The following is a 57,671-nucleotide window of genomic DNA, read 5'->3' as shown; positions in this document are numbered from 1 at the left end:
TTGGCGCAGTATTAGTGGGAGCGCTTTGCACACTTAAGGTATAAGTGTAATTTTCATTACTGCTATACACTTGATTAGTCAGTACATCAGTACTGTTATAAACCACGTCACCGGCTTGATTTTGCACGCCAATTTGTACTAAATGGGCATAATCTAAGTTCAGTTGTTGTGCCAGTGCTTGCTGCCAACTCGCTTGATTCGCAGCGGTCACTTTTAATTGCTGATTGATAACCTCTTGGCCATTTTCATCAAATAAACGTGCCCAAACAGTGTCACCCGCAATGGCACTTTGTCCTTGACGAACAAAGTAACCAACACTTGACCAAACACTCGGATCCGTCGGCCCTGCGTCTGTCACAATATTGATATCGCTACAGTTATAGAAACCTTCCCCCACCACATCAATACGTTGCCAACGGCTATATAAAATAGCATCGCCGCTGCGCCCTTGTGGAATAGCAACATTCATTTCGTAATAACGCTTTCCATCGGTATCTTTGATAACGTCAATATTTTCATGTTGTTGAACTAGCTCTAAGTCAGCCCACGTCAATACATCTGTTGCTGCATTAAAGCTTGGTTTAGTTAAATAAAACTGCCAAAAACTGGGATTATGCGGCGTTGCTGCTAAGTAACGAATTTGAATTTCACCATTGGCATTAGGTACCACATCACTGCGTTGCCAATGCGGCGAAGGTAAATCCATACCACGCTTTGCGTTGTCACCACCGGCACATAACGACCCATTTGGTACCTTAGCCTCTACCGCGGCTTGATTTAAGTAGTCCGGTGTATTAACTGAAAACTCAATATCTTGTACAAATTGCACTGTACCCGACTCTAAAAATGCGGCACGACAAGCAAGGTTTGGAATATTAGTGCCATCTTCGGGCCACCAATACCCACCATCGGCTTGGCAAAAAGCTTGCCGCGCTTTTGGGCTATCCATATAACCATGAGCATTCACTTGCGCTGGCATAATTGTTAGTAATACGCTGCTTGCCACTGCCGAGAGTGATAAAGTTTTAAATTTAATAGCTATCATTGTTTTGTCCTTGAAAAGCTGAAATTTTGGGACAAGCAAACTTGCCCCTATTATTTACTTACAGACTACAACTTTTAGTCCAGTCAGCTGTTGCTCCAGGTTCAGAACTTGTCCACCACTTCGCTTTATAAACGGCACTGTTATGAACCATTAAGTCACCGCCTGCGGCATGGCTTGGATTGCCTGCCCAGTCTTTTTGAGGGAAGTTTGGATATACAGGGATTGAGCTCACAGCCACACCTTCACACATACCAGATGTATCGCCACCACCATTACCAGGACCCGTGGTGTCGCCGCCACCGGTAGTCCCATCAGGCAATTGTGGGTATTCAAATTTGAACGCGTAAACTTTGCCATCTTTTTCTATAGTAAAGTTACTAGGACCGGTAATTGGCATGTAATACATAACTTGCGCATTGACTGTTTTGCCACCACTGAAGTCTTTCGGTTGACCGCCCCATTCATTGTTCAGAGTGATTGAAAAACGGTGGAATTCATTTTCATACCCACCAATGTTGTTACCTGCTGCATTTGAGCCATTTACTTCAACTGCCATGCCCAATTTTTCTTGTGCGTTCCAGTTAGATTTAAAAATAGCCGATGTTGATACAGGTACATCAAACGAAATTTTCGCACCGCTTAGATCAATATTGGAGTTATTAGTAAACGCAAATGTTGGGCTAATTGGGTAGTTATCATCACCAATTGGGAAGTCTTTTGCTGCAAACGTTACATCTACCGCTTCAGTTGGTACAACAAAGTTTGGATTACCTGGATGAGTGTCGTACGCCACACCACTTTGGTTAAACTTGTCATAAGCCAAAGTTGTTAAGGTAGAACCCATGAAGTACTCACCTTTTGCTGAGTCAAAATCATAATCACCAGCAAGTTCCCAAAACATGATACCGCCAAGGCCATTGTTAATTACGTAATCAACTTTAGCTGCCATAGACTGCTCATCTTCAATAGATAGGAATACTTTTTTCTCTGAGTTCCATAACCAAGGTGCAACAGCAACGCTGTCATAGTGACGTGTATAAGTACCCGTTAATTGATCATCAACATCAGTCTCTGGTGTTAAGCCATACACACCTAAGTACGAACCAACAATGCCGTTCTCAAGATTTTTAACATGCCACAACGGGTTAGAACCTGCTGGCATTTCTTGTCCTGCATCGTTCTTATCATGCCAAAGATTATCAATGCCTAATGCGCCATTGCCACACTTGTTCTTTTCGCCAACGCCGGTACCTGTTGCGCAATCTGCTTGATTAGGTAGTGCAGATTGCCCCCACAGCCCATTAGTACCCCCGCTGACATCTTTAAAACCACGGGTATAATAAGGAATACCAATATTGATACGCCCTGCCGATACTGCGCCGCGGAAATAACGTACCGCCCAATCAGTATTTAAATAACCAATCCCTTCAAACTCTTTAGTGCCATATACATTCCACTGCGCAAGCTCGGAGTCAAGACCGGTATCAAATAAGGCAGCGTTGTGGCCAACATGCGAGTTCCATGCTCCATGTAAGTCGTAAGACATGATGTTAACGTAATCGAGGTATTTAACCGTTTGGAATGTTTCCATACCACGAAGTAAATAACCTGAAGAAGGCGATGCAATTGTTAGTAAATAATGTTTACCCGCTTTTTCACCAGCACGGTCTAACTCTTCGCGCAGCTTTTTCATTAGTACTTGGTAAGATGCATTTAAACCTGCACGACGTGCATTTGAAATTGGGAAATCATCAGGGTGACCTGAATCTTTCATTGATGATGGGTATTCATAATCAATATCAACACCATCAAAACCATATTTCTCAATGAACTCGACTGAGCTTTTTGCAAAGGCATCAATGCCCGCTTGATTAACTGAACCATCTGCATTGGTCGTCATGGTATAAAAACCACCACTTTCAACGCGGCCCGTTTCATCAAAGAAACCACCCGTTTCAGCCCAACCACCTACAGATACTAATGTTTTAACGTGTGGGTGTTGTTTTTTGAATTTGTTTAAAAGATTGAAGTGACCTTTATACGAGAAGCTTGGGTCCATTTCGGCACCTACCACTCCTGGCCATTCCATATTTGTAGCTGGATTACCGGCTGCATTTGGATCGCCAATCGATACTTTATTATTGGCATCAACATGGGCAAACGCATAGTTGATATGAGTTATTTTATCCCATGGAATATCATTTACTAAATAGCTCGGTTGGCCATTTGCGCCATTGCGCCAACTGGTAAAATAACCAATTACACGACGCGGATGATCAACACCCATTATCTCACGACCATCTGCATCATACACAGTACAATACGGCGTATTTACACCTGGTGTTTGATATAACCCCTGCGGATGACAATCAGTTCCAGTCACTGGTCCGGTATTTTCTTCAACAACAGTAAGCACCTTTGTTACTTGGGCTGTTGCGCCTTCGTTATCAGTTACCGTTAACGTAAAGGTTGCCTGACCAAGCGCTGTTGCTTGCCAAGCATAACTGCTTGATGCCGTACTTGCTTGGTGCACATCAGCACCATTAACCGCAAAGTTAAGTGCCGTTACTTGACCATCACTGTCAGTACCTGCAAGCGCAAACACCACTTGTGAGCCAACCGTTAATTCTGTTGGTAAACTACTGAAACTAATTGTTGCCACCGGTGCTTGATTAACCGGATCCACGATTTCAGTAACGCTGATCGTATTGATCACTTGCGAAGATTGCGCGCCGTCGTCATCGGTTGCTACTGCACTCAATTGATGAGTGCCGACAACCGCGGGCCAATTAGTACTAAACGGTGCGCTACTATCAGTTGCGATTAATGCACCATCAACAAAAAACTCAACTTTTGTCACAGAACCATCTTCATCGGTTGCTTGCGCAGTTATGATAACGCTGTCTTTATCGGCAAATTGAGAATTATTTGCAGGAGTTAATACTGTAATATTGGGTGCCTGATTCTCAGTGACAGCGCTGTCACACAAACCCAAAAGTTTCCATTCTTGCCACGGGCCTGAATTCTCTAAAGGGTTTGATTGTGTCCACCACTTTGCCTCATATGCACTATTTTGTGTGTGTACTTGGCTGCCACCGCTGTGAGTTTGACCCGTTTGCCATTGCGTTAATGCACTACAGTCGACTGCTGCGTGCACACTTAAGCCTACAAAACTGAGTGACACCGCACTTAGTTTGAAAGCATTTTTTATTGTCATTTGTGAGCTCATAGCTCCTCCGCCCAGGGTTAAATATAACATTAAATTTACAAATCAGTTTAAAAACTACCACAGTTAACTCATACGTCAACTTAATTTGGATATGTGATGTATAGAAAACAGCCATTTCATTAACCAAAAAGGACTATAAATGATATTTTTTATCATCATTTAACATCAAATAAAAACCATACAGTTTAAAGAATGGGTAATTTCGCATACAAAATATGAACACAAGGTTAATTTATGGTTACATTTTATTTGTGAGTATCTTCGCGGGCTCTAGCAAGTTTTACGAAAACGTAAACGTGAGTGTGAATAGGTATAAACAATAAGGTGGTAGACTATATAACCAAAAAACCTCGATTAGAAAAAAATTATCTAAGCGAGGTCTTATAAAAATTTCTGAGCTTGCTATTTTTTATAAAAAATAGCGTTTAGAACAAAAGCCCTATTTGATCACAACGTCATTAAGCGGCGATTAAATAGGACTCTTGTCCTGCATGCTTTTTGTTGCGCTTGTAAGCACCTTTACCTTTTTTAGCAGCTACAATTTGTGGTTTAAAAATTTTCGATGTCACTAATGCGGCTAATGCATTATCGCGAATAACACCCCGACCTGTATCTACTGATGTTGTAGATTTAGTCACTTTAGAACGACGTTTACTCATTTATTTTTCCTCTTTAAAAGTTTTGCGATTGTATGCTTGATATAAAAAAACACAAGCATTTTAAATCAAAAAGCCCGCTTATTTGCGGGCTTAATAACAACTATAAATTTAGAAACTAAAACTTACTTTTGCGTAATAACTTCTGCCATCAAAGCCATAAGGCAATGCACGTACAGGGTATTTAAATGCGCCATTGGTGATAAAGTTTAGTACTTCGTCATCACCTAGTTCATCTGGCGTTTCGTCAAATACGTTATCGGCACCAACCGAAAGCACAAACATATCATTAATTTGGTAGCTAACATTTAAATCAACTAACACTGCTGATTCAACCGTACTAGTTGGTTTGAATGAACCTGTTGGCGAAAGCTCACCCGGTAATGATATATGGTCGTTACCAAAATATTTTACATCAGTTTCGCCAAAGTAATTAAAACGAATTGTTGAAGTGTATGCATCACGTTCGTAGTCAAAGGTAAGTGTTGCTCGTTCACTAGGCTGTCCGTCGGTAAAAAAGCTGCGTTGTAAATCATCAAATGCAACCGATTCTGGAATGCCGTCCGCTGCGTTTACACCATCAATTTTAGTATCGTTTAAGTTACCCGCAAAAGTAACACCAAAGTTACCGCCTTCTACATCGGTACGATATGATGCAATTATATCAACGCCTTGAGTGGTTGAATCAACTGAGTTCGAGAAGTAGTTAGCTTGTACAGCGCCGGTTGCTTGTAAAGCAGCAACAGCCTCAGAGCTAAACGATACATCGTCAGCCGTTAATAAACTGCCAAGTGTAATACGGTCTTCAATTTCTACGCGGTAAAAATCAACCGTTAACGAAAGTTCGCTTGTGACATCGTAAACAAAACCAGCACTGTAGTTTGTCGATGTCTCAAGCTTTAAGCTATCTACACCTAGTGCACTTGGGAAAGCAGTGCCCGTATTTGCAGTAAATGATTGCGTTAACGTGCCGTCGGATCCTAAGTTAGTAGTAAATGCTGTATAGCCACTTTGCTGCAGCGAAGGGGCCCTAAAGCCAGTAGATACCGCACCACGTACTGCAAAGTCATCGTTAAATTCATAACGCGTTGCTAACTTACCAATTAAGTCATCTCCAGCATCAGAGAAATCTTCATAGCGAAGTGCACCACTGACGTTCCATGCATCAGTAAGCATAGTTTCAACATCTACGTAAAATGCGTAGCTGTTACGGTCGCTCTGATTTGCAGCTTCTGGACGCAAACCGTTATAAGCTTGAAAGCCACATTGTGCAAATTGCTCAGGGTCGTTCACTGATGGATACGATGTATCCATGTTTGCTAAACCACATGCATACGATGCTTCATCACCAGGCACTATCTGGTAATTTTCTTTACGGTACTCTGCACCAATTGTTACATAGAGTGGTTCGCCGCGACCAATGTCCACAATACCATTTACGTCAAGGTTAATTGTTGTTTGATCGAACCTAAAACCACCTGAGTAACCACCACTTGGGCCTGCATTTGCTGCTATATCAGCATCACTTGCCGTTGGGTTATTAAATAAATACTCCGCCGCGTAAGAAGCGTTTAATGTATTGCGTGATGTAAAGTCATATTGGTTTTCACCATAAACTGCCGATACATCGTAATTCCAATCTGGATTAATATCATCTTTAAAACCTAGCGCAATAGAAATATCCTGTGCTTCGTTATAAATGCGCGGTAAAAAACCATCACTGTATACTTGAGTAACATTTTTAGATGCTTCGTTAAAGTTACGGTAAAAGCCGTTACCCAGTGCAGTGCGCTCAGAGTAACCACCAAACGAGTAAAGCTCACCGTCGCCCATTGGCAATGCCATATTATAAAATAACGAGGTAAATTCACTTTCCGAATTACCTTGGCCCCAACGAACGTTGTCAGATAATGTACCTGGCTCTACATCAAGCGATCCACCTGTATCGCGCTCTGCGCGGTTAGTACCATCGGCATCACGATACTCAAGAGATAAATTAATAAAACCGCCTTCTGTGCCCAAATCAAAACCGCGATTTAAACCCGCTGAAATGGTATCGCCATCACCTTCAGCTGTTTCACTATATTGTACATAACCAGTTGTTATACCAGTTGAATCATTCAGTGATAAGTTAATAACCCCAGCAATAGCATCAGAGCCATACTGCGCTGCAGCACCATCGCGTAATACTTCAACGCCTTTAAGTGCCGTAAGTGGAATAGCATTCATATCGGTACCCGCAGCACCTGCACCAACTGTACCATTAAGGCCAAAAATAGATTGATTATGACGGCGCTTACCATTTACTAAAACCAGGGTTTGGTCTGGCTGTAAGCCGCGTAATGTTGCTGGGCGAAATAAATCGGAACCGTCAGAAACTTGTGTACGCGAAAAATTAAACGATGGCGCTGTAGCTTGTAAGCTTTGACCAAGCTCGGTAAAGCCACCTTTGTTTAAATCATCAGCGTCAATTAAATCAATGGGTGACGAAGATTCAGTTGCTGTGCGGTTAGAAACCCGTGAACCTAAAACGGAAATTTGTTCTATGTTTTTTTCTGCTTGAACTTGTGCGTCTTCAGCCATGACAGCTGAGCTGCTAAATGCAAGTCCTACGGCGATAGCCAATGTATTTAAACGAAGTATTGTCATGTGTGTTGTTCGACCCTGTTGACTCTTCACCTGTTTACTCGATTGCAGTAATAAACAAGTAAATTCATAAAAGTTATAATTAGTGTAATGCAGCGTCATTTACATAATGACGCCTTGACGAACATCCTAGCAACATACACATATAAAAAGAAACATATTTAACTGCGACAATGGTCGATATATGCAAAAATTAGCTAAATTTTCTTCTTTTTTATGTTTTTGATTGAATTTTAAACAAAAAAAAGCATGATTATTCAAATCATGCTGGTTGTTAAAACTATGTTTTCTAGCCTTCTTCTTCCCACAAAGCCAGTTTTTCATCTTCTAGCATCAATGCCATGGATGCAATGCCAGTAAGACTTTCATCTAATCCAGTATACAGTAGTGCAAAGCCTTCACTAAGTACCGCTGGTTCTGGATGCTCTTTGAGCGAATCTGGCCACATCGCAAAAGTGGCTAGTAAATTAAGCGTCGCTTCAAAGTTATCAATAAATAACTGTCCATCTGCCTGATTCTCAACGACCTGTTTATCGGCACTGAGTAAAAAGTTAAAGTCATGCTGCCATACTTCTTGATTCACCATATAAGCAGCTAAATAGCCGACACACCATTGTTGTAGTTGCTCACTCGGCTCTTTAGCATCTTTACCATGAGGGTAAATACTTGCCAGTATATGCTGCTGCGCGACCTGAGCCTCGGTCACATTATCCAGCAGCGTGATCATTGCGTCATGCTCCGCTGAGCTTGTCATTAATCGGGTATAAATAGGGTCATTTTTATCAGCAATATAATTGGCAATTTCTGACTCGCCATAAAATTCCGAGCACGCCAATAACCCACTGATAAAACCAATCACGCTGTCAGTACTCACCACTTTTAGTTCAGGGTGCTGACTTAGATAATCCCTAAGAACCAATTCACTTTTTTCATTAAGCATTATTCACCCTCAATTTATTATAAAATTCATACCTACACTAACCAACAATTGGCTAATTTAAAAGCAAATTATTACTTAACCTAACTCTGGTTAAATGGTTTTTGCCCTGAGTTAAGGTCGCTCACTCAACACTGGAAAAATACATCGCACACATGTACCTAAACTTACGATAGTCTCAATTTCAATTTTCCCCTGATAATCATTAACCATAGTGTAGACTAATAGTATGCCCGTAGCTGTTAATTGCAGACTGGTTTGCTAATATAGGAGAGATGTAATCTAGTCATAGTTCGTCGCGATCATAGCAACCCTTTTCTTAACATAAATTATGGCGAAACAATTTCAAACACAACAAGCGTCGAGTTGCAGCAAAATACAAGCATTTTATTTACCTTATACCCCACAGCTAAATTATTAACTGGCTTTTTACAAAAAATTATCGAGCACTTCCTTTTCAAATAACCTGAGATCACTATAAAAATCCCATCACTTATTAAGCCTTATTAATAACCACAATAAATGATGCTAAGTAATAAAATCGAAAGGTTAAAATATCTGTAGCGTGTAATACCAATCGACTTAAATATTTAACCATTCTAGCGAGCTAAATAAAGCGCTAACTGCGTTATAATTTTTTCAAGTAGAACAACTACATATCAAAAATTACGCCTTGTTATCACTGTATTTATCTGTCGCTATAAATGGTCAGTAACTTAACACGATTGGTATAAATCTTTCGAGGTTAAGTTTACAGCAGTATATTTTTTGCTGATACAGTGCCTGTGCAATGTGGTTGTATCACTAAATAATTGATAAAAAATTAAAAAACGCGCAGCTCAAAATTTCTGCCTAGAACAAATTGGTTTTTCATTACTTACATGGATTTAGAGAAAAGCCGATAACAGAATGCGCTAGCTTTACTTAGTTTTTATTTAGTCTACTAAGTTATCATGCTAATGCCGCGATTGAAGCGCCCCTAGATAGAACAAATTTGAATCATGAAAGGTCAACACTCCCTAGTAAGAAATCAGGTATGTTTTCCAATCAAAACTAGCTAATGCTTGCGTCAAATTAATATCAACATTTTTATCAGTTAATAAAACTTGTAACTTATCTACTGAGCATGCACTAAATAAAATTTTCCTGACTATGTAAAGTAGCTGATTTATTTCGTTAAGCTTGGCTTCTTTTATGCCATTTAAGTCATTACAGCTCATCAATAAAGTACATATTCGACTATCATAACCCCACAATTTCATCACATAAGCAGAGACACTTTGATAATGAGCTAAATCATCCGTGTTGATACCTTCATCATAGCTTTGCGCTAGACTTTGATCCCCGCAAAGCAAAATAACCTTACCGACAAAGCTAAGTATTGCGACAGAAAAAAGTAATTCTTGGTTTTTTCGATTGAACCCAGCATGCTCAGCAAATGTTTTTACACAGCCTGCGTAATTAGACGCTATTTCAAGCTGTCTTTCGTGCACACGAGTAGGTAATACATTACCTACTGCTTGCGACATTGCTAAAGAAGTAACAATCGCTAATAACATAGTGGAGCCAATCCTAGATACGGCTTCATCTATAGAAGATGTTTGTCGCTGAAAACCAAGATAAGCTGAATTAGCAATTTGAAGTAATTTAGCTGTAATAACAGGCTCTTGAGAGACTATGGTGGTTATTTGATGTAAGTTATAATCATCGCTACTCAATACTGTTTGTAACTTTTGGAGAAATATAGGACAAACAGGAAAACTCATCATCGCCCCTAACTGACGACGAACATGTTTTTCAAATGGTAAACTCTTTAGCTCGGCAACATTATTTAATAAATTACTAATGTCTGCACCGCTAAAAGGCTTACTTAAATACGCATGCACTAAATTAGGTTGACGCATTATTGTTGTGTTTGTCATATCCCCAGTTAGTAATGCTCTTACCGGATACGGATACCTAGCAACACATAATTCAAGCACATCCAAACCATTCATATGAGGCATCAAGTAATCACTAATTACTAAATCCACATCGGGGTTGTCTTGTAATAATTGCCAAAACTCATCTAATTCATTGGCAACAAGTACTATTGTGTTAGGAAATGTGCGAATAATTGTCCGCTGTAAAGCTTTCAGTAACAGCGCATCATCATCTAACAATACCACGGTCACTGATGTCATATAGTAATTATCTTGTTAGTTGATTGTATAAATGCGCAGAAATCATCTTCTTCAAGTGGTACTGAAAAGTAGAAACCTTGCACATAATCACAACCTAATGTCTTTAATTTAGAACACTGAAAGGGCGTTTCTACACCTTCAGCGATCACTTTAAGTTTTAGCTCATGGGCCATACGAATAATATTACGCACTAGGCTCTGCATACCAATTGATGAATCGAGATCTGTAATTAGTACTTTGTCTAACTTAAGTGCATCAACCGCCAGTTTAGATAAGTAAGCAAGTGACGAATAGCCAACACCAAAATCATCAATTAAAATCTCAAAACCATGAGATCTTAATTCTGAGAGTTGCTGTTGACATCCAGCAATATCCTCAACTAGGTATGTTTCAGTCAATTCAAAATGAAGTTGTGATGAGAGTAAGTGATGTTTTTTTACACATTCAAGAACAAAATCAACAAAACCTTTGTCTTCTTTTAGCTGCCTACCAGATACATTAATTGCCAGAGGGCAAGACTCAATCCCCTCTTTCATCCAACGGCTAAGTGCTTCGCAACTTTTTTCAATCACCCATCGCCCCAATTCAATGATCTGGCCATCACATTCTGCTATTGGAATAAACTGAGCAGGTGACACCCAGCCATATTTTTTTGGCTCATACCATCGGACTAAGACTTCAGCACCGGCAACTTTTTGAGACGATAAATCAATTTTAGGCTGAAAACGTAGTGTTAATTGTTCTTCAGAAATAGCAGTAAGCAGCATTCTGCTCAGCTCAAACTCTTTTTTATAATCAGCTACTAAATCTGGGTCAAACCTAGTTATAGTGCGGTGTTGTTTAACTATCTGATGCCCCATATTGAGACGCATTTGATTGATAAGTTCTTTCCCGGAAATACCATCTTCTGGCACAAAACCATAAACACCGTATAAATTCAAATCTGTTGTAGCACGAGTTAAACAAAGTAACTCATTGAATTTTTTTATTATTTTTTCCATATAGATTAATAGCTGCGTGTCATTCATAATTCTTGGGATCAATAAAACAAACCTGTCCATATTAAAGTGGCATAGTTTTATTTCATCCGTGAGCGCACCTTCGATCGCATTAACTATATCGTGTATCAGACTGTAAATTTCATGGTGATTAAGTAAATTATTCAATAATGAGAATTGTAAGACCCCTAAATAAACGACAGTACAAGGTCGAGAGTTTAGCTCAAAAGAAGTGACTAACTCACAAAATTCATGTTCAGCCATAAGGCTTGACTTTTTAAACCTGAGTTCATTTTTCGGACAAGCTCCCCCAAAAGAAAGCTTGAGAAGATGAGCAAATTGATCCGATAGGTATCGCTCTATTATTATTTCCTTTTCTTCACCCGTTGCAGACACATCGAAATAATTAAGAAACAGTGTTGGACTTTCCTCTGCAAAAAAAGCATCGATAACATCTGTTTTTAACGTCGCAGATAACTCAGAGACATTTCTGCCTTGAAGTTGTTCGATATTATGGATAACTTTTTTTGCATAACCATTATAGCGACCGATTACTCCTTTATCAGTAACTTCAATCAAGGGAGAAACACTACCCAAAAGTATCTGGTCTCGTGTTTTTTGAAAATGATATTTTGAAAATTCAACCAGTGCTTGATGAATATTTGTTAATAAATCATCATCACTCCACGGCTTTTCCAAAAAACGGAAGGCTACACCTTGATTGAGTAATTCAACGACTGATTTAAAGTCTGCATAGCCACTAAGTACCAAGTTAACGGTAGTAGGCCATTTTTGTTTCACTTCAAGTAAAAACTCAGCGCCATCCATAACCGGCATTCTGAAGTCGGTAACTATGACTGCTACACGATTAGTACTCAAATATTCAAGAGCATCTGCTGCACTTGATGCTGTTGCAACATCAAAACCCGATCGAACAAACAGTCGCTTAAGCGATCGTAAAACATTCAATTCATCATCAACCAGAAGAATAGTGTTTATCATTATTTGCTACCTCTGCATCAACGGTTACTTATTAACTAATTTATTAACAATATTTATTAATTCATCGCTAGTAAACGGCTTGCAAAGATAACCATGCGCACCAACTACAATCGTATTCTTTAACTCTTCTTCGTGTACCCCTGATATAACAAGAATTTTAACATCTGAAAATCTTTCCTGCGCACGAATCATACGAATAACTTCTAACCCACTTATACCAGGCATACGTAAATCAACCGTTATCAGATCAGGGTTCTTTTGTTGCAATAAAAGCCCTGCTTCAAAGCCACTGGCAGCTTCAATAATACTAAAATTTTGTTTTTTTAAGGTTCGCTTGATACTTGAACGAACATTGACCTCGTCATCAATAATTAGTACTTGCTTCTGCAAAGATAAGCTATCCGATATTGGCATGTTCTGCTTCTTAAGGAAGTTTATAAAATCAGAAACTTGAACACGATAATTGCCCCGTCCAGGTAATTTATGACCAACTAATTCACCGGATGCAATCCAGCGACTAACGGTTCTTTGGTGTACATCGCAGTAGCGGGCTATCTCACTTGGCTTTAACGTTTTTAACATCACACAACAACTTAGTATCAATCTATTTAAATCGTAGCACAGCTTTATTACTATTGCGACAAATGAGACAGAAGGGCTATTAATGCTATACAAGTAGAGCCTGACATTAAAATTGGTACACCCAAAGACAACAACAGGCGCACTTTGCAACTTGAATATTAAGGTAACTTAAACATCTAACTAAATGCCGCTGGCTGAATATTTCATCGACAACGTATTGGACAGAAACATGACGAGATATTAAGCTCAACAAGGACACCAACAGTATTTATGAATATTAAAAAAGGTTGAAAATGTTTTCGATTGAAACTAAGTGCATCCAGAATAAAAAAAATAAAGAGTGCGAACATCAATTAACACAAAAAGTATCTGCGATTATTCGTTTAGTGGTATCTAGCGCTGACATAATAATAGGAGCTGTTCTTATTTTTTTTGGTGCTTATAGACGATTAAATAAGTACATAATGCAAGAATTACAACTTGCACACATTCCTTTAACAACAGAATTTCATTTTCGCGACGTAAGCTACTTCGATAGTTATAAAAATAGAAAGTAACTTAATTATATTTGGTAAATACTATGAAAAATAATGAACAGCTATTAGAAAGGATTCATCAACTGGAAATGAAAAATAAAGCTCTAGAGCAAGCAGGCGCTTTTAATACGCTAATATTAAATGGCCTAGAAGCAATATTAGCAAGCTCAAATACTGATGAGTTATTTAAAGATTTTTTCTCTATATTACAACGAACAATATCTTTTTCAGCAGCAATATTAGTCAAATATAATCCTAATACTGAATCCTACTCTATGCTAAAAGCATCAAAGGAAAATGCAGAGAAAGTATTACCTGAATTAATCGCTATTTTATCGATACAGCCCAACATAAAAAATATATTTGAGTTACGTAAACTCACTAAGTGGCAAATAGATGACATTTTTTGGCAACAACAACACTCACTATTAACTGCGCCAGTAACAACAAATAAAAAACAATATCAATTATTTGTTTTTTCTGAGAAACAAGGTGCTTTTAATCAAAAGGACGTGAGTTTACTTCAGCAATTTATTAGCTTCACTGGTAATACAATTTCACAATTTGAACAAAAAAGTCTACAGCAAAGGCAGCAAAACATAGAGCAAACGTTAATCAACTCAGAAAAAATGGCTTCATTAGGACAAATGGCCGCAGGCGTTGCTCATGAAATAAACAACCCATTAAGCTACGTTATCAGTAACATTCATAACTTAGCCCATAATATACAGCAGCACACTAATTTGATTAAAGATTTAGTAAAACCGCAATTTCAAAGTACACGCGCTATCAACGAACGGCTAGAACACTATCAATTTGATGAATTAACACAAGATACCAGTGATATTTTAAGTGAAATGAAAGAAGGTGCGAATAGAGTCAAAGAAATAGTTCAGAGCCTAAAACTGTTTGCTCATCCAAATCAAACAAAAATAGATGATATCAACCTCACTAGTTTGTTAGAAAACACTCTACGAGTTGCTTGGAATCAAATAAAATACAATGCAACAATTGAAAGATACTATTGCGCAGATGAAATAAAGCTCATAGGTCGTACAACCCAGCTTTACCAAGTATTTCTAAATATTTTTATCAATGCTGCGCAGTCGCTAAGTAATTCTGTAGGAATGATAGCTGTAACCACAACACAAGACTCTTACAATGCTTATATAACAATTAGTGATAATGGTTGTGGGATCCCAGCTGATAAGCTAAATAGTATTTTTGATCCTTTTTTCACAACTAAACCAATAGGTAAAGGGACTGGATTAGGTCTGGCTATTTCAAGAGCTATTATAGAACAGCATAATGGAAAAATTTCGGTACAAAGCAAACCAGGAGAAGGCACTGTTTTTAGTATTACACTTCCTAAAAACTCAGATTTAAATGATGAAGAATTAACCATAATAGCATTAAAGGAAAAAAATGATGACTAAACTTTATTCTTTATCGGATTTTTCAACTGTATAATAATCGACATAAATAATGACTCAACCTTTGCCAGATAATAGATAGTTAATCTAATGGTGGGAATTCAATTAATATAGTAGACCCCACATCAATAGCTGACTCAATATATATTTTACAATTATGCTTTTGTACAACTTGTAAAACCATTGACATACCCATTCCGGTTCCAGTACCGACAGGCTTAGTTGTATAAAATGGGTCATAAACTTTGTTTTTTATATCATCACTCATTCCGCAGCCAGTATCAGTTACTTTTAAAACAGTCTTATTGTTTAACTCACTCACTGACACATTGATCTGAGCTGTTCGTTCACTATCGGGAATAAACGATTGAATAGCATTAAGAAGAATATTGACTAATAACTGATTTAATTCGTTCGGTGTAAATAAAACGGACGAGTTATACGTAAAATCAAGTTCTACATTAATATCTTTAAGTAATGGCTTTAGCAATTTTAAGTTTAATTCTATAGCATCTTGCAATTTAACCTCAACCTGATGCTGGCTATCATTACGGGCAAAAAATAACAGGTTTTTTGTTATATCTCTAATTCTAATTAACCCCTCATTAATATCTGAAACTAATTCAGGTAAATCATCTTGAATGACAAGTAGTTGCTCCTTATCTTCGGATAACGAAATACTGGAGCGATTTAATGCATCAATCATATTTCTACTATACAAATAAAGTGTATCAACATTACTCATTACAAATGCCAGTGGATTATTAACTTCATGAGCGACGCCTGCCGCTAACGATCCTAATGTGGCCAACTTTTCTTGTTGTAACATTGACTGCTGTTGTGATTTTATTTGCGTTATTTGCTGCTCAAGTAACTTATTCTTTTCGTATAGCTGCCGCGAGCTATCTTCAAGCAACTGCTCGACCTCCCTTCTTGCTTTTTTTTCGCGTAGATAAGCAACATAATAAGCATCGCTAGATTCACTCATCAGCAACCTCAATATGCAAAATACACTGCTGGGCGCCTTTGTGCATACACACAGCGTGCGTAATATTAATAGCTTGATCGAAGTATTCAGCAGCACCGAATAATAAACCTTCTGCACATAAGCAAAGTTTACGCGGCGAGTTGTAATTCATTTCGATGTGACCAGGGCGGCTAATACGACATGATATAGTCGGCAGTGATGGGTCTTGATATAACTTATTTACTTCAAGATGAATAACATCATGGATCCCCATAACCAATGACGTAAAATCAGTAAAGCGCTCGACTACATCAAGGTGTCTATCAGCGAGTCCTTTAAATAAAAATTGACCAAATGCCTTCACTACATCTTGCAATGGCATATTGAGTCTTAGCGCAACACCATTAGCCATTGCAAATAACTCTCCAGCGTCATAATTTTTTGCCGACACGTAAACGCGCCCCTCAGGTGTATGTGATTGTAATAGCTCATTCCATACCTCCATACCTAGTTGCTCTACAACCATGTCTTCTAACACATTAAAAATTATGCCTTTCATTACCCGCCTCCATCATTTAAAAACATTAGCTTTAGCCAGCTCAGTATTACCTTTGAAAGGAAGTACTTGTGTTTCACTCTAAAGTTTATTTTTGCTTTTTAAACGTAAATTCAAAGCAACTGCCTTTGCCTAATTCACTACTCACATTAACCTGACCGTGATGTTCCTGAACCGTTGCGTATACTTCAGAGAGTCCAAGCCCAGTACCTTGGCCTATATCTTTCGTAGTAAAAAAGGGATCAAAAATACGCACTAAATCTTCAGGGCTAATACCCGATCCTGTATCGGTTATTGTAAGTAGCACATCTTTACTTTCATTATAGGCACAACTAATACTTAATAAACCCATTGGCTGCATTGCATACAACGCATTTACAATAATATTAAACAACAACTGTCTAATTGCACTGGGTTTTGCCCAAAAAGTTATGGCTTCATCAGGTAGTGAGACGGATGTTTTGGCTTTATATTTTATTTCGTTTTCAAGTACCACCAAGGCAGAATCAATCTCTGCACATAAATTAACCTCAGCCCAATTTTCATCATCTTGTATTGCAAAGTCACGTAATCCACTTACTATTTTTCGAACTCGCTCTGTGCCATCTAAAGACTCGTTAAGCAGTTCTGGGAGATCTTCATTAATGAACGCAATACCGTTTTTTTCATAAACATCTTCAAGTAACGCAATAAACCTAGGCTCAGCTTGCTTTAGAATGATTTTTTTTTGCGTTTCATTGGTCTTCATTAATTTTTGCGAGTAATCTTTTAGCGTTTCTAAATTTGAGCGCACAAAACCAATAGGATTATTAATTTCATGTGCAACCCCCGCAGCAAGCTGACCAATAGAAGCCATTTTTTCGGATTGCAACATTTGCCTTTGTGCAATTTTAAGCTCTTGATGTAGTTTTTTTAGCTGCTGATGCTCAGACTCCAACTCATTTTTCAAATCAGTTTGCTGCATAAAATAACTAGCCTCTGCTGTTACATCTGTTACAACAATACACACATGGCTCACTTCTCCATCACAAGCAGTAATCGGCATAAATTGAACATTTTGATACATTTGAGACTCATCACCGGTAATAGGTCGAGTGCTTCTCATCGGAAATACATGTGGCCGTTGTTGCCAGTAACTGAAGCTAGAGTTTTTGAGTACAAATACACTGTCTATTTTTCGCCTTAAAAAACGCGCTTGCTCAGAGAACACAGTGAGCAGGTTCTCACCTATAAGGTGGTCATTTCTTGCAGTTAAACCGCCAGAAAATGCAGGATTAGCAAAGGTAATCACACAGTTTACATCAATAATGCAAGCTCCTATGGGGATTTGCCTTATTACTCGCTCAAACTCCGCTTTTTCCATTACTCCTCCAAGAGAGCACGGATAGGAATGAGTGCTTGTTCTATAGACCCTTCACTGAGTCCAATTAACACGCGAGCATCAAATTTCATATGCTCAATCTTAAAATCCACTTCAATAATTAACACAGAGGACCATTCAATATTTTGTGTTGCTTTATCTGGATAATAAAAGGCAGGCATATTTAACTGAGTAGATAACTCAAGTTGACTAGTAAAACCCTGCAAACAGGCAGCCGAGATTATATTTGTAACCTCCAATACAAGTTCCTCAGTAGCCGCTTGATCTAATGGTAAGTCAAAATCCATTATATCAGCCAGTGCTGAACATCCATCTTTTTGTATGCCAGTAATCACTTCACCTCGAATTGTTCCGACAAAAGATTGCCTTGCAAACCAGCTACTTTTAAAATTATCGAGAACTTCTTGAAATGCCGCAGGCGACAACGCCTCAATGGCTGGCACCGACAACGCAACCTTTGTTTGGATCAGCCGAGCAAGTGCATCTGCAGCTTGCCCCATAGATATATTCATTATTTCTTGTAAGGCATCTCGCTCCTCTTCGCTAATAGTAATCATAACAACCCAACCTCTTGTAATGTATTACTAAGCTCCTCGGCAGATATTGGCTTTTTCAAAAACCTAAACGCTCCCAAAGAATTAACTAATGCCTGCGCCTCTGGTTGAATATCAGCACTAATTACAATTACGATTGTTTTTTTATGCTCATCATGCAGTTCCTTTAAAACCTCATACCCATTCATTTGCGGCATTTGTAAATCTAGAAATAACACCTCAGCCAGACCATTATTCACAGCCTCTAAAGCCTCGATTCCATTTTTAGCTTCATGTATCTCTACATCCCAATCTTCTGGCAAGACCCTTCGAATAGTTTTGCGTGACAGCGCTGAATCATCTGCAATTGTTATCGGTATCGCCATTACAATCTCTCTTGTATTAACATTAATGTCTTATCTGTCTCATACTAGATGGGTTTTATACTTTCTGCAAAAAAACAACTCACTTTTGTCTGCGCTCGCGAAAGTTTTACGTTACTAAAATTTGAAAAGATATGTTTACTTTCTATAAAATCACTCACAACGCTGAAAACATTTAATAATTAAAAATTGTTTATACTTTAAACATATACTAGATTAAAAATGACAAAGTATTTGAATAGACAATAAATATGCATGAAATACAAGAAATCGCGGAGTTGACAAATAAGCCTGCAAATATCTTATGCTTAGACGACGAACCAGGAGTACTAAAATCACTTACTAGACTGTTAAGGCAATATAATTTCACCTCAACAGTTTGTAGCGAGGGTGAAGAAGCATTAAAGAAAATGGCAGAGACAGAGTTTGATGTCATCATAAGCGACATGCGCATGCCAAAAATGAATGGTGCTCAGTTTTTAGCAAAAGCAAGAGAGACAGCCCCAGACACGCAACGCATACTACTTACTGGTTTTTCTGACTTGGAATCTACTGTGAAAGCAGTAAATGAAGGCGGTATTCATGCATATATCAACAAACCATGGCAGAATGATCAACTAATAAGCATAATAAAGTCAGCAGTAGAGAAATACCGTTTAAAGAAACAAAATATAATTCTTCAAGCCCATGTAGAAAAACAAAACTCGCAATTAAAAGATTTAAATGACTCACTTGAAGAGTTAGTTGAGAAACGAACTAAACAGATTAAACAGGTCTTACAACAGCTAAAAGTTGCCAATACAAATGAAAAAAATGAACACCGCGCAACCTTCGAGCTGCTCTATAATTTCATTAATGCCAATCCATATTTAGATGGCACCAAAGCGCAGAACATTGCCAATACCTGTACGCAAATAGCAAAACAGTTGCAGCTACCGCCAAAAAATATAGAAATGGCGGCAATGGCTGGTTACTTAGCTCAGATAGGGCTGTTAGCAATGGATCCCGCACTTTATGAAAAACCCGTGCATGCGCTTAATGAACAGCAACGCAAAAGTTATTATACGCATCCAAGTACAGCACAATTGATGTTAATGCCTGCGACTCATCTGCATGAAGTGTCTGACGCCATTTATCACCAGTACGAACGCTATAACGGTAATGGCCTACCTAAAGGATTAAAAGGTAATGATATTCCTCTTAGTGCAATGATACTCGCGCTTGCACGTGACTATTGGGATGCATTTGAACAAAGTAATTTAAAAGATGAAGAAAAGCACCAACATGCACTCGAAACAGTAAAAATGTACAGCGGTAACTTTTACCATCCTAAATTAGTGCAAGCTTTGGAGGCTTGCCGAGTTAAATGTATTAAGCAGCAAGCAAAAGTAGGCTCGATGAAAATAATAACGGCCAAAGAGCTAGCCATCAATATGGTACTTAGCCATGCACTGCATAGTCACACGGGTATTATGTTGCTACCAAAGGGGCATATATTTAGTGCTAAATCCATTGAAAAGTTACAGCAACTAGAAGCTAAAAAACCGACTCCATTTAGGATCATGATCAAATCATTGTAAATCAGTGATCCTATTTACCCTTTCATTCGTTACAATAAGCTATTAATATTAATAGCATATATTCCATAACCGTCTATTTTGCTTTAGGAGCATTGCGTGTCGCGATTTTCAGCCGTTACCGATAACCCTCATGATCAGCGTTTTAATCAAAAAACAGGGATTTTACTGACCAACTTAGGCAGCCCCGATGCCCCAACAGCAAGTGCATTGCGTATTTACTTACGTGAGTTTTTGTCAGATCCTCGTATCGTAGAAATACCGCGTATTGTGTGGATGATCATCCTGCATGGCATCATTTTGCGTATTCGCCCAAAACGCTCAGCTAAACTATATAAAAGTATCTGGACTGAAAATGGCTCGCCACTGACCCATATTACACGCCAGCAAAGCCTTAAATTAAATGCCTTATTAAAACAGCATGGCTATACCAATACCGAAGTGGTTATGGCGATGCGCTACGGTAATCCATCAATCGAAGCGGGCCTTGAAGAGCTCAGAGATAAAGGCTTAACCCGCATTATTGTGTTGCCACTTTACCCACAATATTCAAGCCCAACGACAGGCTCAACATTTGATGCCGTGGCGAATGTATTAAAAAAATGGCGCTGGGTGCCAGAGCTTCACTTTATAAATGGGTATCACAAAAACCCAACCTACCTAGAGTCACTCGCTAACAGCATTAGCGAAGATTTAGAAAAACACGGTATGCCACAAAAAATGGTGTTTTCGTACCACGGTATGCCTAAACAGTTTTTAGATAATGGCGATCCCTATCACTGCCTATGCCAACAAACCACCCGTTTAGTGGTAGAAAAGCTAGGCCTAGACAAAGACAAAGTGATCACCACTTTCCAAAGCCGTTTTGGTAAAGCTGAGTGGTTAAAACCTTACACAGATGCAACCCTTGAGAGCTTACCAAGCGAAGGGATTAAAGACGTGGCTATTATCAGCCCTGCATTTAGCGCTGATTGCCTTGAGACACTTGAAGAATTAGAAGGTGAAAACCGAGAGATTTTTGAACAAGCTGGCGGTGAAAAATACCGTTATATAGCTGCGCTTAATGATAGAGACGATCATATTAACGCGTTATTTGAGGTGCTTAAACCAAACTTATAAATTAAACTTTAACACTGCCGCGCAGCGCTTTGGTATTACCATGTTTGGTTTTCTTATCCATGCGTCTGCGCTGTGAATTACGTGTTGGCTTAGTAGCACGACGAGCACGTTCAACCTTAGTGGCTGATAAAATAAGCTGTTTTAGTCGCTTTAACGCATCTTCCCTGTTTAGCTCTTGAGTTCGATGACTTTGCGCTTTGAGAACAATCACACCTTCTTTAGTGATACGACTATCATTGAACGCCAACAACCGCTCTTTATAAAACTCTGGTAACTTTGAGCGATTAATATCAAAGCGAAGGTGGATCGCACTGGCCACTTTATTAACATTTTGACCACCCGCTCCTTGTGAACGAATAGCTGACAGCTCGACTTCCCATTCATCGATTGTTACGGTATTTGAAATAATTAACATGAGGTTCAGCTACATCAGGCAAAAATGTAGTATATCATCTGATGTTAACAGACTAAAACCCTCTTTAATTTATAGCGGTTATCTAATTAATAGTCTTTAATGCAACTAACAATTGAATAAAGGTGCTCAACATGAAAAAAATAATTTTATCTCTTAGTTTGTTAGCAATGAGTTTTTCAAGCCTTGCGGCAGATATCACAGAAAAAGATTTACAAGGTTATATGAAAGCATTACCCGCGGTTGTTGATTGGTCACAAAGTCAAGATTCATTAAAAAGCATGGATTTGGGTAGTATGTTAGGTGGCTCTGAAGGGGGCTCGACTGCAATGGCATTAGGCGCCCTTGGTACAATCAAAGATAATGATTTATACAAAGAGTTTGCAGCCCTTACCAATAAATATGGTTTCACGCCTGAACAACTAATTACTGTGGGTTCTGAAGTCTCAATGGCTTACCTTGAAAACATCAAAGGTAATTTATCGCCAGAAAACAAAGATAAAGTAAATCAGTTAATGGGCGGTTTGCAAAGTATGGGCGGCTCGAAAAATAATAGCGCTAGTTCAATGATGGGCACACTTGGTAACTCAGCTAATGCTGCTAATACAGATGCGCCGGTTGTTAGCGAAAGTAATTTAAAACTAATTAAAGAATATATGCCGCAACTACAAAAACTGTTTGCCAAAGTGCAATAGGTTTTTATAAAAAAGCGACCTTTGGGTCGCTTTTTTATTGGTTGTAACTCCCCCAGCTGAAACTTATACTGGCTGCAATCATTAGCGACTTTAATTATTGATTTTATGCCATTAAGTACTTTGCCGCCCGCCACAACTGATAACGACCAAAAACAACTGTGTGTATTACTTGCACTGATAATAAGTGGCTCATCGCATGGCTATGAGAACTCTGTTCAACAGCTCACTAAACGTCTTTATAGTCACATTAAAAATGGCTATTCATTTTCTCAAGCTGAAGTCGCTAAATACACTAAACAACTCGAATCTAAAGATTTAATTTGGAAGCTCCCCTACGGACCAAACTTTCGTATATCAGTTAGCGCAGTTGCTTATGTAGCTATTAATGCGATAAAACATCAGCCAGTTCTATTGCATGCTTTCTTAACCGAAGCTACAAAAAGCTATTATTACCACGATAAAGCAGTACACTTTCTGCACCTGCTATTTAATGATCTTGACCGCGCAAAAAGCGGAAAAAAACCGCTCCCTGGTGATTTATCACTTGAGCTTGATAGCGGCTTTGTTAATTTGCTCGCGCAATCACCATACAGCGAGCAACTGTGGCAATGCCTACCTGAGCAATGGCAACAGCTTTGCTTAGATAACTTTATCCGCGGCCAATTTTTCAATCTCACCAGTGAGCGTGCATGGCCGACTCTGATTGCCAAAGCGCTCCCAACAACAGAGCTGAGAAAACGTATTTATCTGAATGAGAATTTAGCCATATTATTACAAGAAGATAATTTTGCTGAATTGCTAGATGATAAAAGAGACCGTGTTTTAGCCACTTTTTATGAAGCAAATACCAATGCCATCAAGGGTGAGTTTATTGATATTGCTTTGATACAGTATAAAAGCGCTTTAACAGCGTTTAGAAAAAACTTTGGCAAAGGCATCTATCCGACCGAGATCACCGGATTACTTTACACTATATGCCTATTTATCAGTGCAACCGCAGCAGATATTAAACAACTAAATACCTGTCGAAAATGGTATCAAAAAAATCTTGGGGAATTAAGCCACCCAAGCCAAGCGATTGATTATTTGCTGGAAGAGGATTTAGCTAACTATCAAAACCATCGTTTAAGCAACAGCTTAAGTCATCTGCTTGGTAACCCGAATGCATTAGCGCCATTATTTTGCTTATTACTGGCAATTATTAAAAACGCCACAGACGAACAGGTAAATCATCTAAGGGGTGATACTGAACTGTTAGAACAGCTCAATAGCGCAATTAATGCGCATCAACACTGGTTAGCTGAGCAATGCCAGCACTTAGTTAATTGGCTTAGCGATGACACACCATTACCCAATACTGGTTTATTACAGCACTTTACCCGCGTCCCACAATGGCAGCGTTGGCTTAATGATATTAGCCAAATTGATACGCCCACTGCGCAGCAACGAATTATATGGCAACTGGATTTAACCCATTTAGATTTACCGCTCATACAAGCCAAAGTACAGCAACTCAATGCCAAAGGCGAATGGACCAAAGGTCGTAAAGTAAACGCCCAAGAACTTGCTTATAACCAGTATCAAGATGCATTAACCAGCGCCGATCATAACTTAGTACAAGTGCTCAACAACCATGCCGGTTTTGGTTATCACGAGATACACGCAACGGCCGCGGTATTACAAGCATTAATAGGGTTTAAAGGGCTTGAAGATCACAATGGACAGCCACTTACGCTGATCAAAGGCGAGTTTGTCATTGAAATTGCACAAGACAGCAATGATTGCTATCGCCTGGTAATGCAACCGAGTATCAGCGATCCGGACTGTGACTTTTTACTTATCCACAGTCACGCAAATTGTTACCAAGTATTCGCCATTGATGACAAACAGCTCAAATTACTGCAATTATTTGAGCAACAACCCAATAATTTAACCGAAGAAAAACTGCCACAACTAAATGCCGCATTACAAGTACTGGCTAACGAGCATCATATTAGCAGCCAGCGTACCGAGTTTGCTCATATCAACAACGTACGCCAAGGCTTGTGTGAATTTGCCGCAGTGATCGCTCTTACCCAATTAGGTATCAACATTAACTTTTATGCCATGCCAAATGGCGTAGATGGCCCTTGGGTTGAGCCCGGCATTGGTGCTTTGACACTCGCACATACTGATGATGATCAAACCGACAGCATTGTTATTAAACGTGATTTAAAAGCAGAGCAAAAAGCGTTTAGAAATTTACTGAAAAATATGGCCGGATTATTTGCTGATCGGCAATCACCGCAACATAATCAAATTCAACAGCAGTTTTATTTACCTGAAGATATTAGCCAAGCAATTGAGTTACTTGAAGCTGCGCAAAAAGCACAGTCTCTGGTATTAAGTTGGGACGAAACGAGCCAAGGCATGAAAGTTGCGAAAAGCCAGCACCTTTCTCTTAACTTAAATGATGATAACGATTGGTTAAGCGTCAGTGGTAAAATCTCACTCCCTAGCGGCCAAATATACGAATTACAAACCCTGCTTAAAGCCCCGCGCCGTGGCAGCATTTTAGAGTTTTCGGAAGGCAATTCATTATTATTGGATCAGCGTTTAACTAACTTATTAAATCGCTTAGAAGGGATGCAAAATATTGATAAGCACAACCCAAGTGATGAACTACGGATTGCCAACGCGCGTGCATTGCCTTTACACCAAAGCATTGCCGACTTAGGTGATGTCACATTTGGTGACAGCTGGAAAACGCGTTTAGCTAAATTTGAGCAAACTATCGACCCTACCTTACCTGCACATTTAGTCCATATTTTACGAGACTATCAAGTAGTCGGGGTTAAATGGCTAATGCAACTGGCCAACTGGGGACTCAATGCTTGTTTAGCCGATGACATGGGGCTAGGTAAAACCTTACAAACCTTAACCGTGTTACAAATGCGCAGTAGTTTAGGTGCCAGTGTAGTGGTTGCGCCAAAATCTGTGTGTCATAACTGGCAAGTTGAAACCGAGCGATTCGCGCCGGCTTTGCATGTAAAAATCATTGAAAACGCCACTGCATGCGCTGATATTCTGGCAACGGCTGGTAAACACGATTTAGTGATCGTCAGTTATGGTTTACTGCCACTAATTGGTGAACAACTGGCGCAATTTTCTTTTGCTAATATTGTCTTTGACGAAGCACAAGCAATTAAAAACCCCTTGAGTTTAAGAGCTAAAGCCGCATTTGCACTCAATGGTCAATTTAAAATTGCCCTGTCAGGCACGCCAATCGAAAACCATTTAGGTGAACTGTGGAGCTTGTTTAACTTTTTAATGCCAGGCTTTTTACATACCCTGCCAGTATTTAAAAAGCGCTTTGGTAACGCCGATAAAAACCAACAACAAGCCGATACCCTGAAAACCCTCATTGCTCCATTTATCCTGCGTCGGACCAAACAAACGGTATTGACCGAGTTACCTGAAAAAACCGAAATAAACTTAACCTTTGCATTAAGTGAAAAAGAGCAAGCACTGTACGAAGCAACTCGTTTAAACGCACTTGAACAAGCAAATCAGGAAGACAGCCAATACATTACTATCTTGGCGTCATTAACTAAATTACGCCGCGCTTGTATTGCCCCGCAGTTGTTACTGGAAAATAGTAAGTTGCCATCGAGTAAACTCGACACTGCAGAAGCGATTATTGAAGAATTACTAGAAAACAACCACCAAGCGCTGATCTTCAGCCAATTTGTCGATGTGTTAAAACTGGTTGAAAAGCGCTTACAAAAACGCGGCATCGATTATTGTTATCTTGACGGCAGCATGAGTACTAACAAACGCAAACAACAAGTTGATAAATTTCAAGCAGGTCATGCACCACTGTTTTTGATCAGCTTAAAAGCAGGCGGCACGGGGCTTAATTTAACGGCAGCTGATTATGTACTGCATCTCGATCCGTGGTGGAATCCCGCGGTTGAACAACAAGCATCAGATCGCGCGCATCGCCTAGGGCAAACACGCCCCGTTACTGTGTACCGACTGATAGCACAAAATACCATTGAAGAAAAAATCCTGCAATTGCACGAACATAAACAAGCACTCGCAGATAAAGTACTCGCCGGCAGTAGTGATGCTGGGCAAATGTCTAAAGATCAACTACTGGCGCTGTTAAGTAACAGCGAAATGTAGCTCAGACCTGTTTATCTTTCGAGATTATTACAGAGGCCCATGTGGTTTTTAGGCAGGTCTATGTAGCGCGGTTATTCTTGGTGTGCCAAAGTAACCGCAAAGGCACTGGCATCTTCTAATGTCGAAATCATCGCTGGAGTAGGCAGACAGATATCCTGAACAAAATGCAGTACATGGGGCTGTGGCTCACCAAAAAGAATATCCAGCGCTAAGCGGTCTTTACCGTATAAACCACGGTGGATCATATTTGCCGAGAAAATTAATAAATCCCCTGCTTGCATTTCTATCACATGGCCGGTGGCTAAATCATCGCTGGTGTTGTTGTGATCAATAGCCAACCGAGTTGCCAGCTCATCAGGGGTATCCCAACGTCGATGCGTACCTGGTACTAACTCAATACCTGGCTCATCCTCAAGCGCAACCCGACAATGTATCACTTCAGGACCCGATAGCGCAGCTTGCTGCTCCGCCAAGCTTAAATGGTATTGCATATCACGATGCCAATAATTTTCTTGCTCAGGATTAACCGGATTAAAAAACAACTGGGTATTCATAAAGGCCGCTGATTCAAGTATCGAATCAACTTGAGCCATTAACTTATGGCTGGCAATAAACTTAAATAATACTAAGCGCTGGGCCTCATCTAAATAGGTATTTGCAGTTAAATAGGCACTATTAACCGCCTTGGTTTGATAAAACTGTTGATTATCTGCGATCCATTGCTGATGAAAACAATTGATCACTTCGCGCTCATGCACAAGTTCACGTTCAGTGTAAAAACCTTTTACATGAAAAAAACCATACTGCTCAAATTGGGTATTGATCATCAAACTAATCATCCTCACATTGCAAAATTGCTTGAATAGTTTGCGCCAACTGTGGCACCACATCACGCTCAAACCAAGGGTTTTTAGTTAGCCAAATATTATTACGCGGACTCGGGTGCGGCAATGGCAAAACATCTGGCCAATACTCACGCCATGATTTTACTAACTCAGTGAGGGGTAAATGTTTTGTGTGTGGTAAATGGTACGCTTGGGCATATTTACCCAGCACTATGGTTAACTTAATATTGGGCAGTGCCGCTAAAAGCTGGGAACGCCATGCAGGTGCGCATTCTTTACGCGGCGCTAAATCGCCTGACTTACCTTTACCTGGATAACAAAAGCCCATCGGCAAAATAGCAACCTTAGTTACATCATAAAAATCGCATGGCTTAAGCCCTAACCACTCGCGCAGCCGCTTACCACTGGCATCATCAAATGGAATGCCACTTTGGTGTACTTTAAGCCCCGGCGCTTGCCCTGCAATTAAAATACGCGCACTGGGATTAAATTGCAGCACCGGACGTGCCCCAAGCGCCAGCTCAGATTCACAGATCACGCATTGACTAACTTGCTTTAACAAGGTGCTAGCCATCATCACTGCTTTGCCCTATTCGCCACAGCACACCACTTGGATCATAAATAACAAAATCAATCATTTGCCACGCTTGCAAGCTTGGCTCAGTAATTTTTATATTATATTTTTGCGCCAACCCCACATCTGTTAATTTATCATGCCATGCTGTCACATCTGCAACTAATAAGTGCATCATAAAATTTTTAGCGTGCTCTGGATTATAAAAATTTTGCAGTAAAAAACTACAGTCTCCGTGGTAAAAGTACGCCATATCTGGGGTTTCCCACGCGATTTGAAAGCCCATATGCTGATAAAACGCACAACTAAGCGCAAAATCTTTTGCTGGTACAAATGCTTTAATTTCTTCGCAACTCAAATCTGTCATTCAATTCATTTCCTTGAGTTAGTAAAATTATGATCTATTTTTGCGTTCAATTATGTTCTGACCACACTGCAAATTCATTGCCACTGGGCTCGGTAAAATGGAATCGGCAGCCCCCTGGAAAATCAAAAATTGGTTTTATAATACTCCCGCCATATTGCTCTACTTTAGCCTGTGTTTGCGCAATATTCTCGCTATAAAATACTAACAAAGCTGCGCCATGTTGCGTTAATGAGCTAAGTGGAGCTTGATAAAAACCGCCATCAAGCCCAGCTGTATCAGCACTAAATGACGTATATTCAGGGCCATAATCAATAAACTGCCAATCAAAAACCGCACTAAAAAATGCCTTAGTGGCGATTAAATCTGCTGCGGCAAATTCAACATAATTAAGTTTTTTGTGTGCTGACATAGTACTCCCTAAAAAATTAATGTAACGGCTTATAGCCTTCCAATCACTAAGCATACAAGCAGTTGAAAAATTTGCGAACTTTTCAATTAAAACAGCAAATGATAAAAGCAGATCATCATTTTACTAAGTAAATATACTGAGTATTATTGCGCTGTCGTCGCGACAAACAACAAAGAAAATACGAATCACTATCTTTTCTGTATCTAGAATATATAATACCCCCTTTATTCGCCCCCATTTGGGACTTTGAGGGATCATCATGCACGCTCAATCTATCAAAAACAGCCAAACACTCTCTATAAGATCTAAATTAAGCCAAGCTTATCAAGCCCATGCTTACCGTTTTGCTGTTATCTCACGCTTTTTTGCCGCCATTGTTGGTGGTTATACCTTTACTGCCGTGTTTACCGCGTTACTGAGTATTATTTTACCGCTGAAAAAATCAGATGCTGTACTGCTTAGTATCAGCCTGACTATTTTAGTGTACAGCTGCGTGTTTATTTGGGTGTTTGCAGTTAAGTCATTACCTAAAATATGGATCACTATTTTACTAACTACTTCAGGGTGTGCTCTGATCTTATCATTACTAAAGGGTTGGCTATGAAAGAGAGTTTTTTCCGCTCCATGACCTGGATGCATACTTGGGTTGGATTATTAGTATGCTGGCTACTCTATTTAATATTTTTTGCCGGCACGGTGAGTTTTTTTCGGGACGAAATAACGCTATGGAATCAACCAGCACTGCACAATGTACAAGCGCCTGAACAGCGTGTAGCGCAACAGCGTAGCCAAATTATCAGTGGTATTAATTACCTACAAAATGCAGGCCCGGAGTCTACGCGTTGGGGAATTTACTTGCCCACAGAGCGAAAACCGCAGCTTAACTATGCTTATGAAAAGCCTCGTCCTGAAGGGAAGCGTTTTGGTGGTTGGCAAGAGCACAATATCAACCCACAAACAGGCGACGAAATAGCACAAACAAGAGACACCAGAGGTGGTAACTTTTTTTATCGACTGCATTTTGACCTACATTACATTGATGTACGCACAGCCCGTTGGATTGTCTGCTTTGCGAGCTTATTTATGTTGGTAGCGCTGATATCTGGGGTGGTGATCCACAAACGTATTTTTAAAGATATGTTTAGCTTTCGTGCCAATAAAGGCAGCCGCAGTTGGTTAGATGGTCATAATGTATCGTCAGTATTGGCGTTACCTTTTCATATTATGATCACCTATACAGGCCTAATCACGCTAATATTTATGTTATTCCCCTATCCAGCAATGACCGCATACGAAGATGGTATTCGTGGTTTATTTAACGATGTGTCACCCACTAATGTGCGCACCAAAACTAGCCCAGATAGCGCCCCATTAATAGCCATCGATACTATTTTAGATCAAGTTTATACTAACTGGCCTGATGCTGACTTAACACAAATATCAATTCGTGATCCAAATAAAGCCTCAGCCACAATTACAGTCCGTGCAGATACCGCTAGCCTAGTTCGCGACCAAACACCCACCTTATTATTTAACGGTGTAGATGGCAGCTTAATAGCTAAAACTGCTGCCCAATTAACCAATACTGAAGTGTTCTATGACTCGCTAACAGCCCTACACACAGGCCGTTTAGCTAACCCATTATTACGCTGGTTATACTTTTTATGCGGCGTAGCTGGCTGTGTAATGATAGCAACTGGCTGTATTATGTGGGCTAAGCGTATTCGCGAACGCATGAAAAAAGACCAACCTGCTACAATTGGCTTAAAGTTGGTAGAAGGGTTAAACCTTGCCACATTAATGGGCTTACCACTTGCAACCTGCGCATTTTTTATTGCCAACCGGTTACTGCCTATGACAACCCCTGAGCGCGCTGATAAAGAAATACTTGCATTCTTTGTGACTTGGCTAGCCGTTGCTTTGTTTGCGCTATTTAAACGCGCAAGGCCGCAGTGGATTTTACTCGCGTGGATAAACGGTATCGCCTGTCTCAGCGTGCCTGTTATTAATGCTCTTACCACCAATGGCAATCTAATAAGCTACTTGCTAAACGGCCAATGGGCGTTGTTTAGTTTTGATTTAATGTGCTTAATATTTGCAGCCTTATTTGTAATTCAGGCCAAAAAAATACCAACTCACACTCCGGCTAAAACACCGCAACAACGGGCGCGCCGTTCAGCAAAAACTAAGTTACAGGAGCAACCATAATGCATGAATTACTGCAATTGAGCCTATGTTTACTGGCATTTAATTGTTTTGCTTTGGCTAAATTTAATCATTACCGTGATGTATTTAAAACCCGCCCTAGCGACAAACTCAGTAAACAGTTTTTGATCGCTGCTTGGATCAGTATTTTACTAAGCTTAGTACTGAGTGTTGTACAACATAACGGCTACGGCGCTTTACTATTTTGTGGTTACATGGCGCTAAGTGTCTTAATATTAATGATTTTTTATAGCTTCAAAGCATCTTGGGTAAAAATAATGACTGCTTTAAATATCACCGTTGTAATGCTCAGTGGGCTGTTTTTAACTGTTTTTTAAGCTTAGTTAGTAAAAATATGATCTGAGCAAAAAAAAGGCAAACTAACTTAGTTTGCCTATATCCAAATGATTTGGTTATAAATAGTAGGGGGATACTCATGTCACAAATAGCTTGATTGAAGCTATTGCCAATCAATCTATGTGGAATATGATATCCCTCTAATGTGTCATATTTATTACCTAGTAATTACTTTTTAATATAAAACATATCAAACCTATTACTGTGTAGCAGTAGACCAATCTAATTGCATGTCCCACACATAACGGTTTTGTTCTTCAAGTGGTGCTTGTGAGTCGTCAACTGTTTGCAGTACATTTTTAGCTTTTAATAGTGTTGCATCGCGGCCAAATAAGTAGCTCTGCTCTTTCATGATCGTAAAGTAGGCTTTATTAAGCTTAGTTGCGCGTTCTTTAGAGGGCGTAATTAACTCATATAAATTTTTTGCCTGCTTCACTCTTTGCTTATTCACAGTGCCATCTTGATTAAACCAACGCATGAGCATTTCTTGATTTTGACGAAATTCATCCCCGCCACCAACACGTTCAAAATAAGTTAAAAACTCCCCTTGCTGCTCACCTTTATTTGGTACATCGGTCATGGCTTTTAAATCAATATAACCCCAGCCATCACGCCCTTGTACTTTTCGCGGAAATGAAAAGCTTTGATCATAAGTTGATCCCACCGTTTTATGACAGCCATTACAAAATGCCAGCTCTTGTTTATGTTGAGGCCTCAGATCACCTTGAGCATCTTCGATATAACCGTTTATAGTCCAACCAAACATATTGTTTATGCCTTTATCGCCTAGATAACGAGTTTGTGGCAGATTTTCAAAGTGCTTTTCTTTCGCTTCTTTATAATACGAGGAGGCCAGCAATTGCTTAGATTTAAAGCGATGCTTTTTCATGTAGCGGACTTCTTTCATGCGTGGTGCATTGTAGACTTGACCATCCTCATCGACACCAATGTAACGTACAGTATGTAAAAACTCAGTATCTTGTGGGTATAACTGATAACTTAACTCTATGCCTTTTGCATCCCCTACATAATTGGGCTGCTTAGTTATATTACTTACCAATGCCGATAACCTGCCATCGTTATTTAGATCCTGACCAATACGCCGCTCTGAAATATCTGGTGTACTTATCTGCGCTAAATCTTTTATCGCCATTTCAACCAGACTTAAGTTAGCGATATAAACATCCTGATTGTAGATGCCGTCACGCTCACGAAATTCTTTTCCAAGGCGGATCATTACATCACCGGTTGAACCGTTGGTTGGCCAAAAAGTACTTGGAAAAGGTTTATAGTTAAAGGCAACCCAATGGCTGCCATCTTTAGCAAAACCTTTTTCATCAAATGCCTGAGCTGGATAAGCTAAATTTTTAACTTCAGCTATTTCTCCTTGCCAATCAGGATTAGCTTTGAGTTTTTTAATAAAGCTGCCGTAATTATCTTGGTTTACCCAACTATTTATTTGATCGTCTGAAATACCCGCAATTAAATCGGTTCTATCAATGAAAAGATTCTTCCAGTGGTTTTTAAGTCCAAGATCTGAAAACTCGTACACACCTTGTAAATGCCCATCATTCATTGTATTTGGGCGATTTTTATCTTGCTTGTCTGTTTGATGGCAGGCATAACAAGGATTATTTTTGCCCTGGGTTTTGGTATAACACTGCGGTGGAATAACCGATTCCGGATTATATTCTTCATCATATTGCATATACGCAAGCGCGGGAATATCATCGCCCTCTTTATAAGGCGCTGAATATAGTGAGGTAGATGATGAGGTTTGTTGAACATACGTAACGTCGCTCATTGGCATCTCATTATCAAAACACCCAGTGAGTAAAACAACGTTCAGTAATATAAAGGGGGTTAAATACTTCATTTTTATGACTCTATTTTTTTCTAAAAAATGGGTAAACACAGGGTTTACCCACCTAAAAACGCTTTATCTAACGCTTAAATTACTTAGACTGTGGATCGTACATCCACAACGTATTGTTTTCTTGGAAGCCATCTTCACCAATAATGATACGACCATCACGCATAACAATCACATTGTCTGGTTGTGAAAGTTGTTCAACATCACAACGCTCAGCGCCAGTCAGGCTTGAACGATATGTACCGCCCATAATCACCGGTTCAATGCGAGTTAAGCTGTAACTTGTATCAATGTGCGCACGGTATACACCACCGCAGTCTTTTACTCGTCTTGATAGTTGAATATCGCCTTCGTCATCAACCATGGTGTTATCGAGATCTGAAATACCGATATACATGTACGCTTTTGTAACAACTTCATTTGCAATAACATCTTGCCCAGTGATCGCTTCGAGTACACGATCATGATTGATGCTAATACCTTCAAGCTTACGCCATTCGGCGGTAGCACCTTTCATTTTAGCCGCTTGGCGAGACTCTAAAAATGCGGCACGGTTATCCATCGGTTTGCCTGCTGTAACAGGGCTACCACCTTCTGCCTCGCTAGGGTATGTCGCTTTACCATCTGCCCATGCTTGTACATCAGCCAGTGACATATAACTTGTTTTACCGGCAACATAATCGCTGGTATTAATACCATCGTATTGTGCAATCCAGGTTTCAATATCAACATTGCTGCCACTGGCAAGCTCAACCCACTGCACATCAAAACCAGTGACAGTTGGCTCGTTTAAGCCGGCATCTTGGGTTAGTTTTGCACCATATAAAGTACCTGCGGATAAATCTTCTGGTTGGTCGGCAATAAATTTAAATAATACCCCACCGGTATCATCTTGTGATGAATATACGGTACGACGATCTGGCATAACTACCGAGTTTTCATGCTCATAACGACCAATGGTGTAATGCTTTACCACTTCTGGCGCATCGGTCATTGGTTTTTGAATTTCCGCGATATAACCATAACGGTAAGGATTTGGGAAATCAGGAGCAACAAGTGCTTCGATACCATCTGTACCTGTATCACTCGGATCATTCCATGATGCATCTGTGGTTGAGTTAACCGTTGAATTAACGATCCACTCTTCTGAAGTTAGCGGGGTGCCCCACGGAGAAACTGACCCAAAACAGTTAGCAGCCGTCCCCTTCACTGCGTCAAAGTTGATCATCATAGCATCGGTCACAGACCAAGCACCTTCTGCACTTTTTGACATTTTTAATCGGCTTACGCCACCAGGGTAAGATTCCCAGTTAGTAAAGAGGTAGCCTTCGTTTTCGCCTGCAGCAATAAAACCATTAAAATCTGGATTATTATTTTCGATGATTTTTTGATTATTATTAATACCGTAGTGCACACCTAAACCACCAGCCAGACCACTGTCACCTAACTCAGCATAAGTATCACCGGTTTGACCAAGAATTTGATATTCACCAAGCGCTGCAATCACAGTTTGGCGTTCAAACTCACTTTCTGGTACTGGCGAATTGATAATATTACGCGGTAAATTATTAAAGTTTACCCCACGTAATACGCCAACAGTGCCTCGATCAATAACTTTACCATTAACTGAATCTTTTGCCGTATTCGTGTCTGACGGATGCTGAACGTTGAAAAACAAGTCACCGCCATCACTTAAAAAAATGCCTGTGACTTCAGCCCCCGCTGGCACAGTCGCTAACCGTGTTAAGCCACTGCCACCATTTTTTCCATCAACACCATTAGCACCATCAACACCATTTGTGCCATCGCTGCCATTCGTGCCGTTAGCTCCATCCGAACCATTCACACCGTTGCTGCCATCTACACCAGCTTCACCGACAGGACCTTGTGAACCGGTCTCGCCCTGTTTTCCGTCGTCTCCGTTACACGCTGTTAATGCTAAAGTGACGGCTCCAGCAATTAAAGATAATGCTACACGCTTCATTACTTACTCCTTGAAATTGGCCTGTTAAAAGTTTCAACCGAGCCTGATTATTGTTAGAAAAATTTCAAGAATAAGTGTGACCAGAAGTTGTTTCAGTTCTCTTACATATAAATGATGTTTTAGGGACGTAACTTTGACTAATGAATTACATATTCCTAGTTGTATTGACTAAAAAGGCGTATGAATTGTTAAAAGCTAAAAAATGGCACTCTTTAGTGCCATCGATGCACTGTAAAGGGGATTTACAGTCATGGGGTACTGTTCTGTTTAACCATAATCAGGTTGTCAGTATCAAAGCCTTTTTGCTGCGCAAGCACTTTAAAGTCAGCTAAGCGTTGCTCACTCACTGTGGGGGTACGCGATAATAGCCACAAATAATCGTTATTGTAGCCAGATACGTACGCATATTGGTAATTTTGTTGGTCTAACTTAAATACAATATAAGAGCTGTAAAAAGGACCAAAAAACGATACTTTTAAATGACCAACATCATTGCTATCAACAAATTTCGCAGTACCTTGAGCCTCACTCCATTTGTTTTCCTCGCTATTAAAACCACGGTTTAGCACAGTTACAGAGCCATCATCGTTAATTGTATAATCCGCTGTTATATTATCTAAACCCCGCTCAAAAGAGTGATCTAATCGGGCTATTTCATACCACTTACCTTGGTACTGTTCGATGGAAAAAGGACTCACTGGTGCAACCTTATCGGGCATGCCAGTACAGCCAAGCAGTAAACTACTGACGAACAGAGTAAGAGTGATAAATAATTGATTTTTCATCGTTGATTCCTTGATAGTTAATTAGGCCACCAACGCAGTAAAGCATAAAAAGTTCACTTAATACTAGTTGTTCTAAAAGCCTTAGGTTAGGATCATTTTTTTACTAACTATTAGAAGTTAACAATGAAGATATGGGTTGATGCTGACGCCTGTCCAGTGGTGATCAAAGAAATTTTATTTCGTGCCGCAGAGCGTACGCAAACTGAAACAATTTTAGTCGCTAATCATGCAATGCGTATTCCGCCTTCAAAATACATTAGCCGGTTGCAGGTCTCATCAGGATTTGATGTGGCTGATGACGAAATAGTCAAACGTATTGCAGCCAATGATTTAGTGATCACCGGTGATATTCCGCTAGCATCAGAAGTAATCGATAATGGCGGCCAAGCGCTAAATCCTCGCGGCGAACTGTATACCAGTGAAAATATTCGCTCGTTACTAAATGTGCGCGATTTTATGGATACTATGCGTTCAAGTGGCGTTGAAATGAACGGCGGACCGCCACCGCTTAGCCAAAGTGATCGTCAAAACTTTGCTAATAATCTAGACCGCATTCTAGCTAAAAATAAATGAGTAAGGCTGCAAGTAATATAGGCTTTGGTGACCCAGCTTTTACAGTCGCTGTGTATATAGCGAATGTACCACCGATGCCACAGTACACCAACCTAAGTACAGTGACTTCATGTGTGGATGGACAAATTGCCAGCATCAACCAAGCCTGTGGTAATGGCTGGCGTAAAGTATTTAATGTATATGCTAAAGTATTATTTGCACTGCCTAGCGAGTATTACCAATTCGCCAAACTCGCCCCGACTTGGCAACACTATCGTGATGAACAACTGCTGCAGCTTAATAGTCAAACTGCCTTACTTTTTAGCCCTCCGGTTTTAAATAACAATAATACCTTGCATATTATTGCCGGACGCACCTATGCTAAAGCGCTGCTGCAGCAAGGACACTTACAGTGCCAATTACAGTGGTTAGATGAAGAATTTGCTATCGATAAAGTAAACAAGTTGATTGTGTGTCCATACTTTGATTACCGCCAACTTAGCAATATAAAAATAGCGCGACTTAGTCAGCTAGTTGCCCAGTGTTTTGTGGCAGAGTAAGACTTTGTTAACTAACCTTAAGGTAATTTGAATATTATGGACAATTTAACTTTATGAAAATCCTCGTCGTTGACGATATGCCTTTGATGCGCCATGTATTAATAAATATGTTAAGAAAACTAAATTATCACGATATTGTTGAAGCGACTGATGGAATACAAGCATTAAGTTTATTACAAAACCAAGGCTATGATTTAGTTATCACCGACTTGCATATGCCAAAAATGGATGGCAAAACTTTACTCAATCGTATTCGTGATGACCAAGAGTTAGCCGAAATCCCGGTGTTAATGATCACCTGCGAAGACAGCTCCACAGCAATCAAAGAAATTATCGCCGCGAAAGTGTCAGGCTTTATTGTAAAACCTTTTAATTTAAATGTGTTAGATAGCCAGTTAAAGAAAGTTATGACGTTATGAAGTTAGATAGTTAGAAAGTTAGAAAGTTAGAAAGTTCGTCAATCTCAACGCTATGTTACTTAAAACATTGTTTAAGTGCGTCATCATCTTGCTGAAATCTAGATAATAACCAAGCTTGAAAAGCGATTACCTTTGGCCAATTAAAATGCTCCTTAGGGCCCACTAAATAATATTTATAGTGGCAGTTATATTCAAAATTTGGGTAAACTTCTAACTGCCCGAATTTGATATGGGACTCAATTAAACGTCGCCTCACTAACGCAATTCCTTGACCCGCCAACGTCGCTTGGATCACCAAGGCTGCGTTATCGATTTCTAAAAATACCGGCATTGCTGTAGTACTAATGTTTAATTCAGCCGCTAATGTTTGCCAACCACGCTCTGCATCAGGGCAAACATCCATAATTAACTGCTGTTGTAATAATTGCGCCCTTAAAGGTAATTGTGGGGTAAGCAACCCTGGTTTATAAGCCAGTAACAAACTGTCATCAGCGACCAACTCACTGTGTAACTCGGGATATTGCCCTAACCCAAAACGAATGCCTAAATCAACCTGACCAGAGGCAAAATTTGCATGTTGATCGCTAGGATCAATACGTAAATGAATGCCAGGATGGTGACGTTGAAAATCATTAATATGTTGCAATAACCAACCACTGGCAAACGAAGGTAAAACCGATAAATTTAAACTATGTGGATTTGTATCTTGGCTTAACGAATTAATCCCAGATTGAAAATGACTAAACCCTTGCAAGATAGCCGGGAGCAATTGTTCGCCTTGGCGTGTTAGTTCTACAAATCGAGTTTGCCGCTTAAATAACCGACATCCTAAATGAGCTTCTAACAACCTGATCTGTTGGCTCACCGCGGCTTGGCTAACAAATAATTGTTCCGCAGCCAACTTAAAGCTACCCAATTCAGCCGCATGCTTGAAATACCAGAGACTTTTTAATGGGGGTAGAGTCATAGCCATTCACAGTTAAGAAAAACTAAAGCATAAGCAATTTTTAATCGTTTGTCAGCTTTTCTACATCAGGTAATACTTATATTACCAACCAAGCAACATGAAGAGTTAACACAATGAAATATTTAATTATATTAGTTATTACATTAATTAGCTTTAGCAACCAAGCTCAAGCTAACACCACAATAAAACTTGATACCGATGAAGGCTACCCATACAAAAACTTAATCAACAAAGCGCAAAGAGTCGAATTACGTTATGTTGAAAATGATCATCAAGTGACCTGTAAAGTCAGTGTGCAAACCCTGCATAATCAATATATGGGGAAAGAGCAAACCGTTTCAGCTAAGCAATTTAAAAAGCAACCAATGGCGGCATGCTTAACTCGTATAAAAGCCAAGCAGATACTAAATATGTTATAAGCTATGGGAGCTTTATGCCGTTATTCCCAGCAACATAAAGCGCCTATTTTTCAGATTTCAGCTAAGTTATTTATTTCCACGGCTTTCGCTAATGCACTCTCATAAAATGTAAAAACTTGTTTTGTATAAGCTTGTTGATAATGCTCATCAAGTGCTTGTTGCGATACAAACCGCTCAACCAAAAATAAGCATGTTTGATTATCACCCGTGTATAACTCAAAGCGAATACAGCCCGCTTCAGCTAAAGTGGGTGCCACAATCGCTTGTAATTTACGTTTACACTCAGCGAACAACGCTGTCTTTGGGGTAATTTTAGCTACTATATTAATCATAAAATCTCACTACTTTCAAAGAAATGCATTCAATGCATTGAACCGGCAATCATAAAACGTTAGGGTTAAAGCTAAATTTAAATAAGTTGCCCATACTCCGAACAAAAACAACATAAAAAGCCATATCAACTTGATAAATGTAAAATGAATTTTCATAGTTGCGTCTATGCCCTACTACTATATTTTGATAGCAGCCGTTAAAATAGTGACCAAAATGCAAACTAAGATTGAGAAAATAACATGCTAGACGACCTGTATTTATTTACCGAAGTTGCGCGGCGCAAAAGCATGAGCCAAACAGCAACAGAGCTTAATTTAAATTTATCGACCTTATCGCGACGCATCCAAGCATTTGAACAAAAGTTAGGCACGCCACTATTACAGCGCAGTGCAAGAGGAATTTTACTCACCAGCGCGGGGCAGCATATTTATGACTCGCTCGCGAACACTGTTTTAACACTTTCGAGTCAGGTTGAGCAGGTAATAAGTAAACAAAATATCAACGAAGAATTTTATCTTCTGTGCCCACAAAACCTGATTGCCGGGCCACTAATGAGCGCAATTAGTGCGTTTCAAACATCACACGCTCAGCTCAATTTGCATATTTATCCAAATAACTTAAACAGTCAGCTTAGCCAACAGCGCTTTAATTTAGCGATACGAATTGGCGAACAACAAGATTCAAGCTTTTATCAAAAGCGGCTCGGCTCAATTGCCACAGCGGTAATTACTAAAAAACAAACGGCACCGCAAAATCGCCTAATTTTGCCCTACACCGATAAACAACTTTCAGCAGCGCTGCTCAGCGAATTAAAGAGCTGTTTTGAGCATATCACCTATTGCTACGACATAACCATTGCACGCCAGCTAGTGCAATCGGGTGTGGGAGCTGGCTTATTGCCGATGAGCGAAATTGCCAGCTTAAACGCCAAGCAACAGTTTGCTTATGTAGCGCAAAACATACCGCTACCCGCTCGCCCTATTTACGCCATGTGGGCGCATACTCGCACGCCATCAGCCACCGCCAATAAGCTGATCACCAATATTCAGCAAGCAATCGCAGAGCAGCCCTGCTTACAAGGTGAAATTGTACCGCTCGGTAATTAATTTGCGCAGCCAAACTCTGCTATTAAATCGCCACTGTCAGGTTGTTTGCTTTGCTTCACACCACAACCAGGTTTCACTCATCAGACAACTCATATAAGCCGCACACAAGTTTATTAACTAATTCGCTTTTGCGTGATCGCTACTGTAGTATCATAAATGAGGAATTTATAACCAATACAGATTTTTTACCATGTTCATAAATGCTAAATTACACAATGCGAACAGCTAAACGATTACGTAATATATGCAACGCCAGTCTGTTACTACTGTTGTGTGTAAGTAACGCCACTAAAGCAGTACCGACAGCGCAAAGTATTGACTCAACGACAATTCAACTTAGCGCAGGTGAATGGCCACCTTTTCTCAGTGAATCGCTGCCCTACCAAGGTGTAGTAGCGCATTTAATTCGCGATATATTTGCTGAAGCAGGCATTACCGTTAACTTTACATTTTTACCTTGGTCACGTGCATATCACGATACCGAAAATAACAAATATGCCGCTACTGCGGTATGGATGTTCAGTGACGAAAGAGCAACGGCTTACTTATATAGCGAACCGGTACTCAGTGAACGATTTGTGTTTTTTTATCAAAAGCAGCGCCATTTTGATTGGCAAAATATTGCAGATTTAAAAGGCCTATTGCTCGGTGGTGGGCTTGGCTATAGTTATGGCCCAGAGTTTGATAAAGCCCTTGCCGAAGGCTCTTTTGAAATGTCGCGGGTAGGTAATACCGAGCAAAACTTCCGCCGTTTAGCACTAGGGCGTATCGACGCCTTTGCTGAAGAGCAAAGTGTTGGCTACTTTACCCTAAAACACCAACTACCCGATCTTGTTAATGTTATTAGCCACCACCCCAAACCCCTGTTAATTAATAAAAGCTTCTTACTATTTCCAAAAAATAGCAGCGAAAGTGAAAAACTGCTCAACACCTTTAATCAGTACTTATTACAGTTTAAGCAAAACGGCCGTTACCAAGCTTACTTTAAAGGTTTAGAGCAAGGTGATTATCAGCCCCAAGCCAAGCTACAGCAACGAGTTAACCCGTAGATCATGCTTTACGTGACAATAAGCCTAACCAAACCCGGCGTTTACTTAGAGCGATCTTTTGCACTTTAATCAGATGCTGGCGTTGAAATTATTATTCGCCTCATTAGATGAGTTAGAAAGAGTTAAGTTGCCGGGCTAACAGAGAGAAGCTGTAAAATGCACTACCGCTGAGATTTAAATAATCGACCTTCGTAGCAGCGATTTTATATCGCGACTTGTTTTGCACTTAATCTTTAAACCAGCGGTAAGCGCCAAAAACTCCCATAAAGGCAAGACAACCAACAGCCACTAATTGCCAAACTTTGTAGTTATAGCCTTCTTTTTCCAAAGCAACTGTATTCAAACGGGTATCAGCTTTTGACACTGGGGTTAGCGTCATCGAATGTGTAATTGTGGGTATTGCAGTAGTGTTTTGTTGAGATAAAACAACCGTTGGCTGTTTAACATTCGCGCTTGCTTTGCTTGGTGCTTGCCACTGGGCTTCAAATTTTGCACGCTGCTCAGCTCGATTTTCACTGCACCAAACAAAGTCAGTTTGTTGCATTTCTTTAGCACGGCAGCGCTCAGGGTATTGGTAAAAGCTACTCCACGCGAGTCGTTTGCTATCACTGTCGTATGTTTTACTATAGACCGTTGAATCATGAACTTTTTTATTTAATAAATCATTAGCAGATGAGCGAGTATAAGTTCGTGAACCTGAACTGTAGCTCCTCCCATTAGTTGGGCTTATGCAGTGACGACCTAATATTTCAAACAACTCAGTTGAGCGCCTGCGTAAACGCTCACCTTCAGCTGCCTTATACCCTGCCCTCATTCTATCCTGAACTTTTTCTCGCTCGGCTTTAATAGCATCACACCGTGATTGCGAATACTGCTCTGCGGCCAATGTGCTATTGCTTGAAATCACGCAGATAGCCAATAAAATCCTTTTAATCATATATACATCACTGTCGTTAAATTAGGGATAGCGTAGCATTTTTTACGCTAGCAGCAAGACTTTCAATTAGAAGTTTCCGACAACTATTCTCCTCCCCCTGTGTCAGGATGCCTCTAATATTTAGCAGAGGCAAATAGCTTGCTTAATTGCCTCATTGTGTGAGTTAGCGAGTTTATGCAAACATCCTAGCGCTTTTACAATTGTAGAAACGGCTATTTAAGCTTGCTAATATCAAATCATTGCAAACCTTACTTTGACCCAACATCAGTAAATTGATTAGAATTACGCAAAGTTTCGAAACTAAGAGTTATTTCATATGAAGTTAGGCAGAAACGATCCATGCTCGTGTAATAGCGGTAAAAAATATAAGCGTTGTTGTATGGATAGCGCATCAAAGCAGCACAGCGAAGTATTTGACGAAATAGCACACACTATTGCGGCTAACCCTGATTTAAGCCTAGATGAAATGAATCTGATAGCTCAACATAAAATTTCAGGCATCAACAATAGTTCATTAGATGATTTTTGCGGCCTGTCAGCCAATCAAATGGATAATTGGCTAAGAGCACCATTTAATGAGTTGGCAAGGGTAACAATAAGTATACCTAATGAGCTAACAACAAGTCCTGTGATGCGTTACTTAGCGATAATACTAGATGAAGCGATGCAACAAGGAGGATCATTTAAAGCAACAACCAAAGGTAATTTACCAGCCAAAATAGCCAAGCAAGCAAGTGAATTACTCCCAGAGTTTGCCTTATCTGAGTATGAAAAGCCAGTCAGTATCAGTGAGTTTGCAGGTAGTAACGAAGACAAAATTAACGCCTTACATTACACCCGAATTTTGGCAGATATTGCAGGTATTATTTACCTTAAGAGCGGCCGTTTCCATGTTAAATAAACCGCCCAAAAACAGTATCAATCACAGGGAGTTAAAGCATTCTTCTTACCTATGCTTGAAGCTGCCACCACACACTATAATTGGGCCTATTTTGATAGCTTTGTCAGTAATTGCGATCTACGCACTTTTTGGCTCTTTATGGTGTGGCGAATCCAAATACACGGTTCGGTTGAGCAATTGACTGAAGAAGTCATCACCGCATTCCCAGCCCTACTAAATGAAGTGCCAGCTACGCAATACAAAGATCCACAAGATTTGTTAGGTGTTTTAATCAGATCCCGTTTTATAGAGCGGTTTTTAGAGTTTTGGGGATTTATTACGGTAAACCCTAAGCGCTTTGCAGATGGCAAACCCATTGCGATAAAAACAAATATACAACCTTTATTAAAACAAACCTTTGCGTTTGATATATAAAAAAGTGCACACTTTATTCGCCTCACACAGTGAGGCAAATAACAAACTTAATTGCCTCACTGTGTGAATTTGCGAATTGAAATCGTAGGAACCCGCTTTAGTTGTGATTGTTTTAAAAACAATTTTACCACCGAGCTCACCGAGGCGCGGCGCTACACAGAGAAGATAAAAAGTGCTTCGAGCGACGGTCTGCGGGCTAATCCAAGCCAGCTCCTTTTACTACCGTAGGCGTTAAGCTTGCTGACGCGGTCTTTATATTCTTTCTCTAAAGCGTAGCGCCTCTTAATCTCTGTGGTGAATACATCACTTACAATCAATTAGCACAAAGAGAAGACAATGAGGGTAAATAAGAATACAACGCAACGGGCTTTGAGCTACGGGCTGCGAGCTTGTGCAAACCCTAGCGCCTAGTCACTTCCCTGTAGGAACGCGCTTTAGCTGTGATTCTTTTTAAATCCAGCCACAGGCATCGAGCTATGGGCTACGGTTACATCCTAGCTCCTAGTCACTTCCCTAGAACCTAGCACCTTTACCTTAATCTATGATTGTTTTAAAAACAATTTTACCACCGAGCTCACCGAGGCGCGGCGCTACACAGAGAAGATAAAAAGTGCTTTGAGCTACGAGCAAATCCTAGCACCTAGCTCCTTTTACTACCGTAGGCGTTAAGCTTGCTGACGCGGTCTTTATATTCTTTCTCTAAAGCGCAGCGCCTCTTAATCTCTGTGGTGAATACATCACTTACAATCAATTTGCACAAAGAGAAGACAATGAGGGTAAATAAGAATACAACGCACGAATACAATCCCCTAGAACCTCGTCACTTCCCTAGAACCTAGCGCCTTTATCTTGCCTGTGATTGTTTTAAAACCAATTTTACCACCGAGGCTGCGCTACACAGAGAAGGTAAAAATAATGCGGGCAACGAGCTACGAGCAAATCCTAGAACATAGCTCCTTTTACTACCTCACTTCACTACACCGAAGAAACTTAAATAAACGCTTTCATACTTGGTAACAGCCCAACCTGCTCACTCAGTTCGCCAGCTGCTTTATTGATAATGTTAATACATAAGCCGATGTGTTCTAGTTCACTATTAGACAAATTATTTGCAATAGCAGTCGCTTTAGCCATTGTTATTGCAGCTAATACTGACTGAATTGTTTGACTCATCAGTAGCTGCATACGCGCAAGAGAAATATCAAACTCATCAGCAAAATCAGCTAACATATAAGCCGTTATTTCATTACTAAAATTACCCGCGCCTTGTGAATTATAGTCACCTAGCGACATTGCATAATGCCTTGAAATAGCTAGCTTTGAACCACCTTTTGCACAATCAATACCCGTCTGTTCAATAATAGCTTCTATATTAACCAAGTCGTAAAACGGTGTGAGCTCTAAACCATTTTTGCCAACAAAAAAACTAATGTTCTTACCATGAGCATCATAATTACGCACTAAAATATTAAATGTTATCCAGCGAATAAGTTGCGCCTGATACGCTTGCAGATTCACTGTTTCAATATTGAAGAGCTTAGGAAAAGAAACACCATCTCGAATATAAATACCGTCCCCCTGATCACCGTGCTGACGCTCGTATTTGTAAGAAGGAGGCAAATTTGTCGCTTGGCACCCATCAATAACATGACGACGTAACACTCGGTTTTGCTCTTTAACAACACGCCTATCAAAACGATCGATAACAAAGGCCCGCATTTCACCATAGCTACGCAATTCAACGTCAGGCACATCAAGTCCTGCGCCTCTTGCCAGCAACATAGTAAATAACTCATTTACGGCAATGAAAGGCGCAGCACCCGTTTCAAACTTAAATATTTTATTAGAACATAATTCGCCTTCACCAAACCCCAGCCTGCCGTCGATTTCGAGTAAATTAAGCTTATCTTGAACCCCAGCGACAGAGAGCCTCGTTCGCCCGTCCCATAATGTAATAGGCTCGCCCGCTTGCTTAAAACGGTTCAGCTTTTGACTTAACTCACCTTTAGTTACTTCACGAAAGGAGGTTTGCTTTACTGCACGATTACTTGCTCTAAACGACAAAGCGCCCGATGTTTCTTCGCCAATCACTTTAATTAAGCCGAAGGTGTTATTTTTTGAAATAGTCGTACTGCTAATTATTTCCTCAAGGCCTTTCCCCTCAGGCAATAAGTTTTGCAAATAATTACGTACTGCACGAGAGTCAAAATCGCCATTGAGTGGCAAATGTGGTGAAACAGCAAAACCCTCGTTGATCCATTTAGCCTCATAAGTAAATGAAATCTCATTTTCAGAGCCTATTGCCAGCGTTATCTCAGCCACCTTTTGCGATTGACCGATAAACACATCTAAACGATTGGTGTTAGTACCACTGTTCATCGCTCACCTCATCATTGCTATGAGCTATATCATCACTGACAAGGCTGAACGACAACCCTAAATACTCCATAACTTTTAGTACATTATGCAGTTGCACAGTTACATCACCTTTTTCTATTTTTATTAGCGTAGGCTTAGAAATAGCAAGCGCTTGTGATACATCCACTAATGTCAGCTTCATACCAGTTCGCTTTGCAGTAATGGCTTTAGCCAGCTGCATGGGTGAAAATGGCTTAGAAAGCTCAGGCATTTCAGTACGCTTAACAACTCTTCCGAGTGTTTTTTTGACGGAGGAATCGCTCATTTATGGTCAACTATAGTTTACTTATACAACCAATTCTAGAATACCTTAAGAAAAAGTCAACGATACTTTACTTTTAGACTAAATAATTAATCAACAAGACCATAAGTAAAATGTATTTAACTTATGATGACTTGTAATTAAATTAAAACCCATAAGTAAATTTTAATTGACTAGTTTATAGAGTAAAACTGGCAAGTTGAAAAAACGGGCTACGGATTAATCCTAGCTCCTAGTCACTTCCCTAGAACCTAGCACCTTTACCTTGCCTGTGATTGTTTTAAAACCAATTTTACCACCAAGCTCACCGAGGCTGCGTACACAGATAAGATAAAATGCTACGGGCTATGGGTAACAGGCTACGAATTAACCCTAGCTCCTAGTCACTTCCCACCGTAGGCGTTAAGCTTGCTGACGCGAAAGCGAAGTTTTTGAATTGTAGCGGGAGTGTATCTCGCGCTTTGGTTTTTAATTAAATTTTACAAACCCATGCCTGCTAATTTAATTTTTGTAGCATAACCTCTTGCAGAAAACACCTTACATACGTGGTAAACAGAATCATCTTTATCAGCAGATACTCTATACGCTATTTTGGCTAGTTCTTTAGCGACATACATAGGAGATGCCGCTAATCCTTGTGGTCTTGGAACAAAGTGCATGGCCTTAGTACATTCTTTTTATGAGGCTAACATTTCCCAAACTAACTCAATCACTTTATCGTTAATCTCTATTTGGCTAGCTGTGCCTTTACTAAAAAAAAACCTCTAAGATCTTTTTTACGTCCTTGTCATCAATATCTTCATATTTTTTAGATATCATCCATTCCTTTGTTAAACATTATTTTTATCAGCAATTCTTTTCTTCCGTCGGTTCCTATACCAATAAACTCGTTAGGTTTACCTTCTTCAATATAAGCAACATAGTTTTTGTAAGCCGAGTTTTTTATTTCTAAATCAAAGAAGTAAACCCCCCTTTATCATATTTAATACCACTAGCAGTTGATTTTAAAAGGTTCTTTCTTTGGGCTTTTATATATTCGTTTTCAGGTTCACCTTGAGGTATATATATAGATAAAAGGAGTTCTTTCACTGTCAATTTATTACCTGAAACAAAGAAGTGATCTTCATGTGTGAAGTTTTCATCTTCAAATGAAATATCAATATAAGAACCCTCTTTCTTTAATTTATAGCCCACGATATTGCCTTCATTATCAACGGCTTTTTTACAGCTATCAAAGGGTGCTATTGGCTTTACTAATTGATAAATAGTGCGATCTTTACCCTGTAAGTCGCAATCTAAAATAGCTGCATTTACATGAAGCGAGCATAGAGCTAAAAAAGAAAGGTAGATTATTTTCATTTATATCCTTTAAATTAAATATGTTCCTATTTTGATGGTATCTGTTTTTTTATGTGCAGCAATACCCATACAATATATGCAATTACTCCATAATCTTAATACGCTTAGCTTGTTGAAGCGAAAAGCGCAGCTTTTAAATTGTAGGCGAGTTTACCTCGCGGTCTGGTTTTTAATTGCAAATTTTTAGTTATGTCGCGTTGGCGACTGCAACCAAGGGGCGCATAGCGCCGTACGCCCCTTGGAACCCCACGGCGCCCCGAGGATCACACTGCTTCCTCAATTTAAATTAATGATATGAACGTAAACGCGATGAAACACGTCCTTATGTAAGCATCGCTTAACGTGCATCCATGCGCTGCTATTACTCATCATTAATTTAATTTCAGGTGTGATCACGGGGGAATTGTCTTAGCGACGGCGTTTAAGTTTATCGTAGGCGTTAAACTTGCTAACGCGAAAAGCGGAGCTTTTGAATTCAATTGTAGGCGTGAGTTTATCTCGCGTTCTGGTTTTTAATTGCAAATTTGATGGTTAATGTCGCGTTGGCGACGATATTTAAAGCTTTATATTATTTAGTACTTGGTCGCAATATAACTTAAATACATCAAATGCATGCTCCCAATTAAGGCTATGATTACCATAAACCATTGGCACGACATATTTATTAAAACGCGCTTCATAAATTGAATTCGCTTGTAATACACCTAAAGCAAACCTAAGTTCAGTAATCGGATTTTTCCATAAATTCTGCATGCTGATTACCATAACGAGTAATATCTTCCGCGATGACTTTTTGCACTAAAGGTACTACATCTTGAACATTCGCCAATCCAGCTTGTTGAATATAATACGTATCAGAAATATGGCGAATTAGCGCAGGATCATCGTCTCTTCTATTATCACGTGCAAAGCTCGCTGTGCGCCTAAGCATAGACACTAACTTTTCAGCTTGTGTACTCTTAATGCTAGAAAAATCCATCAGCGGCACTTCTGGTGCCTGTTGAGTTATCTCGTTCACTAAAGAAGATATATTGCGGCTTTGTACATTATCAAAAAGTAATGTTTCTATAAGCTCTAATTTAATAAACGGTCGTAAGCATGGAGCTTTTGAATGGGCTTGAGGATAACGAATATCAATTTGTTGATATCGATATTCATCAAAAACGGTTGGAGCATTTTCTACAGAAAAATAATCATATGAATTAATTGCATCAATTAACTGTAAATGGAGCGCTTTTCTTGCCTTTCTTCTTTTAGTTTTAGAGGTGTTAGCAGCTAAATCTTTAGGAATGATTTTTATATCAACATCTTCAGACATCCTATGAGTTTTAATGCCTGACTTTGTTAATGCCGTACCACCTGAAAAAACTAAAAAATGCGTATCAAAAGATAACTCTGAAAGTAGCTTTAGCAATGCAACTACGTAATAATCTTTTTAAACAATGGCAGGGTTACCCATACCAAGAGCATCTGCTACATCTAAAAATAAATCGCTATCAACTTGCATTGATAGCGCTATTATCTACAACAATCTTGCGCTTAAATCGACTATTGGTCATTATTTTAAATGAAGCGGGAACTTGTAAACTTTCACCATTAAGACTGCGTTGTGAAAATTCATCAAATTGATACTCAACGCCCAGTTTTTCAATAGCCTCTAAAATGACTCCATCTGCTCCCGCAGGTGATGCTGGCATTAACTTGCCAGTAATGCGATTTTCTCGCGCTTTGGTATAAAGCCCATACCCAATACGCAACAACTGGCCACTATTAACTAGCTTTTTTAAAACACGGCCAACTTGGTCGTAACCTGCAATATCAGCAAAATCAGCGCGCTCAAAAACATAACGCCTAGAGCGATTTATTCTTGTCGTTACTTTACTTGCTATTGTCATATTAATTACTCTCGTTGCTTAGATAAAACATAGCAAACATACGACATTTAAACAATGCAAACATACGACACTTAGTTGATGTAATCACATCATCTTAATGGTATCTATCACCAGTAGGAACCCGCTTTAGCTGTGATTGTTTTTAAATCCAGCCACAGGCATCGAGCTATGGGCTACGGTTACATCCTAGCTCCTAGTCACTTCCCTAGAACCTAGCGCCTTTACCTTAATCTGTGATTGTTTTAAAACCAATTTTACCACCGAGCTCACCAAGGTGCGGCGCTACACAGAGAAGATAAAAATAATGCGGGCAACGAGCTACGAGCAAATCCTAGCACCTAGCTCCTTTTACTACCGTAGGCGTTAAGCTTGCTAACGCGAAAAGCGAAGTTTTTAGGGGGGGATACCTCTTCAGGGCTAACCTAACCAAGCTTCAAAAATCCGTAAAAAAGCAGGCTAAACTTGATACCTGCTTTTTAACAACTTACATTTAAACTAAGAATCCCCTCAAGCTTTGAGTTTAAAGTCTTTTACAACATTATAAAAATCTTTAATCACATGATAGAGTGAATCATCTCCCGCGTCTAAATCTAAAGTTTCGATATTTTCCAGCAAAATTTCGTGCTTAAAACGCCAATTAGATTGTCTTTTCATTTTATATGCATCAGCAACCTTTTCAGCAAAATGATGAAACTCTTCTGGCGAATAGCGGCTAGCATTAATCGATACTGTATAGATATCTTGATTTTCTTCATTTATCTCACGTTCGATTTCAAGGTAATAAGGCCAATAATCCCCCTCCTTAGGAGTATGCTTAGTTAGCATTAATATCATCTTGCTATCATCAATATCAGCACCCAGTTTAGGGAATAGTTTCCTTACAGCTTCATTAAAGAGATTAAACTCATTTAAGCCATGCAACTCATTAAATACCTTATGATTATGCTGTATTAACTCAGCAAGCTTTAGCTGCCAATCGTCATAAGCATGCGCGTTTGGTAATACATACCCAAAATATTCTAGAGGAGTTAGCTCAATGAGGGAGTATGATTTTTTATTATAGGTAAGTTTCTGATTTTCTAGGAGGCGAAGTGTTTCGAAATGGTTAGCTGATACCGTATTTAATAACTTATTATAGTTTTTAAAGTAGAGAGTTCTTTTCTCATCCCACTCACCAAAAATGAAGTCATGAATATCTCTTAATTGATGCTCTTGTTTTTGGGTTAATAAATTACGTCCAAATAAATCAAGTAATGCATCTGACAGCCAAGTATCATCTACTTTCACAAATCGATTATCATACTCGTCACCATGGTTTTTAAAGTGACTATCCGATAACACATATACTTTATTCCAATCAGCATAATTAGTTTCTATCCAACTAGCGTATTTTTTTAATTGTTGGTTTTGTAATTTACTACCGTCTTTTCTCTCAATAACAATAACTAACTTTTGACTTGGATCTAAAACAAGCAAGTCAATCCGTCCAGCGCCATCATTAATAGGGAATTCGCGAATAACTTTAGCTTGAGAGGTTGAATGAGAAAGTAGCTCAAATGTACTTAAAAAATTTCCTACCTGCTCATCATCAGCAACATTAAAGACATAGTGGAGTAGTGCTTTTAAAAAGTATTCGCCTTGTTGATGGCCTCCATTGGGATCTAAAAGCCATGCCAAAATATCAGACTTCTTATTTTCATCAAGCTTTATCAACTCAAGTACTGAAGTTTCTTCACTTCGACTAGACAGAGCTTTAAAATCCCTATCCAATAATAGTTTAAATGTTTTTTCCAATAAATTTACACTCACTTCTCACCTCTTATTTTACTTATAAATTATCAAGCGACGTTATTTTTTAAAGTGCAATATAACAGCGACAGTCCAGAAGAATTTATAGTAACGAGTAAGCGAAGTCTTCCCTGTAACTGCTTCTTATATATGACTTAATAAAAACCATCCTTAAGTACCACATACTTAATCATTATGGGAGGCCAGTCAAGGTAAATTCATATTTTTATATATAAACCAGAACCTTAGCGTTAACACTAGTTATTAACAGCACTGAAAGTACTACACGCTTTTATTTGCAACACATTAATTACAAACTAAATAACACGATCAACATTATCTTTAGCTAAACCCCTTTAACGTGATGCTAAATACTGTTTTGAAAAGCTCAAATAGTCATTGAAATTAAGTTCGGCGAAAAAATCATTATCTCCTGCTTACTGATCAATTTATTGCAATAAAAATGGTGACTTTTTAGCTAAGTTTCAATTGTTGCCCCATAAAGTATGGGAGTGAACATTTAAATTACGGATGAGAGTTTACCTCGCGGTCTGGTTTTTAATTGCAAATTTGAGTTATGTCGCGTTGGCGACGGCAACCAAAGAGCATTTTCTACCAAATGAAAGCGCCGACCTCCCCTTGGAACCCCACGGCGCCCAGAGGATCACACTATTTCCTCAATTTAAATTAATGATATGAACGTAAATGCTGTGTATTCGCCGTCCATGGCGAAGTCACAGCTTAACGCGCATCCATGCGCTGTTATTACTCATCATTAATTCAATTTCAGGTGTGATCACGGGGAAATTGTCTTAGCAGCAGTATTTAATTTTGCCGTAGGCGTTAAGCTTGCTGACGCGAAAAGCGAAATTTTTGAATTGTAACGGGAGTTTATCTCGCGCTTTGGGTTTTAATTGCAAATTTTTAGTTATGTCGCGTTGGCGACGGCAACCAAAGAGCATTCTCTACAAAATGAAACCGCCGACTTCTCTTTGGAATCTCTCGGCGCCCCGAGGGATCACACTGCTTCCTCAATTTAAATTAATGATATGAACGTAACCAGCGTAGATAGGCACAACTTTCACATCCATGTACGCTCCCCAGTTCGGGTATCCATACCCTCTCGTTCAAAACTGCGTTTTTCACCCATGGCCAAGCAACGCTTTTGAACAGCATCCATGCTGTAAATTACTCATCATTAATTCAATTTCGGGTGTGATCACGGGGGGATTGTCTTGGCAGCGGTCTTTAAATTTTAATGTAGGCGTTAAGCTTGCTGATGCGAAAAGCGCAGCTTTTAAAAATAAAGATATACTTGCTCGACACTTTTGCACTTATTGGTGTTCAATTTTTCACTATTACCTGCTTGCGAGCAGTAAAAAGTAACTTGAGAGCCCACTTCATACTGATCACTCCCGCCTGATAACTTACTTACACTAAAATGAAAATCGCCATAGTCTGAGGTGATAAAACCAAACCCTCGATTTTTATCAAACATACGGATCTCACCAGACATATCGCCTTTTGCATTAGAGTTATGATCTTTAGCTAGTTTGATAAAGCAGCGATCGTGGCTTTCTTCTGCAATTTCAAAAAGATTTGGCTTCTCTTTGATAAGCGCCTTTAAGCTAGTAACACGATAATTTCTAAAATCAAAAGATGAATCGAGCATTTTAAGAGCACTACCTAAGTCACCTAAATAAACAGGTTCATTCTTTTGTACACAACGTTTATAAGCCGCGATCAATAGTGTATTTAAGTCTTTAAATACATCAGAGTCACCTCTGTCAGTTAAGTTTTTTGTAATTACAAAATTATGGCACGCCTTAATAAACCGCTCTGGCGTGCTTTCATTACCTATAGCCATTACGTGTAATCCTTTCTCTCTTATCCGCTGTGCTAAGCTGTAAAAACCACCATCACTTGATACAATACAGACCCCAGTAATGCGTTGGTTATTATTTATAAGCTCAATTGCATCCATCACCAGTGCATGATCAGCAGCATCTTTACCATAATGAAATTGTTGTTTGGGACTGGAGGCTGTTTTATGTAAAATATTCTGCCAATTACCATGTTGCACAGATGTCCAATCTGCATAGACCCATTTAATTGCCACAGTGCCATATTTCTCAACTTCGTCGAGCACCGCTGAATATGTGTTATAAGACGCATTTTCACCATCAACTAAAACAGCAAATGTTAAACTCATTTTTTAATCCTTAAATAAATGCAAAGAGCTGCTCGTAAACAGCTCTTTCTATTAATTAATTAATTACTTACACGCACCAGGCACACGGCATGCGCAAGACGAGGGAACATGACACGCATGATCGTCCCCACAACGAGCAATTTTCACTGCCTCATTTGAATAAAGCTCAGCAGTAGGAAAAGCACCAAAGTGCTCCTCATAAACTGCTACCGTTTCGTCAAATGAGCTTTGTAATTTGGATTGGTCTTTATCACCATAAATTCCAAAATAAGGATAATGGTGTAAGTAAAAACCAAATAGAAACTCACAGTCATTCATATAACTTTGCGTATCTAAAATATGCTCATGCCAAAATTTATCTACTAATTTGCTTGGAACGAGTGATAGCTTGGGGTACCATTTTTTAAGGGATAAAAACTTACGATATTCAAGCTCTGCGAAGTCACACAGTTCATCATTCCATGTTGCTTCAGCAGATTGCGTCAATTTCCATTTCAGTTTTTCAAAATTCAACGCTGTTACATGAGCATGTAACTGTTCGTGCATATTTTTACTTAACTGAGAAATAGGTGACTGTTCAATTTCAACTAATTGCTCCATTATTTTTTATCTCCATTTTTATTTAATTGCTTACCACGATTCCCATGTACTTTAGCGTATTGCTGATTCACACCATCTGTACCTTTATTCGCATTTTTTTGGTTTGCTTCATTATCAGCAGGGCTTATTTTTTTAGCCATTACGGCCTCCTAAATTTAATTATTTTGTGAACAACATTATTCACCTTCGTTTTAAATAGGATTCAAGATTTTTGCGAGCAAGAAATGCTTTAGGCTCAAAGCCGCCATTTGTAAATACGAAAATCAAACGGTAATTACCTAACTTAAAACGTATAAGTTTAGGGTCAATAGTGAGTTTTCGGCCGCCAATATCTCTATAGTTACGACTTTGTAAAAGATGGCTATATATATCTTTAGCCTCTGCTACGTAACGAGCAGATTGACATTTTGGGAGGGTTTTAAGTAAACGATTCATTGATTTCATTATTAAACTCTAGTTGGTTAACTGAGTTCAATAGTGAACTTGTGCGGAGCACTACAAACACTTAATTTAAAATATTTTGTAAATACTCCCATGCATCTTTATTTTCATCTATTTGGGAATCGATGCTAGCACTTAATTCTTTAACTAATGGAAGCTGAAGTAGCCGTTTATCTGTTACATTTTGAAGGATATTCTTAGCCTCCATGCACTCTTTAGACTTAAGTTTTTTATCCGCCTTAATATAAGTTTTTATAAAGCTATGCCAATTAACATCCCTATCATAAAGAACACCAAGGGGAGATAAATCGGTATTACCAGCTTTGAGGTATTGAAAAGGAGAAGGGAGCTGTTCAGTGAATAAGTTAAAGTTATCATCAATCAATTTATTTTTAATGTTATCGAATGAAGATTGAGAAACACCAAAAAATAGCATTTCTGCGCTGAGCTCTTTTTTAGCGAATAGATCTAGCAGTTCAAATTCACGCTTATTATTCGATGATTTAGGAGTATAGTATTCTTGAAATACCTTTTTAGTGCCCGCAGTACCAATTAACGCATACAGGCACAAAGCATTATATATAGCGGGCTTTCTGCCTCTAATCACTTTGTGCTCAGCCCGGTTATTAGACTCTCTTTTTTCGACTGTTATAACTGCTTTGCGAAACGCTAATGCCTGCGATTTAGAGGTATGGCTATCAACACTATGAACATGCCCCTTGGTAAAAATATTATTTAACGTATCATGCAGCTCTTTGGGAAAGCTATCTGCTTCATTTTGCTTTATAAAAAACCTGGCAATTTGATTAATTGATTCAACTTCTGTATCAAGCAACACTGACATGCTAGTACACTCTATCGCACAATATGTCTCTTAGTTCAGAGCGTTTATAATATTCATCTTTTGCGCTTGCAACGAGTTCATCTACAGCCGCCATGCCTTTTTTACAACTATAATAACGCTTTGTACTTCGGTAGCGGCTATTTACTAAAACAAGTTCTCTATCGTAGCGGTTATAAACAGCATTAATAGCGCCGAAACAAACGCCCATTTTAATTGCTTCAACTTTAGATAAACTAAATATACCTAATAAACTATTTTTATCTTCAACAACCTCTGAGCATGCAGCTGCAATATTGTAGATTTTTTTGGCTTTGACTAAAGCCTCACCAGCACATTCTCCAAGCTCTATAAATTGTTTTTTATTAAACAGTACAAAGCTATTCAGCTCTATTTCTGAGTATTCTTCACAGCTATATGGCAAATGACTTCTAGCAAAACTAGATTCTGAAAATAAAATAAGTATGAAAACTAAAATAGTAGAAAACTTCATTACTTAAGCCCCTTTCTACAGAACCTAAAAGCATACCAAATAATACCGACAGATATAAAAAAATCAAAGATTAAAAATATTTCATAACTAGCATCATCTTTAAACAATTGTGCAGCACTAAATAAATCAAGCCCGTATTGTGCACCAATATAAGCCATACTCGAAGTTATAAAAAGTAAATAATAAATATTTAAGATAACCACTTTAAGTAACGAATTAGATGCCATAGCAAACCAATAGCGCTTAATAGAATATGCCTTTAAATTAACCCTTAACGAATTTAAATTGAATAAAATTAAGCCAACGAATAAAGTTCTAGAAAATCGTTCAAATGGTGTTATCGTGTTGTAACTACCTACGCCATTAATAAGCTCTTTATCAAAAGGTAGATAATAAATATAAATAAAAAGAAATGAACAGACTAAAAAAATCACTATATGTAATAAGTGTTTAAAAACACCAATAGATTGCCCTCTAAAGGTATACAAATCTTTTGGATTTGCCAACTTCCAGCTTCGACGTTTTTTATTTAAAAATAACGATTCATCTTTAGTGAGTGAAACAAATAGGTGTTTATTTGCATCAGTATGTGCAGAGTTACTTGTCTGATCGTTAGTTGAAGAAGGAGTTGCAGTATATTCTGTATTTGTAGTGGCTGATTGCATCTACTTTCCTTGTAAATATTTTTTATCAATTATGCCAATATATACCGAAAACACAATAAGTTATAAAAAATAAAAACTCAGCTAAAATACTTACACTTTTCAATATATAGGCTGTCGCTAAACTTGATCTACCATATTAAATATATTTATTATGTCGCGTTGGCAACGGCAACCAAGGGGCAATTGATCTTCAAATAAACTCTGTTGCAAATAATTTATCCTTGAAGCTAGGTTACTCATCAATTGAGTCTTTTCAGGCAAAATGACGGGGGAGTTTTCTTAACAGCATCGTTTAGGTTGACCGTAGGCGTTAAGCTTGCTGACGCGAAAAGCGCAGCTTTTAAATTGTAGGCGAGTATATCTCGCGCTTTGGGTTTTAATTGCAAATTTTTAGTTATGTCGCGTTGGCGACGGCAACCAAGGGGCGCATAACGCCGTACGCCCCTTGGAACCCCACGGCGCCCCGAGGATCACACTATTTCCTCAATTTAAATTAATGATATGAACGTAAATGCTGTGTATTCGCCGTCCATGGCGAAGTCACAGCTTAACGCGCATCCATGCGCTGTTATTACTCATCATTAATTTAATTTCGGGTGTGATC

Annotated in this window: 55 protein-coding genes (1 of these 55 running past the window's edge); 17 read left to right on the top strand and 38 right to left on the bottom strand. The window is 39.2% G+C overall.

Annotated features, from left to right (window positions below):
* The 8 genes from H5182_RS12175 to H5182_RS12140 all read right to left on the bottom strand — a co-directional run.
* A protein-coding gene (locus H5182_RS12175) for a lytic polysaccharide monooxygenase (RefSeq protein ID WP_182732543.1) crosses the window boundary here: on the bottom strand, positions 1-1,045 show its 5' portion. The gene continues 551 nt to the left of window position 1, outside the view; only the first 1,045 of its 1,596 coding nucleotides appear in the window; its start codon is at positions 1,043-1,045; its stop codon lies beyond the left edge, outside the window.
* A gap of 58 nt (positions 1,046-1,103) precedes the next feature.
* The gene (locus H5182_RS12170; RefSeq protein ID WP_182760098.1) at positions 1,104-4,274 is read right to left on the bottom strand and encodes a glycosyl hydrolase family 18 protein; all 3,171 of its coding nucleotides are present in this window, start codon (positions 4,272-4,274) and stop codon (positions 1,104-1,106) included.
* Positions 4,275-4,732: 458 nt separating this feature from the next.
* Positions 4,733-4,933 (bottom strand): alternative ribosome rescue factor ArfA, encoded by a 201-nt coding sequence (gene arfA, locus H5182_RS12165; RefSeq protein ID WP_149981958.1) that lies wholly within the window; start codon positions 4,931-4,933, stop codon positions 4,733-4,735.
* Positions 4,934-5,041: 108 nt separating this feature from the next.
* On the bottom strand, positions 5,042-7,579 hold the full coding sequence (locus H5182_RS12160) for a TonB-dependent siderophore receptor (RefSeq protein WP_182760097.1): 2,538 nt from the start codon (positions 7,577-7,579) through the stop codon (positions 5,042-5,044).
* A gap of 286 nt (positions 7,580-7,865) precedes the next feature.
* The gene (locus H5182_RS12155; protein WP_182732540.1) at positions 7,866-8,516 is read right to left on the bottom strand and encodes a UPF0149 family protein; all 651 of its coding nucleotides are present in this window, start codon (positions 8,514-8,516) and stop codon (positions 7,866-7,868) included.
* Between the two features lie 1,016 nt (positions 8,517-9,532).
* The gene (locus tag H5182_RS12150; RefSeq protein ID WP_182760096.1) at positions 9,533-10,696 is read right to left on the bottom strand and encodes an HDOD domain-containing protein; all 1,164 of its coding nucleotides are present in this window, start codon (positions 10,694-10,696) and stop codon (positions 9,533-9,535) included.
* A complete protein-coding gene (locus tag H5182_RS12145; protein WP_182732538.1) occupies positions 10,693-12,696 on the bottom strand; it encodes an EAL domain-containing protein in 2,004 nt (667 codons plus the stop codon). The genes H5182_RS12150 and H5182_RS12145 overlap by 4 nt, the downstream gene beginning before the upstream one ends.
* 24 nt (positions 12,697-12,720) lie before the next feature.
* Complete coding sequence (locus tag H5182_RS12140) at positions 12,721-13,278, bottom strand: response regulator (protein ID WP_145239825.1); 558 nt, start codon at positions 13,276-13,278, stop codon at positions 12,721-12,723.
* A gap of 293 nt (positions 13,279-13,571) precedes the next feature.
* Between H5182_RS12140 and H5182_RS12135 the strand changes: the two genes are divergently transcribed.
* Both H5182_RS12135 and H5182_RS12130 read left to right on the top strand, forming a co-directional pair.
* Complete coding sequence (locus H5182_RS12135; RefSeq protein ID WP_182760095.1) at positions 13,572-13,835, top strand: hypothetical protein; 264 nt, start codon at positions 13,572-13,574, stop codon at positions 13,833-13,835.
* 23 nt (positions 13,836-13,858) lie between these two features.
* Positions 13,859-15,250 (top strand): ATP-binding protein, encoded by a 1,392-nt coding sequence (locus H5182_RS12130; RefSeq protein WP_182760094.1) that lies wholly within the window; start codon positions 13,859-13,861, stop codon positions 15,248-15,250.
* 79 nt (positions 15,251-15,329) lie between these two features.
* Here H5182_RS12130 and H5182_RS12125 read toward each other — a convergent pair whose 3' ends face one another.
* The 5 genes from H5182_RS12125 to H5182_RS12105 all read right to left on the bottom strand — a co-directional run bounded on the left by H5182_RS12125 (position 15,330) and on the right by H5182_RS12105 (position 19,070).
* Positions 15,330-16,235 (bottom strand): sensor histidine kinase, encoded by a 906-nt coding sequence (locus H5182_RS12125; RefSeq protein ID WP_182732127.1) that lies wholly within the window; start codon positions 16,233-16,235, stop codon positions 15,330-15,332.
* On the bottom strand, positions 16,228-16,773 hold the full coding sequence (locus H5182_RS12120) for a heme NO-binding domain-containing protein (protein ID WP_145239835.1): 546 nt from the start codon (positions 16,771-16,773) through the stop codon (positions 16,228-16,230). The genes H5182_RS12125 and H5182_RS12120 overlap by 8 nt, the downstream gene beginning before the upstream one ends.
* A gap of 85 nt (positions 16,774-16,858) precedes the next feature.
* Positions 16,859-18,133: a sensor histidine kinase gene (locus tag H5182_RS12115; RefSeq protein ID WP_145239837.1), complete on the bottom strand. Its 1,275-nt coding sequence runs from the start codon at positions 18,131-18,133 to the stop codon at positions 16,859-16,861.
* Positions 18,133-18,708, bottom strand: coding sequence for a chemotaxis protein CheC (locus H5182_RS12110; protein ID WP_145239839.1), 576 nt, complete (start codon positions 18,706-18,708; stop codon positions 18,133-18,135). Before H5182_RS12110 ends, H5182_RS12115 begins: the two co-directional genes overlap by 1 nt.
* Positions 18,705-19,070: a response regulator gene (locus H5182_RS12105; RefSeq protein WP_145239841.1), complete on the bottom strand. Its 366-nt coding sequence runs from the start codon at positions 19,068-19,070 to the stop codon at positions 18,705-18,707. The genes H5182_RS12110 and H5182_RS12105 overlap by 4 nt, the downstream gene beginning before the upstream one ends.
* A gap of 248 nt (positions 19,071-19,318) precedes the next feature.
* On the opposite strand from H5182_RS12105, the gene H5182_RS12100 reads away from it, so the two are divergent.
* Positions 19,319-20,647, top strand: coding sequence for an HD domain-containing phosphohydrolase (locus H5182_RS12100; RefSeq protein WP_145239843.1), 1,329 nt, complete (start codon positions 19,319-19,321; stop codon positions 20,645-20,647).
* A 96-nt stretch (positions 20,648-20,743) separates the two neighbouring features.
* On the top strand, positions 20,744-21,763 hold the full coding sequence (gene hemH / locus H5182_RS12095; protein WP_145239845.1) for a ferrochelatase: 1,020 nt from the start codon (positions 20,744-20,746) through the stop codon (positions 21,761-21,763).
* Position 21,764: 1 nt separating this feature from the next.
* On the opposite strand, the gene arfB is transcribed toward hemH, so the two are convergent.
* The gene (arfB, locus tag H5182_RS12090) at positions 21,765-22,178 is read right to left on the bottom strand and encodes an alternative ribosome rescue aminoacyl-tRNA hydrolase ArfB (protein WP_145239847.1); all 414 of its coding nucleotides are present in this window, start codon (positions 22,176-22,178) and stop codon (positions 21,765-21,767) included.
* Between the two features lie 131 nt (positions 22,179-22,309).
* Between arfB and H5182_RS12085 the strand changes: the two genes are divergently transcribed.
* Both H5182_RS12085 and H5182_RS12080 read left to right on the top strand, forming a co-directional pair.
* Positions 22,310-22,870: a short-chain dehydrogenase gene (locus H5182_RS12085; RefSeq protein WP_182760093.1), complete on the top strand. Its 561-nt coding sequence runs from the start codon at positions 22,310-22,312 to the stop codon at positions 22,868-22,870.
* A 105-nt stretch (positions 22,871-22,975) separates the two neighbouring features.
* On the top strand, positions 22,976-27,037 hold the full coding sequence (locus tag H5182_RS12080; RefSeq protein WP_182760092.1) for a DEAD/DEAH box helicase: 4,062 nt from the start codon (positions 22,976-22,978) through the stop codon (positions 27,035-27,037).
* Positions 27,038-27,108: 71 nt separating this feature from the next.
* Here H5182_RS12080 and H5182_RS12075 read toward each other — a convergent pair whose 3' ends face one another.
* Genes H5182_RS12075 through H5182_RS12060 form a run of 4 tightly spaced genes read right to left on the bottom strand, consistent with a single transcriptional unit; the run spans position 27,109 to position 29,232 of the window.
* Entirely contained in the window at positions 27,109-27,864 is a 756-nt protein-coding gene (locus H5182_RS12075; protein WP_182760091.1) for a phytanoyl-CoA dioxygenase family protein, read from the bottom strand.
* Positions 27,865-27,868: 4 nt separating this feature from the next.
* On the bottom strand, positions 27,869-28,459 hold the full coding sequence (locus tag H5182_RS12070) for a uracil-DNA glycosylase family protein (protein WP_182735314.1): 591 nt from the start codon (positions 28,457-28,459) through the stop codon (positions 27,869-27,871).
* Positions 28,449-28,823, bottom strand: a complete 375-nt coding sequence (locus H5182_RS12065) for a VOC family protein (protein WP_182735315.1) — start codon at positions 28,821-28,823, stop codon at positions 28,449-28,451. Before H5182_RS12065 ends, H5182_RS12070 begins: the two co-directional genes overlap by 11 nt.
* 46 nt (positions 28,824-28,869) lie before the next feature.
* Positions 28,870-29,232: a VOC family protein gene (locus H5182_RS12060; RefSeq protein WP_145239859.1), complete on the bottom strand. Its 363-nt coding sequence runs from the start codon at positions 29,230-29,232 to the stop codon at positions 28,870-28,872.
* Between the two features lie 259 nt (positions 29,233-29,491).
* Here H5182_RS12060 and H5182_RS12055 point away from each other — a divergent pair, with 259 nt between their 5' ends.
* Genes H5182_RS12055 through H5182_RS12045 form a run of 3 tightly spaced genes read left to right on the top strand, consistent with a single transcriptional unit; the run spans position 29,492 to position 31,775 of the window.
* The gene (locus tag H5182_RS12055) at positions 29,492-29,836 is read left to right on the top strand and encodes a hypothetical protein (RefSeq protein WP_145239861.1); all 345 of its coding nucleotides are present in this window, start codon (positions 29,492-29,494) and stop codon (positions 29,834-29,836) included.
* Positions 29,833-31,440 (top strand): PepSY domain-containing protein, encoded by a 1,608-nt coding sequence (locus H5182_RS12050; RefSeq protein ID WP_145239863.1) that lies wholly within the window; start codon positions 29,833-29,835, stop codon positions 31,438-31,440. The genes H5182_RS12055 and H5182_RS12050 overlap by 4 nt, the downstream gene beginning before the upstream one ends.
* On the top strand, positions 31,440-31,775 hold the full coding sequence (locus H5182_RS12045; RefSeq protein ID WP_145239865.1) for a DUF3325 domain-containing protein: 336 nt from the start codon (positions 31,440-31,442) through the stop codon (positions 31,773-31,775). The genes H5182_RS12050 and H5182_RS12045 overlap by 1 nt, the downstream gene beginning before the upstream one ends.
* A 218-nt stretch (positions 31,776-31,993) precedes the next feature.
* Here the strand turns inward: H5182_RS12045 and H5182_RS12040 are convergent, their stop codons facing one another.
* The 3 genes from H5182_RS12040 to H5182_RS12030 form a co-directional block, all read right to left on the bottom strand.
* Entirely contained in the window at positions 31,994-33,670 is a 1,677-nt protein-coding gene (locus H5182_RS12040) for a hypothetical protein (RefSeq protein WP_182760090.1), read from the bottom strand.
* 79 nt (positions 33,671-33,749) lie between these two features.
* A complete protein-coding gene (locus H5182_RS12035; RefSeq protein WP_145239870.1) occupies positions 33,750-35,651 on the bottom strand; it encodes an alkaline phosphatase PhoX in 1,902 nt (633 codons plus the stop codon).
* Positions 35,652-35,899: 248 nt separating this feature from the next.
* A complete protein-coding gene (locus H5182_RS12030; protein WP_149981969.1) occupies positions 35,900-36,436 on the bottom strand; it encodes a lipocalin family protein in 537 nt (178 codons plus the stop codon).
* A gap of 123 nt (positions 36,437-36,559) precedes the next feature.
* Between H5182_RS12030 and H5182_RS12025 the strand changes: the two genes are divergently transcribed.
* From H5182_RS12025 to H5182_RS12015, 3 genes are read left to right on the top strand one after another with little or no spacing between them, the layout of a single operon-like run.
* Complete coding sequence (locus tag H5182_RS12025) at positions 36,560-37,009, top strand: YaiI/YqxD family protein (RefSeq protein WP_145239874.1); 450 nt, start codon at positions 36,560-36,562, stop codon at positions 37,007-37,009.
* Positions 37,006-37,548: a DUF6942 family protein gene (locus H5182_RS12020; RefSeq protein ID WP_182739997.1), complete on the top strand. Its 543-nt coding sequence runs from the start codon at positions 37,006-37,008 to the stop codon at positions 37,546-37,548. The genes H5182_RS12025 and H5182_RS12020 overlap by 4 nt, the downstream gene beginning before the upstream one ends.
* A 53-nt stretch (positions 37,549-37,601) precedes the next feature.
* Positions 37,602-37,967, top strand: coding sequence for a response regulator (locus H5182_RS12015; RefSeq protein ID WP_182760089.1), 366 nt, complete (start codon positions 37,602-37,604; stop codon positions 37,965-37,967).
* Between the two features lie 55 nt (positions 37,968-38,022).
* Here the strand turns inward: H5182_RS12015 and H5182_RS12010 are convergent, their stop codons facing one another.
* Entirely contained in the window at positions 38,023-38,934 is a 912-nt protein-coding gene (locus tag H5182_RS12010; RefSeq protein ID WP_182760088.1) for a LysR substrate-binding domain-containing protein, read from the bottom strand.
* A 113-nt stretch (positions 38,935-39,047) separates the two neighbouring features.
* Here H5182_RS12010 and H5182_RS12005 point away from each other — a divergent pair, with 113 nt between their 5' ends.
* Positions 39,048-39,353: a hypothetical protein gene (locus tag H5182_RS12005; RefSeq protein WP_145239882.1), complete on the top strand. Its 306-nt coding sequence runs from the start codon at positions 39,048-39,050 to the stop codon at positions 39,351-39,353.
* A gap of 50 nt (positions 39,354-39,403) precedes the next feature.
* On the opposite strand, the gene H5182_RS12000 is transcribed toward H5182_RS12005, so the two are convergent.
* Complete coding sequence (locus H5182_RS12000; RefSeq protein WP_145239884.1) at positions 39,404-39,685, bottom strand: putative quinol monooxygenase; 282 nt, start codon at positions 39,683-39,685, stop codon at positions 39,404-39,406.
* A 240-nt stretch (positions 39,686-39,925) separates the two neighbouring features.
* Between H5182_RS12000 and H5182_RS11995 the strand changes: the two genes are divergently transcribed.
* Both H5182_RS11995 and H5182_RS11990 read left to right on the top strand, forming a co-directional pair.
* Positions 39,926-40,792 carry a LysR family transcriptional regulator gene (locus H5182_RS11995; RefSeq protein ID WP_182760087.1) on the top strand — a complete coding sequence of 289 codons (867 nt, stop codon included), beginning with the start codon at positions 39,926-39,928 and terminating at the stop codon, positions 40,790-40,792.
* 200 nt (positions 40,793-40,992) lie between these two features.
* Positions 40,993-41,841 carry an ABC transporter substrate-binding protein gene (locus tag H5182_RS11990; protein ID WP_259398154.1) on the top strand — a complete coding sequence of 283 codons (849 nt, stop codon included), beginning with the start codon at positions 40,993-40,995 and terminating at the stop codon, positions 41,839-41,841.
* Positions 41,842-42,067: 226 nt separating this feature from the next.
* Here the strand turns inward: H5182_RS11990 and H5182_RS11985 are convergent, their stop codons facing one another.
* Positions 42,068-42,778 carry a hypothetical protein gene (locus tag H5182_RS11985; protein WP_182760086.1) on the bottom strand — a complete coding sequence of 237 codons (711 nt, stop codon included), beginning with the start codon at positions 42,776-42,778 and terminating at the stop codon, positions 42,068-42,070.
* Positions 42,779-43,094: 316 nt separating this feature from the next.
* On the opposite strand from H5182_RS11985, the gene H5182_RS22545 reads away from it, so the two are divergent.
* On the top strand, positions 43,095-43,679 hold the full coding sequence (locus H5182_RS22545; protein WP_310741334.1) for an SEC-C metal-binding domain-containing protein: 585 nt from the start codon (positions 43,095-43,097) through the stop codon (positions 43,677-43,679).
* Positions 43,680-43,817: 138 nt separating this feature from the next.
* The gene (locus H5182_RS22540) at positions 43,818-44,093 is read left to right on the top strand and encodes a hypothetical protein (protein WP_310741333.1); all 276 of its coding nucleotides are present in this window, start codon (positions 43,818-43,820) and stop codon (positions 44,091-44,093) included.
* Between the two features lie 990 nt (positions 44,094-45,083).
* On the opposite strand, the gene H5182_RS11975 is transcribed toward H5182_RS22540, so the two are convergent.
* From H5182_RS11975 to H5182_RS11910, 14 genes are all read right to left on the bottom strand, one after another.
* On the bottom strand, positions 45,084-46,472 hold the full coding sequence (locus tag H5182_RS11975; protein WP_182760085.1) for a HipA domain-containing protein: 1,389 nt from the start codon (positions 46,470-46,472) through the stop codon (positions 45,084-45,086).
* Positions 46,456-46,776, bottom strand: a complete 321-nt coding sequence (locus H5182_RS11970; RefSeq protein ID WP_145242858.1) for a helix-turn-helix domain-containing protein — start codon at positions 46,774-46,776, stop codon at positions 46,456-46,458. Before H5182_RS11970 ends, H5182_RS11975 begins: the two co-directional genes overlap by 17 nt.
* Positions 46,777-47,721: 945 nt before the next feature.
* A complete protein-coding gene (locus tag H5182_RS11965) occupies positions 47,722-48,132 on the bottom strand; it encodes a hypothetical protein (protein WP_182760084.1) in 411 nt (136 codons plus the stop codon).
* A 555-nt stretch (positions 48,133-48,687) separates the two neighbouring features.
* Positions 48,688-48,885 carry a hypothetical protein gene (locus tag H5182_RS11960; RefSeq protein ID WP_182760083.1) on the bottom strand — a complete coding sequence of 66 codons (198 nt, stop codon included), beginning with the start codon at positions 48,883-48,885 and terminating at the stop codon, positions 48,688-48,690.
* Positions 48,854-49,546, bottom strand: a complete 693-nt coding sequence (locus tag H5182_RS11955; RefSeq protein WP_182760082.1) for a nucleotidyl transferase AbiEii/AbiGii toxin family protein — start codon at positions 49,544-49,546, stop codon at positions 48,854-48,856. Before H5182_RS11955 ends, H5182_RS11960 begins: the two co-directional genes overlap by 32 nt.
* A gap of 82 nt (positions 49,547-49,628) precedes the next feature.
* Positions 49,629-50,027 (bottom strand): DUF6088 family protein, encoded by a 399-nt coding sequence (locus tag H5182_RS11950; RefSeq protein ID WP_182760081.1) that lies wholly within the window; start codon positions 50,025-50,027, stop codon positions 49,629-49,631.
* A 507-nt stretch (positions 50,028-50,534) separates the two neighbouring features.
* Positions 50,535-51,836, bottom strand: a complete 1,302-nt coding sequence (locus H5182_RS11945; protein ID WP_182760080.1) for a PD-(D/E)XK nuclease family protein — start codon at positions 51,834-51,836, stop codon at positions 50,535-50,537.
* Between the two features lie 1,276 nt (positions 51,837-53,112).
* A complete protein-coding gene (locus tag H5182_RS11940; RefSeq protein WP_182735327.1) occupies positions 53,113-54,027 on the bottom strand; it encodes an NYN domain-containing protein in 915 nt (304 codons plus the stop codon).
* Positions 54,028-54,090: 63 nt separating this feature from the next.
* Positions 54,091-54,627 carry a hypothetical protein gene (locus H5182_RS11935; protein ID WP_259398294.1) on the bottom strand — a complete coding sequence of 179 codons (537 nt, stop codon included), beginning with the start codon at positions 54,625-54,627 and terminating at the stop codon, positions 54,091-54,093.
* A complete protein-coding gene (locus H5182_RS11930; protein WP_182735328.1) occupies positions 54,627-54,767 on the bottom strand; it encodes a hypothetical protein in 141 nt (46 codons plus the stop codon). The genes H5182_RS11935 and H5182_RS11930 overlap by 1 nt, the downstream gene beginning before the upstream one ends.
* Before the next feature lie 40 nt (positions 54,768-54,807).
* Positions 54,808-55,062: a hypothetical protein gene (locus H5182_RS11925; RefSeq protein ID WP_182735329.1), complete on the bottom strand. Its 255-nt coding sequence runs from the start codon at positions 55,060-55,062 to the stop codon at positions 54,808-54,810.
* Between the two features lie 70 nt (positions 55,063-55,132).
* Positions 55,133-55,912, bottom strand: coding sequence for a hypothetical protein (locus tag H5182_RS11920; protein ID WP_182735330.1), 780 nt, complete (start codon positions 55,910-55,912; stop codon positions 55,133-55,135).
* Position 55,913: 1 nt separating this feature from the next.
* On the bottom strand, positions 55,914-56,402 hold the full coding sequence (locus H5182_RS11915; protein ID WP_182735331.1) for a hypothetical protein: 489 nt from the start codon (positions 56,400-56,402) through the stop codon (positions 55,914-55,916).
* Positions 56,402-57,067 (bottom strand): hypothetical protein, encoded by a 666-nt coding sequence (locus tag H5182_RS11910; RefSeq protein ID WP_182760079.1) that lies wholly within the window; start codon positions 57,065-57,067, stop codon positions 56,402-56,404. The genes H5182_RS11915 and H5182_RS11910 overlap by 1 nt, the downstream gene beginning before the upstream one ends.
* Positions 57,068-57,671 lie beyond the last annotated feature (604 nt).

The organism is Pseudoalteromonas sp. SG44-17 (assembly GCF_014164235.1).
Classification (GTDB): Bacteria; Pseudomonadota; Gammaproteobacteria; order Enterobacterales; family Alteromonadaceae; genus Pseudoalteromonas; species Pseudoalteromonas rhizosphaerae.
Note: the sequence above shows the minus strand (reverse complement) of the source record. Positions and strands in the feature narration are given on the sequence as shown.

Coding starts and splice junctions, on each gene's coding strand:
- H5182_RS12170 (WP_182760098.1), bottom strand. CDS start 4,274: ATGAGCTCACAAATGACAATAAAAAATGCTTTCAAACTAAGTGCGGTG.
- arfA (WP_149981958.1), bottom strand. CDS start 4,933: ATGAGTAAACGTCGTTCTAAAGTGACTAAATCTACAACATCAGTAGAT.
- H5182_RS12160 (WP_182760097.1), bottom strand. CDS start 7,579: ATGACAATACTTCGTTTAAATACATTGGCTATCGCCGTAGGACTTGCA.
- H5182_RS12155 (WP_182732540.1), bottom strand. CDS start 8,516: ATGCTTAATGAAAAAAGTGAATTGGTTCTTAGGGATTATCTAAGTCAG.
- H5182_RS12150 (WP_182760096.1), bottom strand. CDS start 10,696: ATGACATCAGTGACCGTGGTATTGTTAGATGATGATGCGCTGTTACTG.
- H5182_RS12145 (WP_182732538.1), bottom strand. CDS start 12,696: ATGATAAACACTATTCTTCTGGTTGATGATGAATTGAATGTTTTACGA.
- H5182_RS12140 (WP_145239825.1), bottom strand. CDS start 13,278: ATGTTAAAAACGTTAAAGCCAAGTGAGATAGCCCGCTACTGCGATGTA.
- H5182_RS12135 (WP_182760095.1), top strand. CDS start 13,572: ATGTTTTCGATTGAAACTAAGTGCATCCAGAATAAAAAAAATAAAGAG.
- H5182_RS12130 (WP_182760094.1), top strand. CDS start 13,859: ATGAAAAATAATGAACAGCTATTAGAAAGGATTCATCAACTGGAAATG.
- H5182_RS12125 (WP_182732127.1), bottom strand. CDS start 16,235: ATGAGTGAATCTAGCGATGCTTATTATGTTGCTTATCTACGCGAAAAA.
- H5182_RS12120 (WP_145239835.1), bottom strand. CDS start 16,773: ATGAAAGGCATAATTTTTAATGTGTTAGAAGACATGGTTGTAGAGCAA.
- H5182_RS12115 (WP_145239837.1), bottom strand. CDS start 18,133: ATGGAAAAAGCGGAGTTTGAGCGAGTAATAAGGCAAATCCCCATAGGA.
- H5182_RS12110 (WP_145239839.1), bottom strand. CDS start 18,708: ATGATTACTATTAGCGAAGAGGAGCGAGATGCCTTACAAGAAATAATG.
- H5182_RS12105 (WP_145239841.1), bottom strand. CDS start 19,070: ATGGCGATACCGATAACAATTGCAGATGATTCAGCGCTGTCACGCAAA.
- H5182_RS12100 (WP_145239843.1), top strand. CDS start 19,319: ATGCATGAAATACAAGAAATCGCGGAGTTGACAAATAAGCCTGCAAAT.
- arfB (WP_145239847.1), bottom strand. CDS start 22,178: ATGTTAATTATTTCAAATACCGTAACAATCGATGAATGGGAAGTCGAG.
- H5182_RS12085 (WP_182760093.1), top strand. CDS start 22,310: ATGAAAAAAATAATTTTATCTCTTAGTTTGTTAGCAATGAGTTTTTCA.
- H5182_RS12080 (WP_182760092.1), top strand. CDS start 22,976: ATGCCATTAAGTACTTTGCCGCCCGCCACAACTGATAACGACCAAAAA.
- H5182_RS12075 (WP_182760091.1), bottom strand. CDS start 27,864: ATGATCAATACCCAATTTGAGCAGTATGGTTTTTTTCATGTAAAAGGT.
- H5182_RS12070 (WP_182735314.1), bottom strand. CDS start 28,459: ATGATGGCTAGCACCTTGTTAAAGCAAGTTAGTCAATGCGTGATCTGT.
- H5182_RS12065 (WP_182735315.1), bottom strand. CDS start 28,823: ATGACAGATTTGAGTTGCGAAGAAATTAAAGCATTTGTACCAGCAAAA.
- H5182_RS12060 (WP_145239859.1), bottom strand. CDS start 29,232: ATGTCAGCACACAAAAAACTTAATTATGTTGAATTTGCCGCAGCAGAT.
- H5182_RS12055 (WP_145239861.1), top strand. CDS start 29,492: ATGCACGCTCAATCTATCAAAAACAGCCAAACACTCTCTATAAGATCT.
- H5182_RS12050 (WP_145239863.1), top strand. CDS start 29,833: ATGAAAGAGAGTTTTTTCCGCTCCATGACCTGGATGCATACTTGGGTT.
- H5182_RS12045 (WP_145239865.1), top strand. CDS start 31,440: ATGCATGAATTACTGCAATTGAGCCTATGTTTACTGGCATTTAATTGT.
- H5182_RS12040 (WP_182760090.1), bottom strand. CDS start 33,670: ATGAAGTATTTAACCCCCTTTATATTACTGAACGTTGTTTTACTCACT.
- H5182_RS12035 (WP_145239870.1), bottom strand. CDS start 35,651: ATGAAGCGTGTAGCATTATCTTTAATTGCTGGAGCCGTCACTTTAGCA.
- H5182_RS12030 (WP_149981969.1), bottom strand. CDS start 36,436: ATGAAAAATCAATTATTTATCACTCTTACTCTGTTCGTCAGTAGTTTA.
- H5182_RS12025 (WP_145239874.1), top strand. CDS start 36,560: ATGAAGATATGGGTTGATGCTGACGCCTGTCCAGTGGTGATCAAAGAA.
- H5182_RS12020 (WP_182739997.1), top strand. CDS start 37,006: ATGAGTAAGGCTGCAAGTAATATAGGCTTTGGTGACCCAGCTTTTACA.
- H5182_RS12015 (WP_182760089.1), top strand. CDS start 37,602: ATGAAAATCCTCGTCGTTGACGATATGCCTTTGATGCGCCATGTATTA.
- H5182_RS12010 (WP_182760088.1), bottom strand. CDS start 38,934: ATGACTCTACCCCCATTAAAAAGTCTCTGGTATTTCAAGCATGCGGCT.
- H5182_RS12005 (WP_145239882.1), top strand. CDS start 39,048: ATGAAATATTTAATTATATTAGTTATTACATTAATTAGCTTTAGCAAC.
- H5182_RS12000 (WP_145239884.1), bottom strand. CDS start 39,685: ATGATTAATATAGTAGCTAAAATTACCCCAAAGACAGCGTTGTTCGCT.
- H5182_RS11995 (WP_182760087.1), top strand. CDS start 39,926: ATGCTAGACGACCTGTATTTATTTACCGAAGTTGCGCGGCGCAAAAGC.
- H5182_RS11990 (WP_259398154.1), top strand. CDS start 40,993: ATGCTAAATTACACAATGCGAACAGCTAAACGATTACGTAATATATGC.
- H5182_RS11985 (WP_182760086.1), bottom strand. CDS start 42,778: ATGATTAAAAGGATTTTATTGGCTATCTGCGTGATTTCAAGCAATAGC.
- H5182_RS22545 (WP_310741334.1), top strand. CDS start 43,095: ATGAAGTTAGGCAGAAACGATCCATGCTCGTGTAATAGCGGTAAAAAA.
- H5182_RS22540 (WP_310741333.1), top strand. CDS start 43,818: ATGGTGTGGCGAATCCAAATACACGGTTCGGTTGAGCAATTGACTGAA.
- H5182_RS11975 (WP_182760085.1), bottom strand. CDS start 46,472: ATGAACAGTGGTACTAACACCAATCGTTTAGATGTGTTTATCGGTCAA.
- H5182_RS11970 (WP_145242858.1), bottom strand. CDS start 46,776: ATGAGCGATTCCTCCGTCAAAAAAACACTCGGAAGAGTTGTTAAGCGT.
- H5182_RS11965 (WP_182760084.1), bottom strand. CDS start 48,132: ATGAAAATAATCTACCTTTCTTTTTTAGCTCTATGCTCGCTTCATGTA.
- H5182_RS11960 (WP_182760083.1), bottom strand. CDS start 48,885: ATGCAGAATTTATGGAAAAATCCGATTACTGAACTTAGGTTTGCTTTA.
- H5182_RS11950 (WP_182760081.1), bottom strand. CDS start 50,027: ATGACAATAGCAAGTAAAGTAACGACAAGAATAAATCGCTCTAGGCGT.
- H5182_RS11940 (WP_182735327.1), bottom strand. CDS start 54,027: ATGAGTTTAACATTTGCTGTTTTAGTTGATGGTGAAAATGCGTCTTAT.
- H5182_RS11935 (WP_259398294.1), bottom strand. CDS start 54,627: ATGGAGCAATTAGTTGAAATTGAACAGTCACCTATTTCTCAGTTAAGT.
- H5182_RS11930 (WP_182735328.1), bottom strand. CDS start 54,767: ATGGCTAAAAAAATAAGCCCTGCTGATAATGAAGCAAACCAAAAAAAT.
- H5182_RS11925 (WP_182735329.1), bottom strand. CDS start 55,062: ATGAATCGTTTACTTAAAACCCTCCCAAAATGTCAATCTGCTCGTTAC.
- H5182_RS11920 (WP_182735330.1), bottom strand. CDS start 55,912: ATGTCAGTGTTGCTTGATACAGAAGTTGAATCAATTAATCAAATTGCC.
- H5182_RS11915 (WP_182735331.1), bottom strand. CDS start 56,402: ATGAAGTTTTCTACTATTTTAGTTTTCATACTTATTTTATTTTCAGAA.
- H5182_RS11910 (WP_182760079.1), bottom strand. CDS start 57,067: ATGCAATCAGCCACTACAAATACAGAATATACTGCAACTCCTTCTTCA.